This is a genomic window from Serinicoccus shuyuelongi (genome assembly GCF_045032955.1).
Classification (GTDB): Bacteria; Actinomycetota; Actinomycetes; order Actinomycetales; family Dermatophilaceae; genus Ornithinicoccus.
In genome coordinates this window covers 842095-899765 of record NZ_JBJFZU010000002.1, presented here as the reverse complement: position 1 = coordinate 899765, position 57671 = coordinate 842095, and the positions used below count along the sequence as shown (strand labels likewise).

Sequence of the window (57671 nt, the reverse complement as noted above, 5' to 3'; positions counted from 1 at the left end):
ACACCGCCGAGCAGTCCGCCGAGGACGGCGCCACCCTCTCGTTCCGCGGCCTGGACAGCCGCACCTACTACCGCCTGGACGACCACGGGCGGGACATCGACGTCACCGGCTGCGGCAACACCGTCGACGTGCGCGAGCCGCAGGTCATCAGGATGGTCCTGGACTCCCTGCGGCTCTGGGTGGAGGAGTTCCACGTGGACGGCTTCCGGTTCGACCTCGCCCCCGCGCTGGCCCGTGGTCACGACTCCGCCTACCGGGAGGACCACGCCTTCCTGGTCGCGCTGCAGAGCGACCCGGTGCTGTCCCGGGTCAAGCTGGTCGCCGAGCCGTGGGACGTCGGCCACCAGGGCTGGCGCACCGGACAGTTCCCGGCGCCCTTCTCGGAGTGGAACGACCGGTACCGCGACGCGGTCCGCACGTTCTGGCTGGCCGACGTCGGCCGGCAGCTGGAGGGCGGGACCGGCCACGGGGTGCGGGAGCTGGCGACCCGGCTGGCGGGCTCCGCCGACCTCTTCGGTTCCCAGCACCGTGGCCCGATCGCCTCGGTCAACCTGGTCACCGCGCACGACGGCTTCACCCTGGCCGACCTGACCGCCTACGAGCAGAAGCACAACGAGGCGAACGGCGAGGACAACCGGGACGGCCACGGCGACAACCGCTCCTGGAACCACGGTGTCGAGGGCCCGAGCGAGGACCCGGCCGTGCAGGCGCACCGGCACCGTTCCGTCCGCAACCTGCTGGCCACCCTGCTGCTGTCCTCGGGGGTGCCGATGCTGCTCGCCGGAGACGAGTCCGGGCGCACGCAGGGTGGCAACAACAACGCCTACTGCCAGGACGGTGAGACCACCTGGCTCGCCTGGGGCGCCGACCTGGAGCCGTGGCAGCGGGACCTGCTGGCCGACACCAGGGACCTGGTCGCCCTGCGCCGGGAGCTGGCCCTGCTGCGGACGCCGGGCTTCCCCACCCACGAGGCCACCCCCGGGTACACCCGGCTGCGCTGGTTCGACGAGGAGGGCGACACCCTCGAGGAGCACCACTGGCACGACCCGGCCCGCCGCACCCTGGTCGCCGTCCTGGACACCGTGCACCACGACGACCCGGACCGACGCGAGGCCGTGGCGCTGCTGCTGCACGCGGGCCCGGACCGCACGGTGGTGACGCTGCCCACGGTGGCCGGGGTCGGTACCTGGGCACGGCGTTTCACCAGCGAGGACGCCCCGGTCGCGAGCGCGACGCCGGGTCCCGGTGACGGGCTCACGCTGGGGGCGACCAGCTTCACCGTGCTCGTCGGCTCGACCGCGGCACGGCCCGTGGTTTCCGACGCGGAACCCGGGTAGCGTTGGCGCGGTGACCGATCACCCGAGCACGCCGCCACCGTCCTCCAGCACCAGCGTGGCCCCGGCCCCCGGGGCGATCGACCGGTGGGCGCTCTCCGCGCTCGGCCAGGAGCCGCTGGGCCGGATCCCCGTCCTCGACGTCGAGCCCGTCGTCGACGGTGGTCGGCGACCCACCAAGTCCGTCGTCGACGAGCTCTTCACCCTGAGCGCCACCGTCTTCCGGGAGGGCCACGACGCGGTCAACGCCACCGCCGTGCTCGTCGACCCCGACGGGGCGGAGCTGCACGTGCCGATGACCTGCGACAACCCCGGTCTGTCGCACTGGCGGGCGGAGATCTCCGCCCCCCGTGCCGGGCTCTGGCACTTCCGGGTCGAGGGCTGGTCCGACCCCTACGCCACCTGGGTCCACGACGGCACCATCAAGGTCCGCGCCGGGGTCGACGTGGAGCTGATGCTCGAGGAGGGCGCGCGCGTCCTGGAGCGGGCGCTGGACGGACTGGTGGCGAGCGCCGACGACCGGGGCGGCACCGGCACCCTGGAGCAGGCCATCGCCACCCTGCGTGCCAGCGCGCTGCCCGCCGAGGAGCGCCTCGAGGCGGGTCTGTCCGAGCAGGTGCAGCAGGTGCTGGACCGGACGCCGCTGCGGGACATGGTCAGCGCCAGCCCCAGCTACACCTGGTGGGTGGAGCGGCCGCTGGCGCTGACCGGTGCCTGGTACGAGATCTTCCCCCGCTCCGAGGGCGCCGTCCAGGACCCGGACACCGGGCTGTGGACCAGCGGCACCTTCGAGACCGCCCAGGAGCGGCTGCCGGCGATCGCCGAGATGGGCTTCGACGTGGTCTACCTGACCCCGGTGCACCCGATCGGGACCACCAACCGCAAGGGGCGCAACAACAGCCTCGTGGCGCAGGAGCACGACCCCGGCTCGCCGTACGCGATCGGCTCACCGGCCGGCGGGCACGACGCGCTGCACCCGGACCTGGGTGACTTCGACGACTTCGACGCCTTCGTGGCCCGCGCCGAGGGGCTGGGGCTGGAGGTCGCCCTGGACATCGCCCTGCAGGCCTCGCCGGACCACCCCTGGGCCACCGAGCACCCCGAGTTCTTCACCACCCGCGCGGACGGCACCATCGCCTACGCGGAGAACCCGCCGAAGAAGTACCAGGACATCTACCCGCTCAACTTCGACAACGCCCCGGACCAGGCCCACGCGCAGGTCCGGCGCGTGGTGCAGGTGTGGATCGACCACGGGGTGAAGATCTTCCGGGTCGACAACCCGCATACCAAGCCGGTGCAGTTCTGGCAGTGGCTGATCGCCGACGTGGCGGTCGACCACCCCGAGGTGATCTGGCTGTCCGAGGCCTTCACGAAGCCGATGATGATGCGCACCCTGGCCAAGGTCGGGTTCCAGCAGTCCTACACCTACTACGCCTGGCGCAGCACCGCCGCCGAGCTGCGCGAGTACGTGACCGAGCTCGCGACCGAGACGGCGCCCTACATGCGCCCCTCGTTCTGGCCCACGACGCACGACATCCTGACCCCGTACATGAGCAACGGCGGCCTGAGCGCGCACCTGGTCCGCTCCGCGCTGGCGGCCACCCTGGTGCCCACCTACGGCATCTACACCGGCTTCGAGCACGTCGAGGACGTGCCACGGCCGGGCGCAGAGGAGCACGTCGACAACGAGAAGTACGAGTTCAAGGACCGGCGCTGGGGCGAGGAGGTCGAGGGCCGGCACGACCTGACCGGCTGGCTGACCATGCTCAACCGGGTCCGGGCCGAGCACCCGAGCCTGCACTGGCTGCGCAACATCACCTTCCACGCCGCCGAGGACGAGAACCTGCTGGTCTTCTCCAAGCGTGGCGGCGGAGCCGGCGACGGCTCCGCGCAGGACACCGTGCTGGTGGTCGCCAACCTCGACCCCTACACCGTGCGCGGCAGCCGGCTGCACCTGTCGATGCCCGCCCTCGGCCTGGGCTGGGGCGAGCGCTTCCGGGCGCACGACCTGGTCACCGACGCGCGCTGGGGGTGGGACGCTGAGCCCTACGTCGAGCTCGGCCCCGGGTACGGTCACGAGCCGGTCCACATCATCCACGTCACGACCACCTGAGAAGGAGCACGATGCGCGGGCTCAACCTGCACCAGCCGGGGCTGGCGAACGACCCTGACTGGTTCCGCAAGGCGGTCTTCTACGAGGTGCTCGTCCGGGCCTTCGACGACTCCACGGGGTCCGGTTCCGGCGACTTCTCCGGGCTGATGAACCGGCTCGACTACCTGCAGTGGCTGGGGGTCGACTGCCTGTGGATCCCCCCGTTCTACGCCTCCCCGCTGCGCGACGGCGGGTACGACGTCGCGGACTACACCGCGGTGCTGCCCGAGTTCGGGACCCTGCCGGACTTCCGCGAGCTGATCAGCCAGGCGCACGCCCGGGGCATCCGGATCATCACCGACCTGGTCATGAACCACACCAGCGACCAGCACCCGTGGTTCCAGGCCTCCCGCTCCGACCCCGAGGGCCCGTACGGCGACTTCTACGTGTGGTCCGACACCGACGAGCTGTATGCCGACGCGCGGATCATCTTCGTCGACACCGAGACCAGCAACTGGACCTTCGACCCGGTCCGCCGGCAGTTCTTCTGGCACCGCTTCTTCTCCCACCAGCCGGACCTCAACTTCGAGAACCCGGCGGTGACCGAGGCGATGTTCGACGTGGTCCGGTTCTGGATGGACCTGGGCATCGACGGCTTCCGGCTGGACGCCGTGCCCTACCTCTTCGAGGAGGAGGGCACCAACTGCGAGAACCTGCCGCGGACGCACGAGTTCCTCGCCTCGCTGCGGGCGATGGTGGACGAGGAGTACCCAGGTCGGGTGCTGCTGGCCGAGGCGAACCAGATGCCCGAGGAGGTCGTCGACTACTACGGCACCCCCGAGGCGCCGGAGTGCCACATGTGCTTCCACTTCCCGGTGATGCCGCGGCTCTACTACGCGCTGCGCGAGCAGAAGGCGGAGCCCATCGTCCGGGTGATGGAGCAGACCCCGGCCATCCCGCCGGGCACCCAGTGGGGCACCTTCCTGCGCAACCACGACGAGCTGACCCTGGAGATGGTCTCCGGCGAGGAGCGCTCGGCGATGTACGGCTGGTACGCCCCCGATCCCCGGATGCGCGCCAACGTGGGCATCCGGCGCCGGCTGGCGCCGCTGCTGGACAACTCCCGCGAGGAGATCGAGCTGATCAACGCGCTGCTGCTCTCGCTGCCCGGCAGCCCGTGCCTGTACTACGGCGACGAGATCGGGATGGGCGACAACATCTGGCTCACCGACCGCGACGCGGTGCGCACCCCGATGCAGTGGACCCCGGACCGCAACGCCGGCTTCTCCACCGCCGACCCGGGCAAGCTCTACCTGCCGGTGGTGGGCTCGCTGGTCTACCACTACAACGGGGTGAACGTCGAGGCCCAGATGGCCAGCGGGTCCTCGCTGCTGCACTGGATGCGCGGCATGCTCCAGGTCCGCGCCCAGCACGAGGTCTTCGGGCTCGGCGAGTACCTGCCCTGCGGGACGGACAACGAGGCGGTGCTGGCCTACGCCCGGGCGCTGCCGGAGGACGACGACACCGAACGCGACGGCCACCCGGCGGTGCTGTGCGTGAGCAACCTGTCCTCGCGCCCGCAGGCCGCCACCATCCGGCTGCCGGAGCGGCTGCACGGGGCGGACGTCCGCGACCTCTTCGGTGGTCACAACTTCCCCGACGTCGCCGACGACGGCACCGTCACCCTCACCTTCGGCTCCCGGGACTTCTTCTGGCTGGGCCTCACCCCGCGGCAGGCCCCTGCCGAGGCACCCACCGCGCGCACGCCGACGGAGACCCCATGAGCGCCACCCTCACCCCGAGCCTCGCCGAGGTGCTGCCGCGCTGGGTCGCCGGCCAGCGCTGGTACCGGGGCAAGGGCCGGACACCGGTCCTGGAGCGGGTCGGCGGCATCCGCTGGGAGGACCCCTTCGGCGAGGTCGGGATGGAGGTCCACCTGGTCCGGGACACCTCCGGACCGAAGCCGGTCGTCTACCAGGTGCCGCTGACCTACCGTGAGCAGCCGGTGCCCTTCCTGGAGCACGCGCTCGTCACCACCGCCGAGCACAGCGAGCTGGGCACCCGCTACGTCTACGACGGCGCGCACGACCCGGTCCTGGCGCAGACCCTGCTCCAGGCGATGTACGCCGAGCAGCATGTCCCCTCCGCGCGTGGGCACCGCCTCACCCCGGACCCCGAGGCCCCCGCCCTGGCCTCCTCCCGGGTGCTGCGCGGCGAGCAGTCCAACACCTCCGTCATCGTGGAGGTGCACCGCGGCGGCCCCCCGGTGATCATCAAGATCTTCCGGGTGCTGCAGGCCGGGGAGAACCCGGACGTCGTGGTGCAGTCGGCGATCGCGGCGGCCGGCTCCCGCCAGGTGCCCACCCCGCTGGGCCACGTGCTCGGGGACTGGACCGAGACCGGCTCCGACGGGGGCCAGGAGCTCGTCACCGGACACCTCGCCTTCGCCCAGGAGTTCCTCACCGACACCGAGGACGCCTGGCGCCGCGCCCTGACCGCCGCCCAGGACGAGCGGGACTTCACCGGGCCGGCGCGCACCCTGGGAGCCGCCACCGCGCAGGTGCACGACGCCCTGCGGAGCGCCTTCGACCAGCAGCCCGCGGCCGACCACCTGCCCGTCCTGCGGGAGCAGATGCAGCAGCGTGCCGAGCAGGCCTTCCGCGACGTGCCCGGGCTGGCCCGCCACCGGGACGCGGTCCTGGCGGTGATGGCCGGGCTCGAGGAGAACGACCTGCCCGCGCTGCAGCGGGTTCACGGCGACTACCACCTGGGCCAGGTGCTGGACACGCCGGAGCGGGGTTGGGTGCTGCTGGACTTCGAGGGAGAGCCGCTGCGCCCGCTGGCCGAGCGCTCCGAGCCCGACCTCGCGCTGCGCGACCTCGCCGGGATGCTGCGCTCCTTCGACTACGCCGCCGCCTCGGTGCTGCTGTCCGGCGGCGGCGACCGCTCGGCCTGGGCGGCCGACGCCCGGCAGGCCTTCCTCGACGGCTACGCCCAGGAGTCAGGGGAGGACCTGGCCCCGCTGCGGCCCGTGCTGGACGCGCTCGAGCTGGACAAGGCGCTCTACGAGGTCAGCTACGAGGCGGCCAACCGCCCCGACTGGGTGCCGATCCCGGTCGCCGCCGTGGAGCGCCTCGCCGGCATCACGCCCTCCGGGCGCACCCCCTCAGAGGAGACCGAGATGAGCCACCGCGACAGCGACGACGAGCAGCAGGGCCCGAGCGAGGAGCCCACCGCGCACCAGGGCGAGCAGGCCCCACCCCCGTCCGACGCCGCCGTGGTCCCGGGCACCGACGCACCGGCCCGCGGCTCCGCGGACGTCTCCTCCCCCGCCGACTCCACCCTCGACGTCTCCTCCGCCCCTGACGCCGAGGTCACCGACAGCGAGGACTCGACGGACTACGGCTCCTCGCAGATCGAGGTGGAGCGGCACGACGACCCGCTCTCCCACCCGCCGGCGTCCGCGCAGACCCTGCCCCCGGCCAGCGGCGGCGTGCCGCACGCGCCGGTCCCGCCGCCGGTCGAGATGACGATCGGCCTGGTCCCCCTCACCCCCCGTAGCGGCGTCGACGAGGTCGTCGAGCCCGGCTCGCCCGGTCACCGATCCGCGAGCGGCTGGTCCGGGGCGGTCCAGGGCGACCCGGAGGTGATGCGCGCCCGCGCATGGGAGCAGGCCAGCGACTCCCCCGAGCTGCGCAGCCCCGGCTCGGCCGCGGGAGGCCCCGGGACCCGTCGGCCCGTGGAGCAGCCGACCTCACCCCCCGCACCGCACACCCTGCCGCTGGACCTGGACGAGGCCACCGACGTCGTGCACGGCGTGCACCGCAACCCGCACGCGCTGCTCGGTGCGCACGTCCACGAGGGCCACGTGACCGTCCGCACCCTGCAGCCGGAGGCACGGGCCGTCGAGGTCGTCCTCCCGGACGGCCGCAGCGTCCCGATGACGCACGAGACCAGTGGTCTCTGGGTGGCCGTGATCCCGGCCGCGAGCGTCCCGGCATACCGGCTCAAGGTCTCGACCCCGGCCGGCGCGCAGCTGGTCGACGAGGCCTACCGGCACGGCCCGAGCCTGGGTCAGACGGACCTGCACCTCATCGGGGAGGGGCGTCACGAGGAGCTGTGGCGGACCCTCGGCTCGCACGTGATGAGCGTCCGCGACGAGCTGGGCGAGGTGACCGGCACCCGCTTCGCGGTCTGGGCCCCGCACGCCACCGCCGTGCACGTGATCGGCGACTTCAACGGCTGGAACGGCGCCACCCACGCGCTGCGCGCGCACGACTCGGTAGGGGTGTGGGAGCTCTTCGTGCCGGGGGTGCGCGAGGGTGCCCACTACAAGTACGACGTCACCGGTCCGGACGGGGTGCGACGCGCGAAGGCGGACCCGATGGCGCGGGCCTCGGAGGTCCCGCCCTTCAACAACTCCGTGGTGACCGTGAGCACGCACCGGTGGCAGGACCAGGAGTGGATGGCGGCGCGCGCCGCCGGCGACATCCACCACGGCCCGATGAGCATCTACGAGGTGCACCTGGGCAGCTGGCGGCAGGGGCAGGACTACGACCGGCTCGCCGAGGAGCTCGTCGCCTACGTCAGCGAGATGGGCTTCACGCACGTGGAGTTCATGCCGGTGATGCAGCACCCCTACGGCGGGTCCTGGGGCTACCACGTCACCAGCTACTACGCCGCGGACAGCAGGTACGGTCACGAGGACGGGCTGCGCCGGCTGATCGACCGGCTGCACCGGGCCGGGGTCGGGGTCATCCTGGACTGGGTCCCCGGCCACTTCGCCACCGACCCGTGGGCGCTGGCCCGCTTCGACGGCACCCCCATCTACGAGCACCCGGACCCGCGCAAGGGCTGGCACCCGGAGTGGGGCTCCTACATCTTCGACTTCGGCCGGCCGCAGGTCCGCAACTTCCTGGTCGCCAACGCCACCTACTGGCTGGAGGAGTTCCACGCCGACGGGCTGCGGGTCGACGGCGTGGCCTCGATGCTCTACCTCGACTACTCGCGCGAGGCCGGCCAGTGGATCCCCAACCGGCACGGCGGCCGGGAGAACCTGGAGGCGGTCGAGCTGCTCCAGGAGACCAACGCGACGGCATACCGTCGCTCGCCGGGGGTGGTGATGATCGCCGAGGAGTCCACCTCCTGGCCAGGCGTCACCGCGCCCACCAGCGAGGACGGGCTCGGCTTCGGCTTCAAGTGGAACATGGGCTGGATGCACGACACGCTCGACTACCTGGCGCAGACCCCGTTCACCCGGGCGCACCAGCACCACGCCCTCACCTTCTCGCTGGTCTACGCCTACAGCGAGAAGTACATCCTGCCGATCAGCCACGACGAGGTGGTGCACGGCAAGGGGTCGCTGGTCCGCAAGATGGTCGGCGACGCCTGGCAGCGATTCGCCACCACCCGGGCGTTCCTCGGCTTCCAGTGGAGCCACCCCGGCAAGCAGCTGCTCTTCATGGGCAGCGAGTTCGCCCAGATCGGCGAGTGGGCCGACGCCGGCACCCTCAGCTGGGAGCTCACCGAGCAGCCCGAGCACGCCGGGGTGCAGACCCTGGTGCGGGACCTGAACCGGCTCTACACCGACCTGCCGGCGCTCTGGCAGATCGACCACCACGAGGACGGCTTCGCCTGGCTGGACGCCAACGACGCCGACCGCAACCTCTACTCCTTCCTGCGCTGGGGCAACGAGGGCAGCGACGGACTGCGCCCCGCGGTCGCGGTGCTGGTCAACTTCAGCGGGGTGCCGCACCACCAGGTGCACGTGGGCCTGCCCTACGGGGGGCGCTGGCGCGAGGTGCTGAACACCGACGCCGAGGTCTACGGCGGCTCCGGGGTCGGCAACCTGGGCTCGGTGGAGGCGGTCGACAACCCGCACCAGCGACAGCCGTTCTCGGCGCTGGTGACGGTGCCCCCGATGGGGGCCGTCTGGCTGGTCCCCGACCCCGAGACCGACCACGAGTCCGACCTCGGGTCCGAGGCCACGGCCGAGGGGGCGAGCACAGAGCAGCAGGCCTCCCCGGGCCGCCACCCGCGGGCCGGCCAGCCGGCCCGCCCCGAGGACCTGGTGGACGTCGAGGCGCTGCTGGCGGCCTACACGGAGATCGTGCCGGACCCGGCCGACCTCGACCAGCAGGTCGCCTTCGGGACCTCCGGGCACCGGGGCAGCTCGCTGGACGGTGCCTTCAACGAGCACCACATCCTGGCCACCACGCAGGCGATCTGCGACTACCGCGCCACCCAGGGCACGGACGGGCCGCTCTACCTCGGAAGGGACACGCACGCGCTGTCCGGGCCGGCCTGGCGCAGCGCGCTGGAGGTGCTCGTCGCGAACGGCGTCGACGTCCAGGTCGACAGCGACGACGGGTACACCCCCACGCCGGCCGTCTCCAGGGCGATCCTGGCGCACAACCGGGAGACCCCCGGCGCGGTCGGCGACGCCGACGGCATCGTGGTGACCCCGTCGCACAACCCGCCCCGGGACGGCGGCTTCAAGTACAACCCGCCGCACGGCGGGCCGGCCGACGCGGACGCCACCGGATGGATCGCGGACCGCGCCAACGAGCTGCTGCGCGCCGATCTGGCGGGCGTGCGACGGGTGCCCTTCGAGCAGGCCCGTGCGCAGGTCGTGGCCTACGACTTCATGGGCGAGTACGTCCGTGCCCTCCCCCGGGTCGTCGACCTGGACGCCATCCGCGAGGCCGGGGTCAGGATCGGCGCCGACCCGCTCGGCGGCGCGGCGGTGGACTACTGGGGCGCGATCGCCACCGAGCACGGTCTGGACCTGACGGTGGTCAACCCCGACGTGGACCCGGCGTGGTCGTTCATGACCCTGGACCGGGACGGCAAGATCCGGATGGACTGCTCCTCGGCGGACGCGATGGCCTCGCTGATCGGGATCATGCAGGACGAGGGCGGTGACCGGTTCGACGTCGCCACCGGCAACGACGCGGACGCCGACCGGCACGGCATCGTGACCCCGGACGGTGGCCTGCTCAACCCCAACCACTACCTGGCGGTCGCCATCGACTACCTCTACGGCGGCGCCCGACCCGGGTGGCCGCAGGGCACAGCCATCGGTAAGACCCTGGTCAGCTCCTCGATGATCGACCGGGTCGCCGACGCGCTGGGCCGGGAGCTGGTCGAGGTCCCGGTCGGGTTCAAGTGGTTCGTCCCCGGGCTGCTGGACGGCTCCATCGCCTTCGGTGGTGAGGAGTCCGCGGGCGCCTCGTTCCTGTGCCGGGACGGCTCGGTCTGGTCCACCGACAAGGACGGCATCATCCTGGCGCTGCTGGCGGCCGAGATGATCGCCACCACCGGCCGGACCCCCTCGCAGCGGTATGCCCAGCTGGTCGCCGACATCGGCGGCGGGACGACACCCGCCTACGCCCGGGTCGACGCCCCGGCCGGACGGGAGCAGAAGGCGCGCCTCAAGAGCCTGTCGGCGTCCGACGTCACCGCGACCGAGCTGGCCGGCGAGCCGATCCTCGCGGTGCTCACCCGGGCCCCGGGCAACGACGCCGCGATCGGCGGCCTCAAGGTGGTCACCGAGAACGCCTGGTTCGCGGCCCGCCCCTCGGGCACCGAGGACGTCTACAAGATCTACGCCGAGAGCTTCCTCGGCACCGACCACCTGGCGCGGGTGCAGGCCGAGGCCCAGCAGGTGGTGGACGCCGCGCTGAACGCCTAGTAGAGGGCGCTCATCAGGGCCCGCCGGGCCTGGGTGACGCGCGGGTCCTGCAGCCCGACGACCTCGAACAGGCCGAGCAGGTGGGTGCGGGCGGCGTCCCGGTCCTCCGCGCTGGTGCGCCGGACCAGCTCGACGAGGCGGCCGAAGCCGTCCTCGACGTGCCCACCGGCGACGTCCAGGTCGGCCGCGTCGATCTGGGCCTGCACGTCCTGCGGCCGGTCGGCGGCGGCCTGCCGCACCGCGGTGAGGTCCATGCCGCTGGTCCGTTCCAGCAGGCGCACCTGCCCGAGCCCGAGACGGGCCTGCTCGTCGCCGGCGTCCTGCGCCAGGGCCTGCTCGTAGGCGGAGATCGCGGCGGCCCAGTCACCCTGCTCGATGGCGTCGTAGGCGACCTGGTGCAGCGGGGGCAGCTCCTCGTCCTCGGACTCGCCCTGCCCCTCGGCGGGGACCTCGTCCCCGAGGTCCACCCGCCCGGTGACACCGTTGGCGACCGCGGCCTCCAGGAACTTCTCCAGCAGCTGGTCCACCTGCTCCATCGGCTGCACACCGAGGTAGAACGGCATCGGCTGCCCGCTGAGCAGCCCCATCACGACCGGCAGCGACGACACCTGGCCGAAGACCTGCTGCAGCACCGGGCTGATCGCCTGCATGATGCCGGGGTTCTCGGCGATGTCGACGCCGACCACCTGGAAGCGGCCCTGGTGGGTGCGCGCGGCCTCCACCAGCTCGCGCAGGTGCTGCACCGACTCGGGCAGCTGCGGGGTCCACAGCACCAGCACCAGCGGAGCGGTGGCGCTGGCGTTGAGCACCGACTCGAAGGTCGCGTCGCTCGCCTGCACCAGGGCGCCGCTGCGCCCGGCGACCCCACCGGTCCCGCCCTCGGTCGGGGCAGTTCCTCCGGACCTCGCCGGACCGCCTGAGCCGCCGGCGCCGGGTGCGCCCGGCGCCGAGCCGGCGCGGCCGGAGAGTGCGGACAGGTCGACGGCGCCGCGCAGGGCGGCGGAGGAGAACGGCTGCTGAGTCATGCGTCCCAGCCTAGGCGCTCGACGTGGCCGCCCGGACAGGGTGCGGGGCTCACTCGCCCCAGGCGTCGACGAGCTGCTCCTGCACCGCGATCATCTCGGGCTTGAAGCCGACGTCCTCCGAGGGCAGCCGCATCCCGACGAAGACCGAGGTGCGCAGGGTGGCCTGCTCGGTCAGCACCTCGCTGTCCTGGAAGACCCGGAACGCGTCGGGCGGCGTGAGCTCGCTGCCGGAGTTCACGGTGAAGCGGGTGTCCCGCAGCAGCGACCCCATCACGAAGGCGCTGCCGTCCTCGAAGAGCAGGGTGCGGGTGTCGTCGGAGACGAGCCAGTTCTTCTCCTCGAGGGTGGCCTGGCCGTCCACGGCCTCGGCCTGGTCCTCGGCGGCGTAGCGGACCGAGGGGGCGTACCCGTGCGTGCGGTAGTCGGGGACGTCCTCCGGCTGCGGGTATGCCGTGTACGCCGCCAGCGAGCGCAGCAGCGCGCGCGGCTCCATCGTCAGGTCTCCCTGACCGGACCGGAGCACCGGGCTGCCGGTGGAGCGGGAGTCGAAGCTGGGCACCTCGGTGCCGGGCAGCATCCGCGCCTCCCAACCGATCCGGAAGTCGTCGACGTCGCCGCTGTCGCTGCTCAGCAGGTGCAGCCACGGCACGCCGTCCTCGGGGACGGTCTGCACGAGCACCAGCACCGGCTCCTCGCCGTCCTCCCGGCTGACGGCCAGCACGTTGGGCTCGACCGGGTTCTCCTCCAGGTCCACCTCCGCCGGCTCGCCGGAGACGCCCTCGAGGCGGTCCGCGGCCTGGTGGGCGGTGAGCACGGTGCCGACCATGGAGGCCTCCTGCGCCTCCTGGACGTCCTCGCCGTCGCCCTGGTCGGCCTCGACCCGGGCGGTGAGCACCTGCTCGGCGGCCTCCTCCGCGACCTCGAGGGTGACGGCCCCGCTGGTCTCGTCGGTCGTCATCGCCACCGTGCTGTCGTCGTCGTCAGCCCCGGCCTCGGAGGTGGTGGCGGCGTCGTCACCGGCAGCGGTGGTGGCGCCGGTGTCGTCCCCGGCGTCGGCGGTGTCGGACGTGGCGGAACCGGTGTCGGTGGTCCCACCGGTCTGCATCGCGGGGTCGGCGGAGCTCGTCGCGGCCTCGGAACCGGCGGCCGGGTCGGTGGCGCCGTCGCCTCCCTCGTCGCCCGAGCACGCGGCCAGGACGAGGGCCGAGCTCAGGGTCGCAGCGAGGGTCATACGGGAGATCTTCATAACGAAATGGTAAACACCGGTACGGCCCCGGCGAAATCAGTGATTTCCCAGGATGGTCATCGGTGTTCCCGGCGCCGGTCCCGGACCCGCACCCCGTCCGCGTCCGCCGGCCCGCTGACCAGCCGTTCCAGGGTCAGGTAGAGCCCGTAGATCAGCAGCAGCACCGCAGTCACGTGCAGCAGCAGGGCCAGCGACACACCGATGATGACCCCCGCCCTCCAGTAGCGACCCCAGCCCACCGACAGCACGGTGGGGATGGCCACCGCGAAGGCGGCCCCCAGGGCGAGCTCGGTGGGCCAGGGACCTCCCATCCACGGCATCACCGAAGTGACCCCGAGCAGGTCGAGGGTGGCCAGGGTGCCGACCAGCGTGATGATGCCGAGGAAGGCCACCAGCTGGGTGCGCTTGCGCAGGTCCCTGCTCGCCCACAGCGTCCCCACCGTCACCGCCGCCCACATCAGCCAGGCCCGCACCCGACCGGTGCCAAGATGGACCATCGCGACCCGGAAGATCCGGTCCGCCTCGTGCCGCTCCACCCTGGGCCCGTCGTAGTCGCCGGGGTGGATCAGCGCGTCGTGCAGGACGGCGGCGGGCAGGAACTCCCCGCTCTTGGGCACCAGCCAGGTGAACAGGTGCGGGACCGAGGCGAGGTCGGTGGCGAAGGCCTCCTGGTCGCGGGGCACCACGAAGGGTTCGTCGTACTCGGGCGTGAGGTAGCCGACCCTGCGCAGCAGGGTGAAGTCCCGGCCGTCCACGCTGCGCAGCTCGAGCCGCAGCGGCCCACCGTCGTCGACGTCGAAGAACTCCCCCACGCGACCCCTAGCGTGCGAACCGGTCGGTGGTGCGCACCAGCGCGTCCAGGGTGCCGGGCTCGGAGAAGGCGTGCCCGGCGTCCGGGACCACCACCAGCTCGGCGTCCGGCAGCCGGGCCGCCAGGTCGAAGGCGGTCCGTGCCGGGGTGCACATGTCGAGCCGCCCCTGGACGATGACGGTCGGGATCCCGGCCAGCAGGTGCGCCCGGTCCAGCAGCGAGCCCTCCCGGAAGAAACCGCCGTGCACGAAGAAGTGGTTCTCGATCCGGGCGAAGGCGACCGCCTGGGCGGCCTCGGTGGCCTTGGCGTACCCCTGCCCGTCGGGCAGCACGGTGATGACCCTCGACTCCCAGCCGCTCCACGCCTGTCCCGCCGGGACGTGCACCGCGGGATCGGGGTCGAAGAGCAGCTCGTGGTAGGCCAGCTGCATCTCGTGGCGCCGGTGCGGTGCCACCGGCGCCACGAAATCGGCCCAGTGGTCGGGGTAGACGTGCTCCAGGTGCCCGCGCTCGTACATCCAGGACAGCTCGCCGGAGCGCAGGGTGAAGATCCCGCGGAGCACCAGCTCGGTGACCCGTCCCGGGTGCGCCTGCGCGTAGGCCAGGGCCAGGCAGGAGCCCCAGGAGCCACCGAAGACCTGCCAGCGCTCGATGCCCAGGTGCTCCCGGACCCGCTCCAGGTCGGCGACCAGGTGGGCGGTGGTGTTGGTCGCCCACAGCTGCTCGTCCAGGGTGCTGCTGGCGTGCGGGGTGGAGCGTCCCGCCATCCGCTGGTCGAGCAGCACGATCCGGTAGCGCTCGGGGTCGAAGACCCGGCGCTGCTTCGGGCTGGTCCCGCTGCCGGGGCCGCCGTGCACGAAGACGACGGGCTTGCCGTCGGGGTTGCCGGACTGCTCGAGGTAGAGCTCGTGCCCGTCCCCGACGGGCAGCATCTCGGTCCGGTAGGGCTCGATCTCGGGGTAGAAGGTCCGCAGCTCGCTCACCCCTCGACGGTAGCGCGCACCATCCGCAGCTCGGTGAGCCCGTCGTGCCGGTCCTCCGCGGCGGTGCCGTCCAGCACGAAGCCGTGGCGCTCGTAGAAGCGGACGGCCCGGTCGTTGCCGCGGGCCACCCAGAGATAGCCGGGACCGTCACCGAAGGCCTCGGCGAGCAGCCGCTGCGCCAGGCCGGTGCCCTGGTGCTCGGGGGCCACGTTGAGCGCATACACCTGCCGTGGTGCGGGCGGGTCGTCGTCCAGCGCGGGGCCGGTCATCCCGAACCCGACCGGCTCACCGTCGATGAAGGCCACCCGGAAGGCCCGGCCGTCCTGCGGCACGGTGCCCTGCTGGTATGCCTGCGCGACCCTCTCCCAGGTCGGCCGGAAGCCCTCCGGGCTGAGCCGGTCCACGACCTCGTCGGGCATGATCCCGCGGTAGGTCTCGCGCCAGATCCGGGCGTGCAGCTCGGTGCAGGCGTCCACGTCCGCGGGGCGGGGCTCCCGCAGCTCGTACCCGTCGGCGGGGCCCGCTGCGTCCGCGCCGCTCACGACGCCGGCACCCGCACGATCAGGGCGTCACCCTGCCCACCACCGCCGCAGAGCGCCGCGGCACCGGTGCCGCCACCCCGGCGGCGCAGCTCCAGGGCGAGGTGCAGCAGGATCCGGGCCCCCGACATACCGATCGGGTGCCCCAGCGCGATCGCCCCGCCGTTGACGTTGACCCGCTCCGGGTCCAGGCCGAGCTCCCGGGTGGAGGCCAGCCCGACCGCCGCGAAGGCCTCGTTGATCTCCACCAGGTCGAGGTCGGCCGGCTGCAGACCCTCCTTGGCGCAGGCCGCGGCGATGGCCCGGGCGGGCTGGCTCTGCAGGGTGGAGTCCGGCCCGGCGACCATCCCGTGCGCGCCGATCTCGGCCAGCCACTCCAGCCCGAGCTCCTCCGCCTTGGCCCGGCTCATGACCACGACCGCGCAGGCGCCGTCGGAGATCTGCGAGGCCGAGCCGGCGGTGATGGTGCCCTCGGGCGAGAAGGCGGGGCGCAGCCGGCCGAGCGACTCGACAGTGGTGTCGGGGCGGATGCCCTCGTCGGCGGTGACCTCGACCGGGTCGCCCTTGCGCTGCGGGATCCGCACCGGGACGACCTCCTCGTCGAAGACCCCCGAACCGGCCGCTGCGGCGGCCAGCTGGTGGCTGCGGGCGGCGAAGGCGTCCTGCTCGGCCCGGGTGAACTCCTGCGCCTGGTCGCCGGCGTTGGCCGCCTCGGTGAGGTTGCCCATCGCCTGGTCGGTGAAGGCGTCCCAGAGGCCGTCGTGGGCCATGTGGTCGCGCATCGTGACGTCGCCGTACTTGAAGCCCGTGCGCGACCTCTCCAGCAGGTGCGGCGCCTGGCTCATCGACTCCTGGCCCCCGGCCACCACGATGTCCACCTCACCGGCGCGGACCAGCTGGTCGGCGAGCGCGATCGCGTCGATCCCGGACAGGCAGACCTTGTTGATCGTCAGGGCCGGCACGTCCATCGGTATGCCTCCGGCCACCGCCGCCTGGCGGGCCGGGATCTGCCCGGCGCCGGCGGTGAGCACCTGGCCCATGATCACGTAGTCGACCTGGTCGCCGGAGACGCCCGCACGCTCCAACGCACCGGCGATCGCGGCGCCCCCGAGCTGGGCCCCGGACAGGGTGGACAGCGAGCCGAGCAGGCGCCCCATCGGGGTGCGCGCGCCAGCGACGAGGACAGAGGTGGTGGGCTCGGGCATGGGTTCTCCTCCAGCGGCGGTGGTGGGTTCGTCCGGTCCGGTCACTGTATCCGCCCGGCCGAGGCGTCCCTGGCCCCGCTCAGCCGCCGTGGACCAGCGTCCCGGCGAGCACGGTCGCGCTGACCACGGTGTACCGCAGCCGACGCGCCCGCTCGGCGGAGGTGAGGTCCCCGGCCTCCCCCAGCGGGTCGCTGTCCAGCAGCGCAAGGTCGCCCCGGTCGCCGACCCGCACCCGCTGCCCGTCGACCGCGGCGGCCAGCGCGTCCCGGGGACCGATCTCCTGCTCCGGGTGCCAGCTCTCCCCGCCCTCGGGCCCGCGGTGCACCGCGGCCGCCATCGCCAGCCACGGGTCCAGGGGTGCGACCGGGGCGTCGGAGCCGAGCGCCAGCTCGATCCCGGCGTCCAGGAAGCTGCGCAGCATGAAGGTGCGGTCGGTGCGGTCCGGCCAGCACTGCTCGGTGACGGAGCGGTCGTCCAGCAGGTGCGCCGGCTGCACGCTGGCCACCACCCGCTGCGGCAGCGCGGCCCACCGGAGCACGTCGGCGGGGTCGACCAGCTGGGCGTGCTCGACGGATCCGGAGACCCCGGTCGCGGCGAAGGCGTCCAGCACCGCGCTGACGGCGGCGTCGCCGATCGCGTGCAGCGCCGTCTCCAGGCCGGCGCCACGGGCCCGGGTGAGCAGCGACTGCAGCTCGTCGGCGGGCAGGTTCGCCGCCCCCGAGGGCAGCTCCAGCAGGTGGCCGTCGGCGTACGGCTGGCAGCACCACGCGGTGCGGGTGTTGAGCGAGCCGTCGGTGATCACCTTGAGCGGGCCCATGGTGACCAACCCGTCGGTGGCGCCGATCGGGTCGCCCGTGCGCAGCCCCGCGGCGACGACCGTGTCCAGGCCCTCGGGGTAGACCCCGGTCCGCACCCGCAGCGGTGGCATCCCCTCGGCGCTGCGGTGGCGCCACTGCTCCCACGGCCGGCCGAACTCCAGGTCGACGATGCCGACCACGCCCTGGGTGTGCGCGTCCTGGACGGCTCGGGCGACGGCGAACTCCGACTCCTCCCCGGCGCCGGGCAGCCGCTCCAGCCGGTCGTAGAGCGGGAACCACTCCGCCTCGGCCACCACCTTGTCCGTCTCCGGCCCGCCGAGCATCCGCAGGGCGGCGGTGTTGAGCCAGCCGTGGTGGCAGTCGCCGCTGATCAGGGCGACCGGGACCGCTCCGGTCACCGCGTCCAGCTCGGCCACCGTCGGCTGCCGGTCCCAGCGTCCGGTCCGGTGCCCCCACCCCACCAGCACCCCGGTGGGGTTGTCGAACCCCCAGGCGAGCCGGTCCTGCACCCGGGCCAGCACCTCGCCGGCACTCGCCGTGCCGCCGGTGTCGAGCCGGGTCTGGCTCAACCCCCACTGGGCCATGTGCACGTGCTTGTCCCACAGGCCGGGGATGACGTACCTGCCCTCACCCGCCACCTCGGGGACGAGTTCGCCGTCGCCGTCGCCGCCCACCTCGAGGCCGGGGCCGACGGCCGCGATCCGACCGGCCCGGACCAGGACGTCCACCGGCTCGTCGGAGGTCTCGTCGTCGAGCGCGACGACGCGGACGTCGCGCAGCACCAGGTCGCTCATGCCGGGATGCTAGCGCCGACATCCCGGCCCCGCTGCGCCGGGACCTCACCGCGACAGGCCTACGGTGGCCCCATGACGGATCTGGGTGTGACGCAGGACCAGCCCGCGGGCGTGCTGGCGCCCTTGCTGCTGGGCATCGACCACGTGGGCATCGCCGTCGCGGACCTGGACGCCGCGATCGCCTTCCACCGGGACGTGCTCGGCAACCGGCTCGTGCACGAGGAGACCAACGCCGAGCAGGGCGTCCGGGAGGCGATGATCGCCGTCGGTCCGGACCGGGGTCAGGGGCAGCAGCAGGGTGACGGCCCGCCCGCCGCGATGATCCAGCTGCTCTCCCCCACCGACCCGGACTCGGCCATCGGCCGGTTCCTGGAGCGGCACGGCCCGGGCCTGCAGCAGCTCGCCTACCGGGTCGACGACCTGGACGCGGCCAGCGCGCTGCTGCGCGGCCGCGGCCTGCGGCTGCTCTACGACGAGCCGCGCCGGGGCACCGCCGGGTCGCGGATCAACTTCATCCACCCCAAGGACGCCGGCGGGGTGCTGGTCGAGCTGGTGGAGCCGGCCGGCTGAGATCCGCTCAGACCCAGGAGCGGTAGCCCACCAGCTCCGCGTCCCGGACGAAGCCGAACCGCTCGTAGAGGGCGATCGCCGGGGCGTTGCTGTCGACGACGGTCAGGTTGACGTCACCCTGCGGGGACCGGTCCAGCAGGTCGGACCCCACCGCGGTGAGCAACCCACCGGCCACCCCACGCCCGCGGTGCTCCGGTGCCACCGCCAGGTAGTCCAAGTAGCCGGCACCGTCCGGCTGGACCTCGCCGGAGGCATACCCCTGCACGGAGCCCTCGTGCAGGCTCACCATCGTGGTGCGCGCCGCGTCCTCGAGCAGCGCCCTGGCGGTGGCGTAGGTGTCCGGGAAGGAGGCCTCGTGCAGCGCGCGCAGCGCTTCCAGGTCCTGCGGCCCTACCCCCCGCACGTGCGCAGGGGAGGCCGGCCAACCCGCGGTGGAGCGGGCCACGTAGGCGATGCTGACGTCGGTCGCCCGCCACCCGAGCTGCTCGGCGAGCGCCGCCATCGCCCGGTGCCGCGGCGAGGCGCACAGCTCGTGGCGCTGCACCCCCGCCGGGGTCAGCTCCACCGCGGCCCGGACGAGGTCGGCCGCGTGCCGCTCCCAGGCCTGCCGGTCCGTGGTCCACGGACCCTGGATCCAGCTGCGGCCGGTCTCCTCCTCGTCGTGCTCGACCACGACGGCGCCGGTCACCGTGCCAGCGTCGGTGGCCACGCGCAGGGTCTGCGTCCACGGCTGGTCGAGGTCCTCGAGCTCGGCACGGATGCTCTCCGGCTCGGTCCCCAGGTAGGAGCACGCGGTGCTCGGGTCGCCCTGCCGCGCCACGATCAGCGCGAGCGCCTCCGCCACCTGGTCGGGGGTCGCCGCCATGATGTCCATGGCTCCCAGGGTAGGCACGCGGGACATCAGGCACGACCGGTTTCCCGCCGGCCGTCGCGGCCCGCGGCGGCCCGATCAGGCGAAGGAGCCGCCCGGGCGTCGCCGGTCCCGCGCGGACCAGCACACGCTGTGCCAGTGCCGCCGGTTCTCCTCCTGCTGCATCCCCTCGGCCGGCCAGGCGACGGTGTGCGGCACGTCCGCCCGCACCTCCTGCTGGCAGCCCGGGCACCGGTATGCCCGTCCGCTGTCGTTGGGTCGTACCTGGCGCACCGACCAGACCTGACCGGCGTAGGTCACCCGGGACTGCCCACCGGCACGCGGTCCCGCCTGACCGGTCTCGGGTCCGGCACCACGGGACCCCCGCGACCGGGGTCGGCCCCCGCGCCGCGGCCGGTTCGATCGGGGCACCGTCTCAGCCGGTGAAGGTGCGGTCCAGCAGCACGTGCTCGACCAGCAGCGGGGAAGGGGCCACCGCCTCGGCCGGCATCCCCGAGGAGGCGCTGAGCTCCTCGCAGACGGTGAGCACCTCGTCGGCGCCGATCCGGTCGATCATCGCGAACGGCCCCACCGGGTAGCCCAGGCCGAAGCGCAGCGCGCGGTCGATGTCGTCCACCCCGGCATACCCCTCGTCGAGCATCCGGACGGCGTCGTTGAGGTGCGGCATCAGCAGGGCGTCGACCACCAGGCCGGCGCGGTCCCGGCAGACGACCGGCTCGGCGCCGATCCGGGTCACCACCTCGCGCAGCAGCGCGACCGTGCCCTCCTCGGTGGCGCTGGACCGGCCGATCTCGACGACCTGCCCGTTGCCGGTCGGTGCGTGGATGCGCATCACCGCGGCCTGTCCGGGCCGTCCGGACAGCGCGCCCAGCGCGACCGCCGCCTCCTCGTTCACGGTGCTGAGCACCGCGCCCGGGGTCAGCACCTGACCCAGCCGCTCCCACAGGTCGTCGTCGGTGGCGTCGGCGGCGTCCGCGTTGGCGGCCTCGATGACCAGGCCCACCCCGGACAGCTGCTCCAGGTCGGTGCTCTCGGCCGGGTCCGGGACGTGGGTGACGGCATACCCGCCCTCGCGCAGCCGCGCGACCAGCTCGTCGGCGACGGTGCCGGCGCCGAGCACGCCGACCGCCTCGAGCGGGGGCCGCTCCGCGGTCGCTGCGTCGGCGCTGCCGTCGTCGACCACGGTGCCGCTGCCGGGGCGCTGATAGGTGTAGAAGCCGCGGCCGCTCTTGCGACCGAGCAGCCCGGCCGTGACCATCCGATGCAGCATCGAGCTGGGGGCGTGCATCGGGCTACGGCTGTGCGCGTAGATGACGTCACCGATGTGGTGGCACACGTCCAGGCCGACCAGGTCCATCAGCGTGCACGGCCCCATCGGCAGCCCGGCGCCGACCCGCATCGCGGTGTCCAGGTCCTCCCGGGACACGTGCCCCTGCTCCAGCATCCGCAGCGCCGAGACGAAGTAGCCGAACAGCAGGTAGTTGGCGACGAAGCCGGCCCGGTCACCGATGACGACCGGCTCCTTGCCGATCCGCCCGGCCAGCGCCACCAGCTCGTCCACCAGGTCGGGCTCGGTGCGCAGCGTGGTGATGACCTCCACCAGCCGCAGCACCGGGGCCGGGTTGAAGAAGTGCAGGCCGACGACCCGCTCGGGGTGCCGGGTGCCGGCCGCGATCTCGGTGATCGACAGGCTCGAGGTGTTGGAGGCCAGCACCGCCTCCGGGGCCACGATGTCGTCCAGCGCGGTGAAGACCGCGTGCTTGATGCTCATCACCTCCGGCACGGCCTCCACCACCAGGCCGGCGTCGGCCAGCTCCTGCAGGTCGCTGGTGAGCGTGATCCGGGACAGGATCTCCTGCTGTCCGGCCTCGTCCAGCTTCCCCCGGCTCACCGCCCGGTCGGTGGAGGCCCGCAGGATCTCGCGGCCCCGCTCGACGAGTTCCTCGGAGGTCTCCACCCCGACGACGGACAGGCCGCCACGGGCGAACACCTCGACGATGCCGGCACCCATGGTGCCCAGCCCGATGACTCCGACAGTGGTGATCTCGCGCATACCTCGATCCTCTCATCACCGGGCGAGGACGCACGACGGGTGCGGGCCTCGACCGACCACCCGGGCGGCTACGCTGGCCGGCGTGCGTGTCGTGATCGCCCGTTGCTCCGTGGACTACCACGGGGCCCTCGAGGCCCATCTGCCCCTCGCCGTCCGGCTGCTCATGGTCAAGGCCGACGGCTCGGTGCTCGTCCACTCCGACGGCGGCTCCTACAAGCCGCTGAACTGGATGGCGCCACCGTGCTCGATGGCCGAGACGGCGCCCGACGAGGTGGAGGTCGAGCAGGGGGTGAGGACCGTCTGGCGGGTGGCCCACGGCAAGCGGGACGACACCCTGCGGGTGAAGATCCACGAGGTGCTCTCCGACACCAGCCACGACCTGGGGATCGACCCCGGCCTGGTCAAGGACGGCGTCGAGGCGCAGCTGCAGGCGCTGCTCGCCGAGCACATCGCCACCCTCGGCGAGGGCTACACGCTGCTGCGGCGCGAGTACCCCACCGCCATCGGACCGGTGGACATCCTGTGCCGGGACCGGGACGGGGCGACGGTGGCGGTGGAGATCAAGCGGCGCGGTGACATCGACGGGGTGGAGCAGCTGACCCGCTACCTGGAGCTGCTGAACCGGGACCCGCACCTGGCCCCCGTGCAGGGCGTCTTCGCCGCCCAGCTGATCAAGCCGCAGGCCCGGGTGCTGGCCACCGACCGGGGGATCCGCTGCGTGACCCTCGACTACGAGGCGCTGCGCGGCCTGGACGACGCGGGGGCACGGCTCTTCTGAGCCCCGGCCGCCACACCCCTCTGACGTAGCCTGGCCCGTATGCCCGCTCTCTCCCTCGTGGTCCCCTGCTACAACGAGGCGGACAACCTGGTCGAGCTGCACGAGCAGGCCTGCGCCGCGGCCAGCACGCTCGGCGTCGACGTGGAGTTCCTGCTGGTCGACGACGGCAGCTCCGACGACACCCTGGCGGTGGCCCGGGGGCTCGCCGGGACCGACCCCCGGGTCCGGGTGGTGCGCCTCTCGCGCAACTTCGGCAAGGAGGCCGCCATGCTGGCCGGGCTGCGGCACGCCCGCGGGGAGGCGGTCGCCATCCTGGACGGGGACCTGCAGCACCCCCCGGAGCTGCTGGTGCCGATGTACACGATGCTGGTCAGCACCGACGTCGAGCAGGTCGTGGCCCGCCGCGACCGGACCGACGACCCGCTGGTGCGCTCCCTGCTCTCCCGGCTGTACTACCGGCTCGTCAACGGCCTGATCGAGTCGGTCCGGATCCAGGACGGGGTCGGTGACTTCCGGGTGCTCAGCCGGCGCGTCGTCGACGCCGTGCTCGAGCTGCAGGAGCGCAACCGCTTCTCCAAGGGCCTCTTCTCCTGGGTCGGCTTCCCCACCGGCACGGTGAGCTACCGCAACGTGCAGCGCGGCGCCGGACGCTCCGGCTGGACGCTGCGCTCGCTGCTCAACTACGGCATCGACGGGGCGCTGGCGTTCAACAGCCGGCCGCTGCGGCTGCTGATGCACCTGGGCGGCTGGGCCGCGCTGGCCGCGGTCGGCTACCTGGCGGTGCTGCTGGTGGGGTACCTGGTCAACGGGGTGACGGTCCCTGGCTACATCACCACGATCGCGGTGATCACCGGCCTCTCCGGGATCCAGCTGCTGGCGGTCGGGGTGATGGGTGAGTACATCGGCCGGATCTACCAGGAGGTGAAGGCGCGCCCGGCCTACCTGGTGCACGAGGTCATCGAGTCGCCGGGGCACGAGGATGACTAGCCTGCTGCGCTTCGCGCTGGTCGGGGTCGCCAACACGCTGGTCTACTACCTGCTCTACCGGGTGTTCCTGCTGGCCCTGCCCTACGTCGGGGCGCACCTGCTGGCCTGGGCGCTCGCGGTCGTCTTCTCGTTCTTCGCCAACAGCCGCTTCACCTTCGGCGTGCGGCCCACCTGGCGCCGCTTCCTGGCCTACCCGCTGACCACCCTGGTGAACCTGGGCTTCACCACCGTCGGCGCGGTGCTGCTGGTCGAGGCGGTGGACGTCGACGAGCGGTATGCCACCCTCGTGATGGGCATCGCCGCGGTGCCGCTGACCTTCCTGCTGACCCGCTTCGTGCTGACCTCGGGACGTGAGCCGCAGCAGCTCAGCGACCCTCCGGTGCGCGGCTGAGGGTGCGCTGCCAGGTGGTCGTGCAGCCGGTGGTCTCCTCGGTCACGTCCCGCTCCCGGCCGGAGGAGTCGGTGAGCACCACCCCGTCCGGCAGGCCGTAGAAGTGCCGGATGTCGCAGGCATACCGGCGCAGGTAGAAGCCGCGGGCGTAGGCCCAGGAGGGCTCGGCCAGGTCCGGGACCACCACCTGCCCCTGCCCGGTGGCGCGGGCCCGGTCCACCTGCGCGAGGAACGTGCGGTAGCCGGCCGCGTTGGCGGCCGCGGCGTCCGAGGCGCGCATCACGTAGCCGGCGGAGAGCACCAGGGTCGCCAGCAGGGCCAGCACCACCAGCACCGACGCACCGGCCGCCGGGCGGGCGCCCGGTGAGCGCTCCCGGGCCGTGTCGACGAGGAGGCGCAACGCGCAGACCGTGGCCAGCACCAGCGCGGTCATCGGCAGGAAGTAGGCCCGCTCCCCGCACACCGACGCGACGATCGGCACCCCCGCGGCGATGACGGCGGCCCCCGTCATCGACACCACCGGGTATGCCCGGTCCGCCCCCCACGCCTGCACGACCAGCACCAGCACCGCAGCCACCAGCGTCGCCGCCCCGAGCACCGAGGCCAGCGCCACCGGCGCCGTCGGCACGCCGGTGTCCGGGTCCGCGCACAGGGCCGAGATGACCGGCCAGGACCGCTGGACGAGCCACAGCACCACCCAGGCGAGGCTGCCCGCGAGCAGCACCACCGCCCGCGGCCGCCGACCCTGCAGCAGGATCCCGGCCACCGCCAGCGTCCCCAGCGCCAGCCACCACCACAGCGTCATCGACGCGAAGAGCACGGTGGTGCGCGAGAGCGCCTGCAGCAGCGGCAGCGCAAGCTCCGTCTCCTCCGTGCGGCGCCACAGCCCGGGCGCGGTGACCAGCAGCACGAAACCCACCCCGGACGCGCCCACCGCGGCCCACCGGGCCGGGTCCGCCGGGCGGCGCAGGAGCAGCGCCAGCACAGTCACCACCGCGGTCGCCACCGCGCCGACCTCGTGACCGAGGTGGGCGTAGACGACCACCGGGAGCACCCACCAGGTCAGCCGGCGCGGGAGCAGGCCGCTGACGGCGAGAGCCGCGACCAGGAAGGCCAGCGTGGACAGGGCGTAGTTGGCCAGCCCCGAGACCCAGAGGATGCCCTCCCCGGTGAGCCGGGGTGCCCCCTGGACGGCGAGGAAGGGGACGCCGGCCCCGAGCACCACCCACAGGGGCAGGGCATGCGTGCCGGGCGCGGCGCGCCGCACCCAGGCCCACGAGGCCAGTCCGGTGAGCACCATCACCAGCACCGCCACCACTGCGGCGCCGGTGCGCCCGGTGGCCAGCACCAGACGGGCCACCGCGTCCGCGGCCCGCCCGTTGCGGTAGCCGTGGTCGAAGGACCAGGAGGCCAGCCAGCCGGGAAGGGTGCGCACGTCACCCGGCTCCGCACCGGCGGTGGCGTGCAGGAAGTCGTCACCGTGCGGGAAGGCATGCCGGACGACCAGGGACCAGCCGAGCAGCGAGAGGGCGAGGGCCACCGCCAGCGCCACGGGCAGCGCGCGGGCCGACCTGCGTGACGGGGCGTGGTGGCTCATCGAGGGCCACTGTGCCAGACCCGCGCGCCCGGCACCCCCGCGCCACCACGGTGCTGGGGCAGAATCGTGCCCGTGACCCGACGAGCCGCGATCGCCGCACCGAACTCCTACGCGACCGAGGCCGCCGCCCACGCGCTGGCCGAGGGTGGCACCGCGGTGGACGCGGCGATCGCCGCCATGCTCACCGCCACGGTGACCGAGCCCGGGGTCATCTCCACGCTCGGTGGGTGCTTCGTCAACGTGTGGCAGCCCGGGCAGGAGCCGCTGGTGGTCGACGGCAACGTCGAGATGCCCGGGCGGGCGATGAGCGCCGACGTCCGGGGCAAGGGCCTGATCGAGGCGGCCTCGGACTACGGCGGCGGCATGGTCACCTACGTCGGGCCCGGCTCCGTCGCGACGCCCGGGATGCTCGCCGCGATGGGCTGGGCCCATCAGCGTTTCGGTCGGGCCCCCTGGGCCGAGCTGCTGCAGCCGGCGGCCGACGTGGCCCGGTCGGGCTTCCCGCTGAGCCGCACCGCCCAGTCCTACCTGGTGCTGGTCACCGACACGATCCTGGCCTGGGACCCGGCGACCCGGGCCCAGCTCACCGCGGACGGCGGGGCGCCGCAGGTCGGGCACCGGGTGCTCGCCCCCGAGCTGGCGGACACCCTGGAGCACCTCGGCACGCACGGTGCGGCCAGCGCCTACCGCGGTGACGTGGCCCGTGCCATCGACGCGGACATGCGGCGCCGCGGCGGGCTGCTCACGCTCGCCGACCTGGAGGCATACCAGCCGGTGGTGCGCAGCGCCCTGCGCAGCCGGCTGGGCCCGTGGGACCTGGCGTGCAACCCACCGCCCTCCATCGGCGGGCCCGTGCTCACGGCGCTGCTGCGCCTGCTCGCCGCCACCCCGGGCGCGCTGGACCCGGCCGAGGTGGCGCGCATCCTGCAGGAGGTGCTCGACATCCGCCTGGACCGGATCGACACCGCCGCCGACCTGGAGGCGGCCGGCGCCGAGCTGCTGGCCACGCTGCACCGGATCGGAGCGACCGGGCTGCCCACCTCGCCGTCCACCGCGCACGTGTCGGTGGTCGACGAGGACGGCGCCGCCTGCGCGCTGACGGCCTCCGCCGGCTACGGCTCCGGGATGACCATCGAGGGCACCGGGCTGGTCGCCAACAACTCGCTCGGGGAGCTGGAGCTGAACCGGTTGGGACTGCACGCCCTGGAGCCCGGGGTCAGGCTGGCGTCCAACATGGCGCCCACCACGGCGCGCCGCGACGACGGCGCGGTGCTGGCCGTCGGCACCCCCGGGGCGGACCGCATCACCACCGCCCTGGCCCAGGTGCTGACCCACATGGCCCGGCACGGCGCCGACCTGCAGGACGCCATCGACCGGCCGCGGATGCACCCACGGCGGCTGACCGACGGCAGCACCCGGATCGACCACGAGCAGGACGCGCAGATCGCCGCCGCGCTGGACGCCGCCGGGTTGGACCGCTTCGAGCACCCCCCGTCGTCGATGTACTTCGGCGGGGTGGGCGCCTCGCTGCGCGACGCGGGGGGTGCGCTGACCGCGGCCGCCGACGACCGGCGGGTGGCGGCGACGCTGGTGACCTGAGCGGCCGACGCCCGGGTATCCGTGGGAGCATGCGGAGATGGTCAACCTCACCCGGATCTACACCCGCACCGGCGACGACGGCACCACCGCGCTGGGGGACAACGGACGAACCTCCAAGACGGACGCCCGGCTCGCCGCCTACGCCGACACCGACGAGGCCAACTCCGTGATCGGGGTGGCGACCGCCTGCGGCAACCTGCCCGTGGAGGTGCAGGAGACGCTGGCCCGGATCCAGAACGACCTCTTCGACGTGGGCGCCGACCTGTGCATGCCGCTGCGCTCCAGCTACGAGTGGGAGCCGCTGCGGGTCCGCGCCGAGTGGGTCACCGAGCTCGAGGCCGACTGCGACCGCTACAACGCGGACCTGCCCTCACTGCGCTCGTTCATCCTGCCGGGCGGCACCCCCGGTGCGGCTCTGCTGCACCAGGCGCGCACCGTGGCCCGTCGTGCGGAGCGCTCCACCTGGCAGGCGCTGGAGGCCTACGGCGACCAGCCCGCCGGCGACGGCGCCGGCAAGGGCGAGGGCGGGGTGAACCCGCTGACCGCGACCTACCTCAACCGGCTCTCGGACCTGCTCTTCATCCTGGCCCGCGTCGCCGCGAAGGTCGGCGACGGTGACGTGCTGTGGACCCCCGGCGGAGGCCGGGAGCAGCGCGACCCTCAGGCGACCTGAGAGTTCCAACCCGGCGGGACGGCCTCCACCCAGGAGCGCAGCGCCGTGTAGTGCTGCTCGCCGAGGGCCAGCTCGAACCGGGCTGTGCCGTAGCTCACCGGCACCCGGATCAGACCCCCACGGCCCAACGCCGCCGCATCCTCCGCCCTTAGCGGGCCCGCGACGCCCAGGTCCAGGTTGCCCCGGACCCAGGGACCGGCAGCAAGACCGCCCGGCCCCTTGAGGGCCAGGCGGTCTTCGGTGAAGCGCAGCGTGCCGCGGCGCCACGGCACGTCGGCGGCGGTCCCGTCTGCGGTCCCGGCAGCGGCGGACCCGGCAGCGGGGCGGGCGCGGAAGGCCGCGGGCATCGGCGGACAGGTGGCACCACGCTCCCCCGCCACCCGGAAGGCGAACAGGCCGAACCCCATGATGACCAGGCCACCCACGGCGGCCATCAGCACGAGGAGCAGACTCTCGCTCAAGCGCGGACCTAGCGGGCCGCGGCGGCCAGCTGGCCAGCGTCGACGCGGTCGGCCACGACCACCACGCGGTCCTGGTCGACGGACAGGAACCCGCCGTCGATGGTGACGGACTCGGTGCTCCCCCCGGTCTCGATCCGGACCTCGCCCGCGACCAGCACGCTGAGCACCGGGGCGTGCCCGGGCAGGATGCCGATGTCGCCGTCGACGCTGCGGGCGCTGACCATCTGCGCCTCGCCCTCCCAGACCTTGCGGTCAGCGGCCACGAGCTCGACCTTGAGTGCACTCACGAGTTGGGTCCCTTCGAGATTGACGTCTGACACATTCTACCGGCCTGCTCAGGCGTCCCAGGACGCGCGGTCGACCTCCTGGCCGCGCCTGCTCGGGGCGCCCACCTGCAGGTGGTCCTCCCCGGACACGGCGCCGGTCACCCGGTTGACCGCGTGCATACCGTGGTAGACGAGGAGCGCCGCGGCCGTGCCCAGGGCGATGCCCTCGAAGGACAGTCCGCCCGGGCTCCAGGTGTAGTTCGCGATCCCCACCACCAGGGCCACCGCGGCGGTCGCCAGGTTGATCGGGTCGCCGAGGTCGACCCGGTGCTCGACCCAGATCCGGAAGCCGAGGACGCCGATCATCCCGTAGAGGACCGTCGCGGCACCGCCGAGCACCCCGACCGGCACCGTCTGGATGAGCGCCCCGAACTTCGGCAGGAAGGCCAGCGCCACCGCGGTGAGGCCGGCGAACCAGTAGGCCGCCGTGGAGTAGACCTTCGTCGCCGCCATCACCCCGATGTTCTCGGCGTAGGTGGTGGTCCCCGAGCCACCGCCGGCGCCGGCCAGGGTGGTGGCCAGGCCGTCCGCCATCAACGTGCGCCCGAGCATGTGGTCGAGCGCGTCGGAGGAGTCCTCCGTCATCTGGGCGACCGACTTCACGTGGCCGATGTTCTCGGCCACCAGGACCAGCACCACCGGCAGGAAGAGACCGGCCACCGACAGGTGGAACTCCGGCGCCATCAGCTCCGGGGCACCGATCCAGCCGGCCTCCCGGGCCGGGGTGAGGTCCACCTCCCCGCGGAGCAGGGCCGTCGCGTAGCCGACCAGCACCCCCAGCAGGATGGAGAGGCGTCCGAGCAGCCCGCGGAAGAGGACCGCGCTGAGCAGGATCGCCAGCAAGGTCACGAAGGCGGTGACCGGCGCCTGCTCCACGTTGCCCCAGGCGGCCGGGGCAAGGTTCAGCCCGATCAGCGCGACGATCGCACCGGTGACCATCGGCGGCATCAGCCGGCTCACCCACCCGTGCCCGACGACCTGCACGAGGGCTCCGACCAGGGCCAGCACGACACCCGCCATCACCACGCCGCCGAGGGCCCCCGCCGGTCCGTGCTCGGCCTGGGCCGCGGCGATCGGGGCCAGGAAGGCGAAGCTGGAGCCCAGGTATGAGGGCACCCGCCCGGCGGTGATGATGAGGAAGAGGAGGGTGCCGACGCCGCTGAAGAGCAGCGTGGTGCTCGGCGGGAAGCCGGTGATCAGCGGGACCAGGAAGGCGGCGCCGAACATCGCCACCACGTGCTGCATCCCGATGCCGATGGTCGGCACCCAGGCGAGCCGTTCGCGGGGCCCGACGACCTGCCCCGGCCCGATCCGGTACCCGTTGCCGTGCACGCTCCACATACCCATGCAGGTCTCCCCTGTGTCTTCGGAACGGCCCGGGTGCTCCTGATGCCCGGCGGGCCGCTGAGGAGCCTACCCCCGACCGGGCGTCGCCCGTGGCTGCCCCCAGCCCCACCGAGGAATGGCGAGGGAGGGGGTATGCCGACGGGCCGGCACCCGTGGGGGTGCCGGCCCGTCGTGGGTCCCGTCAGGGACGCCTCAGCTGTTCTTCTCCAGCTCGGCGGCCTGGCGCTCGACGTCGTCGAGGCCACCGCACATGAAGAAGGCCTGCTCGGGCAGATGGTCGAACTCGCCGTCCGCGACCCGCGTGAAGGCCTCGATCGTGTCGGACAGCGGCACGGTCGAACCCTCGATGCCGGTGAACTGCTTGGCGACGTAGGTGTTCTGCGACAGGAACCGCTGGATGCGACGGGCACGCCCGACGAGGATCTTGTCCTCCTCGGAGAGCTCGTCGATACCGAGGATCGCGATGATGTCCTGCAGCTCCTTGTACCGCTGCAGGATGGACTTGACCCGCACCGCGGTGTCGTAGTGGTCCTTGGCGATGTACCGCGGGTCGAGGATCCGGCTGGTCGAGGTCAGCGGGTCCACGGCCGGGTAGATACCCATCGACGCGATCGGGCGCGACAGCTCGGTGGTCGCGTCCAGGTGGGCGAAGGTGGTCGCCGGAGCCGGGTCGGTGTAGTCGTCCGCGGGGACGTAGATCGCCTGCATCGAGGTGATCGAGTGACCACGGGTCGAGGTGATCCGCTCCTGCAGGGTGCCCATCTCGTCCGCCAGGGTGGGCTGGTAACCCACCGCCGAAGGCATCCGGCCCAGCAGCGTCGAGACCTCGGAGCCGGCCTGGGTGAACCGGAAGATGTTGTCGATGAAGAGCAGCACGTCCTGCTTCTGCACGTCGCGGAAGTACTCCGCCATCGTCAGCGCGGACAGGGCCACCCGGAGACGGGTGCCCGGCGGCTCGTCCATCTGGCCGAAGACCAGCGCGGTCTGACCGAGGACCCCGGCCTCCTCCATCTCGACGATGAGGTCGTTGCCCTCACGGGTCCGCTCCCCGACGCCGGCGAAGACCGACACACCACCGTGGTCGCGGGCGACACGGGCGATCATCTCCTGGATGAGCACCGTCTTGCCGACCCCCGCCCCACCGAACAGGCCGATCTTGCCACCCTGCACGTAGGGCGTCAGCAGGTCGATGACCTTGATGCCGGTCTCGAACATCTGGGTCCGCGGCTCCAGCTGGTCGAACGCCGGTGCGCCACGGTGGATGCCCCAGCGCTCGGTGACCTCGAGGGTCTCCCCCTCGGGCAGGTTGAGGACGTCACCGGTGGCGTTGAAGACCCGCCCCAGTGTCACATCCCCGACGGGCACGGTGATCGGACCACCGGTGTCCTGCACCTGACCGCCTCGGACGAGGCCGTCGGTCGGCTGCAGGGAGATGGCGCGGATCATGTTGTCGCCGATGTCCTGGGCGACCTCCAGGTTCACTGTCCGGGACTCCCCACCGAGCTCGACCTGCGTCTTGAGCAGGTTGTAGAGCGCCGGCATCTGACCGGGGGGGAACTCGACGTCGACGACCGGGCCGATGATCCGGGCGAGCCGGCCCACAGCGCCCTGGGTCTGCTCCGCGGTGGGAGCGTCAGTGGTAGCAGTCATGGCTTGGGTGCTTCCCTCTCACTTCTTGGCGTCGGCGAGGGCGCTGGCGCCGCCCACGATTTCGCTGATCTCTTGGGTGATCTCGGCCTGGCGAGCCTGGTTCGCCAGCCGGGTGTACGTCTTGATGAGTTCCTCGGCGTTGTCCGTCGCCGACTTCATCGCGCGCTGACGGGCCGCGAGCTCCGATGCGGCGGACTGCAGCAGGGCGTTCCAGATGCGCGACTTGATGTAGCGCGGGAGCAGCTCGTCGAGCACCTCTTCGGCGTTCGGCTCGAACTCGTAGAGCGGGAACAGCTCACCATCGCTCGAACTGGTGTCCTGCTCGACGATCTCCAGCGGCAGCAGCCGGGTGACCTGCACCTCCTGGGTCACCATGTTGACGAACCGGGTGTAGACCAGGTGCAGCTCGTCGACCCCACCTGCGTCCGAGCCCTTGGTGAACTCACCGATGACCCGGTCGGCGATCTCGTCCGCCGCGTCGAACGTCGGCGAGTCGGAGAACCCGCTCCACGACTCCTCGAAGGGACGGTTGCGGAACCGGTAGTACCCCTCGGCCTTCCGGCCGGCGAGGAAGGACACCGCCTCCAGGCCCTCGTCCTCGAGGAGCTCACGCAGCTGCTCGCTGCGCTTGAGCACGTTGGCGGAGTAGGCGCCTGCGAGGCCGCGGTCGGAACTGATGATCAGTACCGCTGCCCGTCGTGGGTTCTCCCGCTTCATGGTCATCGGGTGGTCCACGTCCGAGTGGGACGCCACCGCGGCCGCGGCCTGCGTGATCGCCTGAGCGTAAGGCGTCGTCTCGACGACCCGCTGCCGAGCCTTGACCACGCGGGACGCCGCGATGAGCTCCATGGCTCGCGTGATCTTCTTCGTCGACTGGACGGACCGGCTGCGCTGGCGGTACTCCCGCTGCTGCGCTCCCATATCTCGCCTCTCCCGTCTTCGCTGGTGGTCTGGTGGTGCGCGGCGTCAGCCGCGCTTGACGGTGAGCTGCTCCTGGTCGACGTCCCCGCTGTCCATCGCCTCGACGTCGTCCTCGTCCTCGTCGCTGGCATGGATCTCGTGGCTGTCGTCAGGGGTGAACTCCTTCTTGAAGGCGCTCATCGCCTCACCCAGCGCCGCCGTGGTGTCGTCACCGAGCTTGCCGGTCTCCCGGATCCCGTCGAGCAGACCCTTCTGCTCACGGCCCAGGTAGTCGACCCACTCCGACTCGAAACGACGCACGTCGCTGACGGGGATCTCGTCGATGTGGCCGTTGGTGCCGGCCCAGATGATCGCCACCTGGTTCTCGACCGACACCGGGGACGACTGCGGCTGCTTCAGGATCTCCACCATCCGGACACCGCGGGCCAGCTGCGCCTTCGACGCGTCGTCCAGGTCGGAGGCGAACATGGCGAAGGCCTCCATCTCGCGGAACTGCGCGAGGTCGACCTTCAGGCGGCCGGAGACCGACTTCATCGCCTTCACCTGGGCGGCACCGCCGACACGGGACACCGAGACGCCGACGTCGATCGCGGGACGGACGTTGGAGTTGAACAGGTCCGCCTGGAGGTAGATCTGGCCGTCGGTGATGGAGATGACGTTCGTCGGGATGTAGGCCGACACGTCACCAGCCTTGGTCTCGATGATCGGCAGCCCCGTCATCGACCCGGCCCCCAGCTCGTCGGACAGCTTCGCGCAACGTTCCAGCAGCCGCGAGTGCAGGTAGAAGACGTCACCCGGGTATGCCTCGCGCCCCGGCGGACGCCGCAGCAGCAGGGACACGGCGCGGTAGGCCTCCGCCTGCTTCGACAGGTCGTCGAAGACGATCAGGACATGCTTGCCGTCGTACATCCAGTGCTGGCCGATGGCCGAACCGGTGTAGGGGGCCAGGTACTTGAAGCCGGCGGCGTCGGAGGCCGGAGCGGCGACGATGGTGGTGTAGTCCAGCGCGCCGTTCTCCTCCAGGGTGCTGCGCACCGAGGCGATCGTCGAACCCTTCTGACCGATCGCGACGTAGATGCAGCGCACCTGCTTGTCCGGGTCCCCGGACTCCCAGTTCTCCTTCTGGTTCAGGATGGTGTCGATCGCCACCGCGGTCTTGCCGGTCTGGCGGTCACCGATGATCAGCTGCCGCTGGCCACGACCGACGGGGATCATGGCGTCGATGGCCTTGATGCCGGTCTGCAGCGGCTCGTGCACCGACTTGCGTGCCATCACGCCGGGGGCCTGCAGCTCCAGGGCGCGACGTGCCTCGGTCTCGATCTCGCCCAGGCCGTCGATCGGCTGGCCGAGCGGGTCGACCACGCGGCCGAGGTAGCCGTCGCCCACGGCGACGGAGAGCACCTCACCGGTGCGCCGCACGGCCTGGCCCTCCTCCAGCCCGGAGAAGTCGCCGAGCACGATGACGCCGACCTCGTGGACGTCGAGGTTGAGCGCCAGGCCGAGGGTGCCGTCCTCGAACTCGAGCAGCTCGTTCGTCATCACCGAGGGCAGGCCCTCGACGTGCGCGATGCCGTCGCTGGCATCGGCTACACGCCCGACCTCCTCACGGGAGGCGGCGCCCGGCTCGTAGGACTGGACGAACTGGTCCAGAGCGTCCCGGATCTCCTCGGGACGGATCGAAAGCTCCGTCATGGTGTCTTCTCCTCGTCGTGGCCCTGGACTGGGTGCGGGGCCGGTGCTGTGGGGGTGTGGTGGGTGGGCACTGCTCAGCCGGTCATCCGGCGGTGGGCCTCGGCCAGCCGGTGGCTGATGGTGCCGTCGACGACCTCGTCGCCGATCTCGACCCGGATGCCACCGACGACATCACTGTCGATGACGACGTTGGTGTGGACCTGGCGGCCGTACTGCCGGCTGAGCGCGGACCGGAGCGTCTCGAGCTGGGCCTCGGTCAGGGGTATGGCGCTGGTCACCACCGCGTTCACCTGCTGCTGGCGCTCGGACGCCTGCTCCAGGAAGGCCCGAAGGCTTCGGTCGAAGCGCGCGCCGCGGAGCCCGGCCACCGCCTGGACGGCCAGGCTCACCGTCTCCGGCGCGGCCTTGATCGAGAGCAGCCGCTCGACGAGCGAGCGCTTGGCCGAGTCCTGTGCCCGCCGGTCGCTGAGCGCGGCCTGCAGGTCGGGCGTGCCTTCGACGATCCGGCTGAACCGGAACAGCTCGTCCTCGACCTGGGTCAGCCGACCGTGCCGCTCGGCATGCTCGAGCTGGCTCTCGACCCCGAGCCGCTGCAGCGCGGTGCCTACCGCGCCGGGGTCGGACCACCGCTGCGCGACGACGCCCTTGACGACGTGCACCGTGCCGTGGCTCACCTTCCCGGCGAGGACCTTCTCCGCCAGCGAGGCACGGTCGGAGCCCTCCCGGGACGGGTCGGCCAGGCTGCGGCGCAGGGCCGCGTTGCCGTCGACGAGACGCGCCACCGCCCACACCTCGTCAGCCAGGCGCGCCGGGTCGATGCTGCCGCCGTCGTGCGCCAACGCCTGTCCCAGCGCCTCGTGGGCACTGTGGTAGGCGCGACGGTAGGCGCTGTCCATCAGCGTCCCTGCTCGCCGACGCCGAGCTTCTCCGGCTGGACGGCACCGGAGTCCAGGTCAGCCAGGAAGCGGTCGATGATGCCGCGTTGACGCGCCTCCTGCTCGAGCGACTCTCCGACGATCTTGCTCGCGAGGTCGGTCGAGATCTGTCCGATCTCACCACGCAGCTGGACCATCGCCTGCTGGCGTTCGGCCTCGATCTGCTTGTGCGCGGTCTCGGTGATGCGGGCCGCCTCAGCAGAGGCCTGCTGGCGCATCTCGGCGATGATCTCGGCGCCCTGCTCCTTGGCGTGCTCGCGGATGCGGGCGGCCTCGGACCGGGCGTCGGCCAGCTGATCCTCGTACTGGCGGCGTGCCGCCTCGGCCTCGGCCTGGGCCTTCTCCGCCTTCTCCATACCGCCTTCGATAGCGGCGGTGCGGTCGGCGTACACCTGCTCCAACCGGGGGGAGATGACCCTCCGGATGAACACGTAGAAGATGAGGAAGGCCACCACCGCGAAGACGAGCTCCGGGATGTAGGGCAGGATCGGGCTCATCGCGTACTCGGGGTAGTCCGACGCGGACGCCAGCACCGACACCCCGGCAAGCTCAGCTACAAGCTGCACAGTTATCTCCTCGTTCTCCGGACCGACCGCAGCACGCGACGCCGACCGGTGGGGCAGTCGATCAAGCGATGAAGAAGAGCACGAAGCCCAGGATGGCCAGGGCCTCGGCGGCGGCGAAGCCGACGATGGTGAACGGACGCAGCATGGGTGCCGCCTCGGGCTGGCGGGCGACCCCGTTGAGGTACGCCGCGAAGATCATGCCCACGGCGATGGCCGGGCCCAGGGTCGCGAGGCCGTAACCGAGAAGGGTGATGTCACCGGTCATTGTGTGTCTCTCTCTCTGTGTTGTCCCTGTGCGGGTGGAGCCAGGGTCGATCGGTGGTCGGAAGGGTCAGTGGTCGTCAGCCAGTGCGGCGCCGATGTACGACGCGGTCAACAGGATGAAGACGTAGGCCTGGATCGCCTGGATGAGGGCTTCGAAGACGAAGACCAGCAGCGCACCGATCCAGGTCGGGAAGGCCAGCAGCGTCATCAGTCCGCCGGAGGTGAACAGCTCCCAGGCTCCGAGCGTCACCACCAGCACCAGCATGTGTCCGGCGAACATGTTGCCGAACAGTCGCAGCGACAGGGTCAGCGGGCGGGTGATGAAGAACGTCATCAGCTCGAGGATGAAGACGAAGGGCACGACGAGGACGGGCAGTCCGGCCGGCACCATGAACTTGAAGTAGCCCACGAAACCGTGCCGACGGAAACCGATGGCGTGGTAGAGCACGTAGACGATCAGCACCAGGGCGATCGCCATCCCTACCCGTCCGAAGGTCGGAAGGTTGACCGGCGGGATGATCCCCGCCCAGTTGTTGAAGAGGATCACCACGAACAGGCTGAACAAGAAGGGCACGTACGGCAGGTAGTGCTGGCTACCGATCATGTCCCGTGCCACACCGTTGCGGACGAACCCGTGCACCTGCTCGGTGAGCCACTGGCCCTTGCCCGGCACAGTGGCCACCCGCCTCGTGGTCAGGTGCAGCCAGAGCCCGATGAGCACCATGCTCAGGGTCAGCACCACCATCGGCCGGGTGATGGCCAGAGTGACGTCCAGGCCGAACAGCTGGACCTCGCCGAAGACGACCCAGGGTTGCCAGAAGGTCCCGGGGGTGGGCGGGAAGTCTGCGGCCAGCACGGCCGCGGACGTCGGGCCCGCTGGGGCGATCAGGCTCACTGCTGCTCCTCACGCAGGGAAGGGGAGTCGAGGTGGTGCGGGGTGACGCCGGTGACCGGTGGACACAGCCAGGCGACGGGGATCGGCGTCATGCCCTACCGTACCGGAGCCAGATGACGTAGAACGCCAGACCCATACCGGACAGCATGCCGACCACGCCCAAGAAGGACGTCCCCCACCAGTTGTCCAGGCCCCAACCGATGAGGCCGAAGGCCAGCGGACCTGCGAGCAGGTAGGCCAGCACGGAGTGGGCCGGGCCGACACCCTGGGAGAACTGACCCATGACACTCGTCTCGTGGTCGTCCCGAGGCGCAGAGGAGGTGGGACGCTCGCTCATTCCTCACTCACCTCAGCATCCTCGTCGACGTCCCGCCGGACGCTACCATCCTCGACTCCCGCGGTAGTCAGGGTGATCCGTGCCCGCAGCGCACCGACGGCGAGCCCGCCCTGGAACACGATGCCGACCAGGACGAAGGACACGCCCACGACGACCGTCTCCAGAGGACTGGCCCGGTCCACGAGCAGGAAAGCACCGAGGGTCAGACCGAGCTGGGCGAAGAGCACGGCGAACGCCCCGGCCATCGCGCCGGCCCCGGGCCCGGAGAGCAACCCTCGCACCGCCACCACACCGAGGGCGAAGACGAGGACCGAGAGGACCGCACCCACCAGGACCGAGGCACCGGTCACCAGGTCGGTCATGGCCCAGGTCACCAGGGCTATCACGGGGGCGACCGTCAGGGTGGGTAGCACGGACCACCGCAGCATCAGCAGGGTCGGGCGCTGCCGGATGTCCGGTCGGGCCGACGCTGCGGTCGCGGTGGTCGTCATCGGGTGCTCACTCATCGCGGGATGGGAAACGGGCGCTTGTGAAAGTTATCACAAGCAGGTCGAGGGCTGCGAACCTGCAGGTCCGCGGCTTAGCGCGGCGGGTGCGGGACCGTCACAGGTGCCGCGCGGCGGGTGAGCGCGATGGCGACCACCAGCAGCACCGCGATGCCGACCGCGGACACCCAGGATGGCAGAAAGGCGAAGGACACCGTGCCGGCCGCGATCAGCAGCGACCAGAGGTAGAGCAGGACGACCGCCCGACGGTGGCTGTGCCCGATGTCCAGCAGGCGGTGGTGCAGGTGCCCCCGGTCCGGTTTCCAGGGCAGCTGCCCGGCCCGGGTGCGGCGCAGCACGGCGAGCAGGATGTCCAGGAAGGGCAGCGCCAGGATGGCCAGCGGGATGAGCAGCGGGAGCAGGATCGCGGTGGCCGCCGAGGCGCTGGCCAGCGAGGAGTTGGGGTCGACCGAGCCGGTCATCGAGATGGTGGCCGCGGCCAGCAGCAGCCCGAGCAGCAGCGCCCCGGCGTCACCCATGAAGAGCCGGGCCGGGTGGAAGTTGTGCGGCAGGAACCCCAGGCATACCCCGATCAGGGCGGCGCTGATGAAGGTGGCGACCGAGAACACGTTGGGTGGGTCGAAGTTCCGGCTCACCAGGTAGGACCAGCCGAAGAACGCCGACGCCGCGATCAGGACCACCCCGGCGGCCAGGCCGTCCAGCCCGTCGATGAAGTTCACCGCGTTGGTCGAGATGACCACCACCAGGACGGTGAGGGCCACCATCACCGGCTCGGGCAGCACGGTGACGCCCAGGATGGGCAGCGACAGCAGCCGCACCCCGTAGAACGCCATGATCCCGCCGGCCAGCACCTGCCCGGCCAGCTTGGTGAGCCAGTCCAGGTCGCGCACGTCGTCCACCGCACCCAGCAGGGTGATGATGGTGGCACCCGCCAGCACCCCGTAGAGCGCGGGGGTGTCGTCGAAGAGCTGCCCGTGGTACGGCAGCTGGGAGCCCAGGACCACCGCGGCGGCGAAGCCGATGAGCATCGCCAGACCCCCGAGGCGCGGGATCGGCACCGAGTGCACGTCCCGGTCCCGGACCGCGGTGATCGCACCGATGCGCAGCGCCAGCCGCCGCACCAGCGGGGTGGCCAGGTAGGTCACGATGGCCGCGGTCAGCAGGACCATGAGGAACTCGCGCACAGGTGTCTCACTCCTCCCGTCGGTCCGGCGCCGTGCGGCGTCGCCCGCGGCTCAGCCGGCCGACGGCTCCGGGTATGCCGGGTGCGCGGTCATCAGTTCGGTGACCTGGGCGCGCACCTCGCGCGCGACCGCGTGCTCCGGGTCGCCGTCTCCCTGGGTGACGGCCCGGTGGATGAGGTCCGCGACGACCTCCATCTGCGGCACCCCCATCCCCTGGGTGGTGACCGAGGGGCTGCCGACCCGGATGCCGGAGGCGATGTTGGGCTTGGCCGGGTCGAAGGGGATCGCGTTCTTGTTGAGCACGATGCCTGCCGCGTCGCAGCGGGCCTCGGCGTCCCGGCCGCTGACGCCCACCCCGCGCAGGTCGTGCAGCGACAGGTGGGTGTCGGTGCCGCCGGTGATCGGCCGGATCCCCCGCGCGTCCAGCCCCGCGGCCAGCGCCGCCGCGTTGTCCAGCACCTGCTGGGCGTAGGACCGGTAGGCCGGGGTCATGCACTCGGCGAAGTTGACGGCCTTCGCGGCCACCGCATGCATCAACGGTCCGCCCTGCATCATCGGGAAGACGGCCCGGTCGATCTTCTTGGCGTGCTCCTCGCGGCACACGATGGCCCCGCCGCGTGGACCGCGCAGCACCTTGTGGGTGGTGAAGGACACCACGTCCGCGTGCGGGACCGGGGAGGGGATGACGCCCCCGGCCACCAGCCCGATGAAGTGCGCGGCGTCGACCCAGAAGATGGCCCCCACCTCGTCGGCGATCGCCCGGAAGCGCGCGAAGTCGATCAGCCGCGGGATGGCGGAGCCGCCGGCCAGGATGATCTTGGGCCGGTGCTCCCTGGCCAGCGCCTCGACCTGGTCGTAGTCGATGTTCTCGGTGTCCGCGTCGACCCCGTAGTGCACGGCGTTGAACCACTTGCCGGAGAAGCTGACCTTGAAACCGTGGGTGAGGTGGCCGCCGTGGTCCAGCGACATCGCCAGGATGGTGTCGCCGGGCGAGGCGAACGCGCCGTAGACCGCCTGGTTGGCACTGGCGCCCGAGTGCGGCTGGACGTTGGCGTGGTCGGCGCCGAAGAGCTCCGTGGCGCGGGCGAGCGCCAGCTTCTCGACCTTGTCGACCTCGACGCAGCCTCCGTAGTAGCGCGCGTCCGGGTATCCCTCGGCGTACTTGTTGGACAGCGTCGACCCGAGTGCGGCGAGCACCGCCGGGCTGGTCTGGTTCTCGCTGGCGATGAGCTGGAGCCCGGCCCGCTGCCGGTCCAGCTCGGTGACGAGCAGCTCGGCGATCTGGGGGTCCTGCTCGAGCAGGGCGCCGAAGGACGGGCCGTAGTAGGTCTCCGGGTGCACGGGCGTCGACATGGGCACCACCCTAGGGGGTGGGCACCTGCTGCGGACCGCTGGGCGACCGGACGAGCCGGACCGCCTCGGCGGGCACGGTGAGCCCGCTCGCCGTGACCGAGCCGAGCAGCAGCGCCGAGCCCGGCTCGTCGCCCGCCTCCTCGTCCGTGGGGGCGTCGCCCGCCTCCTCGCTCGCGGGGTCGTCGGTCACGGCGCCCGCGGCGGCAGCGGCCTCCGCCGCGGCGGGGCTGTCGTGCAGGGGGGTGGCTCCGAGCACCTCGCGCAACCGCTCGCCCGACAGGGCCCCCAGGCGCAGCACGACGGGCTCGGCGCCGGTGCAGTCCAGGATCGTCGAGGGCTCACCCCCGGTGCGCGCTCCCCCGTCCAGGTATGCGCTGACCGCGCCGCCGAGCTGCTCCATCGCGTCCTGCGCGGTGGTGGCGGCCGGCTGGCCGGTGACGTTGGCGCTGGTCACGGCCATCGGCCCCACCTCCGCGAGCAGCGCCAGCGCGACGTCGTCCTCCGGCATCCGCAGCGCCACCGTGCCGTTGGTCTCCCCCAGGTCCCACTGCAGCGAGGGCTGGGCCTGCAGCACCAGCGTGAGCGGCCCCGGCCAGAACTGGCGCATCAGGATGCGGGCGTACATCGGCACCCCGGTCGCCAGCCCGTCCACGGTGCGCGGGTTCGGCACCAGGACCGGCGGCGGCATCTCGCGGCCGCGGTGCTTGGCCGCCAGCACCATGGCGACCGCCACCACGTCGAAGGCGTCGGCGCCGACCCCGTACACGGTGTCGGTGGGCAGCACCACCACCCGGCCCTCGCGGACCACGTCGGCGGCACGCTGCACGGAGGCCTGGGTGGTCTCCTCGTCGGTGCAGTCGAGCAGCCGTTCCTGCAGCGGCGACGGGCCTGGCATAGGAGTTCCTCCCGGTTCGTGGTGACGCCGCTCATCATCCCACGGGGTGGGGCGGGGCGATTCGAGTTGCGTTCGGCACCCCGAACGAGTTCAGTGGGTGGCCGATGCGGACACTCCCTGGTGTCCGCGCACACACGAAGGAGCGATTCACATGCGCGGAAGCGGCCTCATCTGGACCATCGTCGGCATCCTGCTGATCATCGCGCTGCTGATCTTCATCTTCTGATCACAGGCATCACCCGACCACGACCCCCGGCGTCCGCGCCGGGGGTCGTGGCGTGTCCGGGCTCAGGTCGTGGCGTGTCCGGACTCATCCGGCGGCAGCCGCCCGCTGCGCCCGGGCCACCCGCGGCCGGCCGTTCAGGTCCGGGTGGTCGCGCACCTGCTCCCAACCCTGACCCCGCAGCAGCCCGGTGAGCTCCTCACCCTGCACGTCGGCGTGCTCCATCAGCAGCACACCGCCCGGGCGCAGCAGGTGGGCGGCCCGCGCCGCCACCTCGCGGGGCACCAGCAGACCGTCCGCACCGCCGCCGTAGAGCGCCAGCTCGGGGTCGTGGTCACGCACCTCCACGTCCACCGGGACCGCGTCCGGGGGGATGTACGGCGGGTTGCTCACCACCATGTCCACCTGGCCGGCCCAGTCGCCGAAGGCCTCCTGCGCCCGGCCCAGCCGCAGGTCCACCGTCAGCCCGCTGGCCGCGACGTTGGCGGCGGCATACCGGTGCGCCTCCACGGACAGCTCGACGGCGCCCACCCGCGCCCCGGGCAAGGCGTGCGCGAGCGCGAGCGCGATCGCCCCGCTGCCCGTGCACAGGTCCACGACCGTGGGGGCTGACGTCTCGCCCAGCGCCTGCAGCGCCAGGGCGACCAGCGCCTCGGTCTCCGGACGCGGCACGAACACCCCCGGCCCCACCAGCAGGTCGACACCGGCGAAGTGGGCGCTGCCGGTGAGGTGCTGCAGCGGCACCCGGGCGGCACGCCGCCCGAGGAGGTCCTGGTATGCCCTCCGGTCACCGTCGGAGACCGGGGCACCGAGGACCCGGGCGCGCCGCAGCTCGCCGGGCTCCATCCGCAGCACTTGCGCCAGCAGCAGCTCGGCGTCCACCTGCGCGCTGCGGATCCCGGCGCCCTGCAGCAGCGCGGTCCCCGCACGAACCTCGGCGTCCAGGCTCACGGCTCGCCCGCGGCGGAGAGCTGGGCCGCCTCGTCGGCGTCCACCGCCGACTGGACGACCGGGTCGAGGTCCCCGTCCAGCACCTGGTCCAGGTTGTAGGCCTTGAACCCGGTCCGGTGGTCCGCGATCCGGTTCTCGCCGAAGTTGTAGGTCCGGATCCGCTCGCTGCGGTCCACCGTCCGGACCTGGCTGCGGCGCGCCTCGCTGGCGGCGGCCTCGGCCTCGTCCAGGGCGATCTGGTGCAGCCGGGCGCGGAGCACCCGCAGGGCGGACTCCCTGTTCTGCAGCTGGCTCTTCTCGTTCTGGCAGGACACCACCAGGCCCGAGGGCAGGTGGGTGATCCGGACCGCCGAGTCGGTGGTGTTGACCGACTGCCCGCCAGGACCCGAGCTGCGGAAGACGTCAATCTTCAGGTCGTGCGGGTCGAGCACCACCTCGGTGTCCTCGCCGTCGTCCAGGTCCGGCATGACGAGCACCCCGGCGGCCGAGGTGTGCACCCGGCCCTGGCTCTCCGTGACCGGCACCCGCTGCACCCGGTGCACCCCGCCCTCGTACTTGAGCCGGGCCCAGGGTGCCTCCCCGGGGCCGGGGGCGCCGGTGGCGGCGACGGACACCCGGGCGTCCTTGTACCCGCCCAGGTCGGACGCGGTGGCGTCCAGCAGCCGGGTGCGCCATCCGCGCCGCTCGGCGTAGCGCAGGTACATCCGCACCAGGTCGCCGGCGAACAGCGCGGACTCCTCGCCCCCCTCCCCCGCCTTGACCTCGAGGATCACGTCCCGGTCGTCGTCCGGGTCCCGGGGCACCAGCTGGCGGCGCAACCGCTGCGCGGCCTCCTCGGTGCGGCGCTCCAGCGCGGGCAGCTCCTCGGCGAACGTCGGGTCCTCGGCGGACAGCTCCCGGGCCGCCTCCAGGTCACCGGTCGCCACCTCCCACGCCCGGTATGCCGCCACCGTGGTCCCGAGCGCCGCATACCGCTTGTTCAGGCGGCGCAGCGCCGTCGGGTCACCGTGCACGGCCGGGTCCGCGAGCTGGCGCTCGATGTCGGCGTGCTCGGCGAGCTGGGGCCGGGCGGACTCGAACATGGTGCTCAGCCTTCGTCGGAGGTGGGGGCGGGAACGGCGAACGCCGGCCCCGCGAAGTCGTTCGCGGGGCCGGCGTCATGCAGGTCCTACTGGTCGGCCTTCTTGCCGTAGCGCTGCTGGAAGCGGGCGACGCGGCCACCGGTGTCCATGATCTTCTGCTTGCCCGTGTAGAAGGGGTGGCAGTTCGAGCAGACGTCGGCGCTCATCTTGCCGGAGGTCTCGGTGCTGCGGGTGGTGAACGTCGCGCCGCAGGTGCAGCTGACCTGGGTCTCGACGTACTCCGGGTGGATGTTCTTCTGCATGGTGTCTCCTAGAGGTGGCGATGTCCCCGGGTCGCCGACGCGTCCTGCGTCGACGTGAACCGGTGGGCCGAGGCGAAAATTCTACAGCGCCGAGCCGGATGCTCGGGTCAGTCGTCGTCGTCCAGGCCGGCAGAGCTGGTCTGCTGGACCTGGGTGAGGAACTCGTAGTTGTGCTTCGTCTTCTTCAACCGGTTGAGCAGCAGCTCGATTCCCTGCTGCTGGTCGAGGGCCGAGAGGACGCGACGGAGCTTCCACATGATCTTGAGCTCCTCGGCGGACATGAGGATCTCCTCACGTCGGGTGCCCGAGGCGTTGACGTCGACGGCCGGGAAGGTCCGGCGGTCGGCCAGGTGGCGGGAGAGCTTGAGCTCCATGTTGCCGGTGCCCTTGAACTCCTCGAAGATGACCTCGTCCATCTTGGAGCCGGTCTCCACCAGGGCGGTCGCCAGGATGGTGAGCGAGCCACCCTCCTCGATGTTGCGGGCCGCACCGAAGAACTTCTTGGGCGGGTAGAGGGCGGCCGAGTCGACACCACCGGACAGGATCCGGCCCGACGCGGGGGCGGCCAGGTTGTAGGCCCGGCCCAGGCGGGTGATGCCGTCCAGCAGCACGACCACGTCCTGGCCCAGCTCAACCAGACGCTTGGCCCGCTCGATCGCCAGCTCGGCGACCATGGTGTGGTCGCTCGCCGGGCGGTCGAAGGTGGAGGAGATGACCTCGCCCTTGACGCTGCGCTGGAAGTCGGTGACCTCCTCCGGGCGCTCGTCCACCAGGACGATCATCAGGTGCACCTCGGGGTTGTTGGTGCTGATCGCGTTGGCGATCGCCTGCATGACCATCGTCTTGCCCGCCTTGGGAGGGGAGACGATGAGGCCGCGCTGCCCCTTGCCGATGGGCGACACCAGGTCGATGACGCGGGTGGTGACGTTCTTCTGCTCCGTCTCCAGACGCAGCCGCTCCTGCGGGTAGAGCGGGGTCAGACTGGAGAAGTCGGGACGGCGGCGGCCCTGCTCCGCCGGCTGGCCGTTGACCGTGTCCAGGCGCACCAACGCGCTGAACTTGCTGCGGTCCCGCTTGTTGCCGGTGGAGGAGACGGTGTGCTGACCGATCTCGCTGCCGTCCTGCGGGGCCTTGATCGCACCGACGACGGCGTCGCCCTTGCGCAGCCCGTGCTTCTTGACCATGCCCAGCGGCACGTACACGTCGCTGGGGCCGGGCAGATAGCCGGTGGTGCGGATGAAGGCGTAGCTGTCGAGCAGGTCGAGCACACCACCGACGGGGACGAGCACGTCCTCCTCGGAGTAGCCCTCCTCGTCCTGCTGGCTGGACTGACCCGGCTGACCCGGCTGGCCGCCCGGCTGGCCACGACCGCGCTTGCGGTCCCGGTTCCGGTTCCGGTTGCGGCGGCGCCCGCGGCGGTCGTCCTCACCGTCGTCGTCGCGACCACCCTGACCCTGGTTCTGGTCACCACCGCGGTCGTCGCTGTCGTTCTCCCGGCGACGGTCCTCACGGGGCTGGCGGTCCTCGCGCGGCTGACGGTCCTCGCGCGGCTGACGGTCCTCGCGCGGCTGACGGTCGTCCTGGCGACCGCGCTCCCCGTCCTGCTGCCGGTCGTCCTGGCCCTGCTGGTCGTCCTGGCCCTGCCGGTCGTCCTGCTGCGGGGCCTGCTCGCGCCCGGCGGCGGGCTGCTGCTCCTCACTCCCACCCGAGCGCGGGGCGCCGGCACCGGAGCCGGCACGCCGGCTGCGACGGGTCCGGGTGCGGCCCTGGGAGGACTCGTCGCGCTCGGCCTGGGCGCGGTCCAGAGCGGCCTCCAGGCCACCCTGCGCGTCGTCGGGGGCCGACCCGGTCGTGGTGGTGTCGGGCGCGGTCGTGCCGCTCGCAGTGGTGTCGGGCGCGGTGGTGTCGGGCACGGTGGTGTCGCTCGCACCGGCACCGTTCTGGTCGGTGCTCGGGGCCCCGCCACGGCGCTCGCGGATGGCGGACACCAGGTCGGCCTTGCGCATCTTGGGGTTCACGGTGATACCCAGGCCGGACGCGAGCTCCTGCAGCTCGGCCAGGCGGAGGGTGCTGAGCGACCCGGTACGGGTCGCGGCAGCGTCGGTGATCTCAGTCACGTGGGATTCCTTCCCCCTCGGTCGAAACCGGATGTGGGGTCTCAGGTGTGTGCGGTGCACAGATGCACCACGGTCGGACTCAACACGGGGACAGCCGGACGAGCGGCCTGCAAGGTACGTCGCGGAGGCCGAAGGCCCGTGCGTGGAGTGCCTCGGAGCAGATCAGCGAAGACGGCTGCTCGTCACGAAGCATCTTCAACATAACATGGGCGCGCTCGCGTCCCGGCCCCCCGGCCACGGCCTCAGCAGCGGCGGGCGGCCCGCAGGACGTCACCCAGCACCGCCGAGGCGGTCTCCTCACCACCGGCACCGGCCCCGACGAGGCGTAGCGGCCCGGCCGAGACGGCGTCGACCTCCAGGATGTTGGTGCCGCCGCGCACCTGCGCCAGCGGGTCCTGCAGGGGCAGGGAGCGGGGGGCCACCTCGACCCGGACCCCTCGCTGGTCGTCGCGGGTGGCGGTGGCCACCAGCTTCAGCACCTCGTCCCGTCCGGCCGCGCCCGCGAAGTCCGCGTCCGTGAGCCCCGAGATCCCGGTCACCGCGACGTCCTCCAGGGCGACCGGCAGCCCCCATGCGGCCCGCGCCAGGATCACGATCTTCGCAGCGGCGTCCAGGCCCTCCAGGTCCTCGGTGGGGTCGGCCTCCAGGTAGCCGAGCTCGCCGGCCTGCCGGACCGCGTCGGCGAAGGGGACCCCCTCCCGGGCGACCAGGTCGAGCACGTAGTTGGTGGAGCCGTTGACGACACCCCGGATGCCGAGCACCTCGTCCCCGGCGAGCGCCTCCCGGACCACCGCCAGCACGGGCACGGCCGCCATCACCGCCGCCTCGTAGTGCAGCCCGCCCCCGGCCTGCGCCGCGAGGGCCTCCAGCTCGGGACCACGGCGGGCGATCAGCTGCTTGTTCGCGGTGACGACCTGGGCCCCTCGCCGCAGCGCGGACCCGATCAGCTCACCGGCCGGCTCGAGGCCGCCCATCACCTCGACCACCACGTCCGCCCGCGCGGCCAGGGCGGCGGCGTCGGAGGTCAGCAGAGCCGGGTCGATCCCCGGCCGGTCCCGGCCGGTGTCCCGGACGGCGACCCCGGCCAGCTCCAGCGGGCGTCCCAGGGCGTCGGCATACCGCTGACGGCGCTCGTGCAACCGGTGGGCGACGGCGGATCCGACGGTGCCGGCACCGAGCAGGGCCAGCCGCAGGGGCGGGAGGGAGGGGACCACGGGGACGCTCCAGGGGTTCGGGCAGCAGCTGCCGGGCGTGCGGACGGTGCGGGGCTACATGCGGTGCGGCGCGCCGACCCCGAGCAGGCCGAGGCCGTTGGCGAGGACCTGACGGGTGGCCAGGTTCAGCCACAGCCGGGACCGGTGCAGGTCGGTGATCTGCTCGTCGGCGCTGGTCGGCCGGACCCGGCACTCGTCGTACCACTTGTGGAAGTGTCCGGCCAGGTCCTCCAGGTAGCGCGCGACGCGGTGCGGCTCGCGCAGCTGGGCCGACTGGGCCACCACCCGCGGGAAGTCCCCGAGCGCGGCGAGCAGCACCGACTCGGTGGGGTGCTCGAGCAACGAGGGGTCGAAGCCCTGGGTGTGGTCGACCCCGTCCTCGGCGGCCAGCCGGGCCACGTTGCAGGTGCGGGCGTGCGCGTACTGCACGTAGAAGACGGGGTTGTCGTTGGTGCGCTTGCGCAGCTCCTCCCCGTCCAGGTCCAGCGGGCTGTCCGCCGGGTAGCGTCCCAGGCTGTAGCGGACCGGGTCGGCGCCGATCCACTCCAGCAGGTCGACCAGGAAGATGGCGTTCCCCCGGCGCTTGCCCATCCGCTCGCCCCGGATGTTGATGAGCTGGCCGATCAGCACCTCGATGTTGACCTCGGGGTCGTCCCCCGCGCAGGCCGCGATCGCCTTGAGCCGACCCACGTAGCCGTGGTGGTCCGCGCCGAGCATGTACACCTTCTCGGTGAAGCCGCGGTCCTTCTTGGACAGGTAGTAGGCGCAGTCGGCGGCGAAGTAGGTGGGCTGCCCGTTGGCCCGGACCAGCACCCGGTCCTTGTCGTCGCCGAAGGTCGTCGTGCGCAGCCAGATCGCCCCGTCCGCGTCGTAGACGTGGCCCTGCTCGCGCAGCCGCTCGACAGCCTGGCCGACGGCCCCGCTCTCGTGCAGGGTCCGCTCGCTGAACCACACGTCGAAGTGCACGTGGAAGTCGGCCAGGGTCCCCTCGATCTGGGCCATCTGCAGGGCGTAGCCCCGCTCCAGGCATACCTGCAGGGCCGCGTCCTCGTCCAGCTCCAGCAGGTCGGGCCGCTCGGCCATCAGCTGCGCCGCGAGCTCGTCGACGTACTCGCCGGGGTAGCCACCCTCGGGCACCTCGGTGCCCCGGGCGCGGGCCAGGATCGAGGCGGCGAACTTGCCCATCTGGGCACCCGCGTCGTTGGTGTAGTGCTCCGCCGTGACCGCGGCCCCGCAGGCCACGAAGAGCCGGTGCAGCGCGTCCCCCAGGGCGGCCCAGCGGGTATGCCCGATGTGCAGCGGTCCGGTGGGGTTCGCCGAGACGAACTCCAGGTTGATCGTGCGACCAGCCATCGAGGTGTTCCGGCCGAAGGTCTCCCCCGCCTCGACGATGGTGCGGGCGAGCCCGCCCGCACTCGCGGCGTCCAGGCTGATGTTCAGGAAGCCCGGCCCGGCGACCTCCACGGCGGAGATCCCCGAGGTCCGTTCCAGCCCCTGCGCCACCAGCTCCGCGAGCTGTCGCGGCGGCATACCGGCCGTCTTGGCCAGCTGCAGGGCGACGTTGCTGGACCAGTCGCCGTGCTCCCGGCTCCGGGGGCGCTCCACCCGCAGCCGCTCGACCGGCGGGACGTCCTGGCGCGCCAGCGGGAGGTCGCCGTCGTCGGCCGCCGCGGCGAGAACGGCATGGATCGCTTCAGCGAGCTGTTCGGGGGTCACTCGGTCCAGTCTAGGGGCGGGCCGTCGGGGGTCCGCACACGGATTGTGGCCTGCGAGCGCCCGACTGCTAGAGTTTCTCGCTGTTGCCCCCGTAGCTCAGGGGATAGAGCACCGCCCTCCGGAGGCGGGAGCGCAGGTTCGAATCCTGCCGGGGGCGCCCATCCTCGTTCCGAGGCCGGCGCCGGTGACACCGAGGCCCCGCCCGTGGCGACCCGGACCATCGCACGGCATACGGTGATCCCCATGACGTCGCCCACCTTGGCGCTCGTCGGCGGCGAGAGCCTCCCGGCCCAGCGCACCTACGACAACCTCGACCCTGCCGACGGCAGCCTCATCGGCACCGTCGCCCGCAACGGCCCCGCCGAGGTGGACCAGGCCGTGCAGGCCGCGACCGCCGCCCAGCCTGGGTGGGCCGCGGTGCCCACCGAGCAGCGCGCGGACGCGCTGGCCCGGCTGGCCGACCTGGTCGACCGGGACCGCGAGCAGCTGGCCCGCACGGAGTCCCAGGACACCGGGAAGCCGCTGAGCCAGGCCCGGGCCGACGCGACCGTCGCGGCCCGCTACTTCCGCTTCTACGGCCGCGTCATCGAGGCCCACTACGGCCAGACCATCCCGCTGGGCCCGGACACGCACGTCTACACCCGGCACGAGCCCTACGGGGTCGTCGGCAACATCGTGGCCTGGAACTACCCGCTCCAGCTCGCCTCCCGGTCGGTGGCGGCCGCCGTCGCCACCGGGAACGCGATCGTCCTCAAGCCCGCCGACGAGACGCCCCGGACCGCGGTCGCGCTCGGCGCGCTGGCCATCGAGGCGGGGCTGCCCGCCGGGCTGGTCAACGTCGTCCCCGGCCTGGGCGCAGAGGCGGGGGCCGCGCTGTGCGCGCACCCCGGGGTCTCCCACCTGGGCTTCGTGGGGTCCACCGAGACCGGCTCGTTGATCGCCCACGCCGCCGCCGACCGGGTGGTGCCGACCGTGCTCGAGCTGGGCGGCAAGTCCGCGCACGTCGTCTTCGCCGACGCCGACCTGCAGGTGGCGGCGGACGCGATCACCCGGAGCATCCTGCAGAACGCCGGCCAGACCTGCTCGGCCGGGTCCCGGCTGGTGGTGCACTCCAGCGTCCGCGCGGAGCTGGTCGCCGCCCTCGCCGAGCGTTTCGCCGCCACCTCGCTGGGGGCAGGGCTCACCGACCCCGACCTGGGCCCGCTGGTCTCGGCCCGCCAGCAGGACCGGGTCCGGGGCTACGTGGACGGGGTCCGACGGGGCGAGGTCGTCGTCGGGGGCGGGGCACCCGAGGACGAGCGCCTCGCCTCCGGGTCGTTCTGGCTGCCGACCCTCATCGACGGCGTGGACCCGCAGGAGCCGATCGCGCAGGAGGAGGTCTTCGGCCCGGTGCTGGTCACCCTCCCCTTCGAGGACGAGGAGGAGGCCCTCGCCCTGGCCAACGGCACCCGCTACGGCCTGCTGGCGGCGCTCTGGACCCGTGACCTGTCGCGTGCCCACCGGTTGGCCGGGCGGCTGGAGGCCGGTCAGGTCTTCGTCAACACCTTCGGCGCAGGAGGCGGCGTCGAGCTCCCCTTCGGTGGCGTCAAGGACTCGGGCTACGGCCGCGAGAAGGGCATCGAGGCGCTTGCCGCCCTGACCCGGACCAAGACCGTGGTGGTGCGGCTGAGCTGAGGTCCCTCCTCCCCGTGACGGAGCCGGCCCACCCCAGGATCAGCCCTGGGGACGATGCACCAGGGCCTGCCGCGATGTTTGACTCTTGCCATGACGACGACAGCCATGCCCCCGAGGCAGGGGACCGGCATCAGCGTGCAGGGCCTCTCCAAGACCTTCGGCTCCTTCCGGGCGGTCGACGACCTCACCTTCGAGGTCGCGCCGGGCCGGGTCACCGGCTTCCTGGGCCCCAACGGAGCCGGCAAGACCACGAGCCTGCGGATGCTCCTGGGACTCATCCGCCCGACCTCCGGCCAGGCCCTGATCGGCGGGTCCCGGTATGCCGACCTGGAGCAGCCGATGCGCACGGTCGGCGCCGCGCTGGAGGCCACCGGCTTCCACCCCGGTCGCAGCGGCCGCAACCACCTGCGGGTGCTGGCGGCCGGCCACGACATCCCCGACTCCCGTGTCGACGAGCTGCTGGAGCTGGTGGGGATCCCTGGCGCCGCCCGCAAGAAGGCCGGCAACTACTCGATGGGGATGCGCCAGCGCCTCGGTCTCGCCGCCGCCCTGCTGGGTGACCCCGACGTCCTGCTGCTGGACGAGCCGGCCAACGGGCTGGACCCCGAGGGCATCCGGTGGATGCGCGGCTTCATGCGCCACCTGGCGCAGGAGCAGGGCAAGACCGTCCTGGTCAGCTCGCACCTGCTGGCTGAGGTCGAGCAGACCGTCGAGGACGTCATCATCATCGCCAACGGGCACCTGGTCCGTCGCGGCACCATGGACGAGCTGCACGGGGACCCGGCCGCGCTGGTGCGGACCGCCGACCCGGCGGGCCTGGCCCGCGCACTGCAGGAGGCCGGGATGAGCGTCGAGCCCGAGGACGGTGGCCTGCGGGTCGCCGGGGACGACCTCAGCCGGATCGGCGACGTCGCGCACGCCGCGGGTCACCCCCTGCACGAGCTGCGCCCCCTGCGCACCGACCTGGAGCAGCTCTTCCTCGATCTCACCGAGTCGCCCGAGCACCGCAACCGCAACCTCTCGAACGGCACGGAGGCCGCCTGATGATCTCGTTGGTCCGCGCCGAGCTGCGCAAGAACTTCACCACCCGGCTCTCCTGGTCGATGCCGCTGGCGATGCTGATCCTGGGTGCCGCCTTCGCGGCCCTCCAGGGGCTCTTCCTCGCGGTCATCGGACAGTTCCCCGGTCCCGACGGCGAGCTGGTGCGTCCGGCCGAGCTGTTCGGTGACGAGGCCGTCGCCCGGCTGGTCTACACCGGTGCCGTGCAGATGGGCTATCTGCTGGCCCTGGTGCTGGGCATCCTGTCGATGAGCGGGGAGTACCGGCACAAGACCATCACCTCCTCGTTGCTGTCCGCTCCCCGCCGCGGTCGGCTGATCGCCGCCAAGGTGAGCGCGCTGGTCGTCATCGTGCTGATCAGCTCGGTCGCCTTCCTGGTCGGCAGCCTGCTGGGCGGTGGCGCGACACTGGCAGCCGCGGACCTCCCGCTGCTGCCCGACCCCGCCGGTCTGGCGGCCACCTTCGCCCGGATGATGCTCGTGCTGGTCCTCTGGGGGCTGATGGGCTTCGGGCTGGGGGTGCTGATCACCAACCAGGTGGTGGCGCTCTTCGTGGGGGTGGGGGTGACCCTGCTCGTCGAGCCGCTGCTCGGGGTGGGCCTCACCTTCGTCGACGCCCTGGCCGACCTGGCCCGGTTCTTCCCGAGCCAGGCCAGCACCAGCGCCCTCGACCTGTTCGCCGGGATCGACCCCGGTGCCGCCCAGAGCCTGGGCGGCGGCGACGACCCGCTCACCTGGTGGGTGGGTGCGCTGACGCTGCTCGGGTACGCCCTGGTGATGACCTTCCTGGGCTGGCTGCTCACCAGCCGGCGCGACGTGACCTGAGGTCGGCCCGCCTCGCGCGTGTCGAGGCCCGGGACGATAGGCTGGTGGCGCACGTGCACCGAGTGCCGTGCGCGGCAGCCCCCAGACGTTGAGAGAAGGCGCAAACTCCGTGGCCAACCCGCAGAGCAGCGACACCACGACCGACTTCGGAGCCAACGAATGGCTCGTCGAGGAGAAGCGTGAGCAGTTCGACCAGGATCCGGGGTCGGTCGACCCTGCCTGGCGTCGGTACTTCGAGCAAGGGACGCCGAGCAGCAACGGCTCCGGGGGCAGCGGTGGCGGCACGTCCGGCGGGTCGGGTGCGGACCCGGCCGTGAGCAGCGGACCGAGCGACGACCCGGGCGCCGCACCCGGTCCCGCCCCCCGCACCGCCAAGGTGGCGCCGGCGCCGCCCCGGAAGACGTCCGGCGCCGCCGCGACGACGACGGCGAAGGCCGACCCGGCACCGGCGAAGAAGACCGAGCCGAAGGCCGAGCCCGCAGCGCAGGAGCAGGACACGACCCGGGCGGACACCGAGAAGGGCACGCAGGAGAAGAAGGACGGCGAGAAGGACAGCAAGGCGACACCCATGGCACGCGAGGCCCCCGCCCCCAAGTCCGCAGGACCGCAGTCCGAGGTCACCCTGAAGCCGCTCAAGGGTGCGGTGGCCCGGGTGGTGACCAACATGGAGTCCTCGCTGGAGGTCCCGACCGCGACCAGCGCCCGCAACCTGCCGGCCAAGTTGCTGATCGACAACCGCACGGTGATCAACAACCACCTCTCCCGCAGCCGTGGCGGCAAGGTGAGCTTCACCCACGTCATCGGCTACGCGATGATCCGGGCGCTGCGGACGATGCCCGCGATGAACAACGGGTTCGCCACCGAGGGCGGCAAGCCCATGCTGGTGGAGCCGGCGCACATCAACCTCGGTCTGGCCATCGACGTCCCCAAGCCGGACGGGACCCGGCAGCTCCTGGTGCCGAGCATCAAGAGCGCCGAGGAGATGACGTTCTACGAGTTCTGGACCGCCTACGAGAAGATCGTGCGCAAGGCCCGGGACAACAAGCTGACGATCGAGGACTTCCAGGGCACCACCATCAGCCTGACGAACCCCGGTGGCATCGGGACCCTCCACTCGGTCCCGCGGCTGATGAAGGGCCAGGGCACCATCGTCGGGGTGGGTGCGCTGGACTACCCGGCCGAGTGGCAGGGCGCCGCCACCGAGCGGTTGCTCGACAACGGCGTCAGCAAGATCCTCACGCTCACCTCGACCTACGACCACCGGATCATCCAGGGCGCGCAGTCCGGTGAGTTCCTCAAGATCATGCACGGCCTGCTGCTGGGTGACGACGGCTTCTACGACGACATCTTCACCTCGCTGCGGATCCCCTACGAGCCCATCCGCTGGGCCCCGGACATCTCGGCGACCCACGACGACGACATCTCCAAGCCGAGCCGGATCCAGGAGCTGATCCACGCCTACCGGGTCCGCGGCCACCTGATGGCGGACACCGACCCGTTGGAGTACCGGCAGCGCCGGCATCCCGACCTCGCCATCGAGAACCACGGGCTGACCCTCTGGGACCTGGACCGGGAGGTCCCCACCGGGGGCTTCGGCGGCAAGCCCCGGCTCAGCCTGCGCCGCATCCTCGGCATCCTGCGCGACTCCTACTGCCGCACCGTCGGGGTGGAGTACATGCACATCCAGGACCCCGAGCAGCGGGAGTGGTTCCAGAAGAAGCTCGAGGTCCCCTTCGAGAAGCCGGCCCCGGCCGAGCAGCTGCGCATCCTGCGGCGGCTGAACGCGGCGGAGGCCTTCGAGACCTTCCTGCAGACCAAGTTCGTCGGCCAGAAGCGGTTCAGCCTGGAGGGCGGCGAGTCGGTCATCGCGCTGCTGGACAAGGTGCTCAACCGGGCCGCGGACGACGGGCTCACCGAGGTCACCATCGGTATGCCGCACCGCGGCCGACTGAACGTGCTGGCCAACCTGGCCGGCAAGTCCTACGGCCAGATCTTCCGCGAGTTCGAGGGCAAGCACGCCCCGGGGTCGGTGCAGGGCTCCGGCGACGTGAAGTACCACCTGGGCACCGAGGGTGAGTTCACCACCGAGGACGGCAAGACCACCCGCGTCTACCTGGCCGCGAACCCCTCCCACCTGGAGGCCGTCAACCCGGTCCTGGAGGGCATCACCCGCGCCAAGCAGGACCGGCTCAGCCGGGAGACCGGCCAGGACCCGTACTCGGTGCTCCCGGTGCTGCTGCACGGGGATGCGGCCTTCGCCGGCCAGGGGGTGGTGCTGGAGACGATCCAGATGTCCCAGCTCCCGGCATACCGGACCGGCGGGACGCTGCACGTCGTCATCAACAACCAGGTCGGGTTCACCACCGCGCCGCAGCACTCGCGCTCCTCGGTCTACTGCACCGACCTGGCGCGGACCGTGCAGGCGCCGGTGTTCCACGTCAACGGCGACGACCCCGAGGCCGTGGCCCGGGTCGCCGAGGTGTCCTACGAGTTCCGGCAGAAGTTCGGCAAGGACGTCGTCATCGACATGGTCTGCTACCGCCGCCGGGGCCACAACGAGGGCGACGACCCCTCGATGACGCAGCCGCTGATGTACGACCTGATCGAGGCCAAGCGCTCGGTCCGCAAGCTCTACACCGAGTCCCTCATCGGTCGTGGCGACATCTCCGTCGACGAGGCCGAGGCGGCGCTGCGCGACTACCAGCGCCAGCTGGAGAACGTCTTCACCGAGACCAAGAAGGCGCTGCGCGAGGGAGACGGCACCCAGGGCCTGGAGCGCCCGCACGCCCAGGACGAGGGCGACCAGGCCACCCGGCCCCGGCCGACGGCGATCAGCGAAGGCGTGCTGCACGCCATCGGCGACGCCTTCGACACCCCGCCCGAGGGCTTCGTCGTGCACCCCAAGCTGGCCAAGCTGATGGCCTCGCGCAAGGCGATGACCCGCGACGGCGGCATCGACTGGGCGATGGGAGAGCTGATCGCCTTCGGCTCGCTGGTGATGGAGGGCACACCGGTGCGCCTCAACGGCCAGGACAGCCGACGCGGCACCTTCGTCCAGCGGCACGCCGTCCTCACCGACAACAAGGCGGCGCACAACTGGACCCCGCTGCACCACCTGTCGGAGGACCAGGCCCCGTTCGAGATCTACGACTCGCTGCTCTCGGAGTTCGCCGCCGTCGGCTTCGAGTACGGCTACTCGGTGGAGAAGACGGACGCGCTGGTGCTCTGGGAGGCGCAGTTCGGCGACTTCGCCAACGGCGCGCAGATCATCGTCGACGAGTTCATCAGCTCCTCGGAGCAGAAGTGGGACCAGCGCAGCTCGGTCGTGCTGCTGCTGCCGCACGGCTACGAGGGCCAGGGACCGGACCACTCCTCCGCCCGCATCGAGCGCTACCTGCAGCTGTGCGCCGAGGACAACATGATGGTCGCCTACCCCTCGACCCCGGCCTCCTACTTCCACCTGCTGCGCCAGCACGCCACCGCCCGGCCCCGCCGTCCGCTGGTGGTCTTCACCCCGAAGGCCATGCTCCGGCTCAAGGCCGCGGCCAGCGCACCGCAGGACTTCACCGAGGGCACCTTCGAGCCGGTCCTGGCGGACCGGGCCGAGCTGGACCGCGACAAGGTGGAGCGCGTCCTGATCGCCTCCAGCAAGCTGGTGCACGACCTCGAGGACGAGCGGTCCACCCGGGAGGACGAGCGCACCGCGATCGTCCGGGTCGAGCAGCTCTACCCGATCCCCGGCAAGCAGCTGGCCGACATCACCACCAGCTACCCGAACGCCGAGCTGGTGTGGGTCCAGAACGAGCCGAAGAACCAGGGTGCCTGGCCGTTCATGGCGCTGAACCTGCCCGACGAGCTGCGCCGGCACGGGGAGGAACGTCCGTTGCGGGTCGCCAGCAGACCGGCCTCGGCGGCCCCGGCCACCGGGTCGGCCAAGGTGCACGCGGTCGAGCAGGCCGCGCTGCACGACGAGGCCTTCTCCGCGCGCGCATGACCGGCGCGACGACACCCCAGCCGTCCCTGCCCGCGGGCTTCACCGCCTCGGTGCCGGGGGACGAGGACATCGACGACCTGGTGCGTCTGCTGCGGCGGCACGAGCTCGAGGCGCGCGGCTGGCCCGGCGCCCAGTCCGACTCGGTGGCCGCCGAGGTCAGCGGGCGCGGGGCGAGCACCCACCGCCACGAGATGGCGCGGGACGCGCAGGGCCAGGTCCGGGTCTGGATCAGCCTGCACGACCGGGCGGCCGGCCGGATCCTGGTGGGCGTCACGGTCGATCCCGACCTGGAGGACGACGTGGCCGACCCGTTGGCCGCCTGGGCGTACGCCCGGGTGCGGACCCTGGGAAGGGAGATCCTCGCGGACCGGGGGATGACGCAGACCCAGCTGGACTCCGGGGCGTTCGCCGACGACCCGCGCCAGCAGCGGTGGTTGCGGGCCGACGGGTACGAGCACGTGCGCGACTGGTGGCAGATGAACCGCCCCACCGACCCGGAGGCGGACGCCACCCCCCCGACCCTGAAGGAGGGCGTGGAGATCTTCCGTGTCCGCCAGGACGGCGGCGCCGGTATGCCGCACGAGGACGACCTGCGCTCGGTGCACCTGGTGCTCGAGGAGTCGTTCGCCGACCACTTCAACTCCTACCGGGAGACCTTCGACGAGTTCCTGTCCCGGCTCCGTGAGGACCCGGGGCACCGCTGGGACCACTGGTGGCTGGCGACCGTCGACGGCGAGCCCGCCGGGGCGGTCATCGCCTCGATCAGCAGGGGCAGCGTCGGCGATGACGGCCTGGCCGCCCCCGACAGCTCCTACATCGACTACATCGGCGTGCACCGTCGGGCCCGGGGCCGCGGGGTGGCCAAGGCCCTGCTCCGCACGGTGATCACCGACGCCGCGGTCCGGGGACGCTCCGGGGTCGCGCTCGAGGTGGACGCCGTCTCCCCCACCGGGGCGGACGGCCTCTACCGCTCGCTCGGCTGGGAGACCCGGTACGAGACCCAGTCGTGGCACCGTGACCTGCACGACGAGGACAAGGACGAGCAGCAGTGAGCAGCGACGTACGGGAGGACCGGGTCGAGCTGGAGTACACGCCCAGCGCGGACTTCCAGGCAGGCGACGGAC

The 57671-nt window shown here is 72.2% G+C and carries 49 protein-coding genes and 1 tRNA gene (2 of these 50 only partly in view); 18 read left to right on the top strand and 32 right to left on the bottom strand.

Going from position 1 to position 57671, the window contains the following annotated elements; translation table 11 throughout:
• The 4 genes in view from glgX to glgB are tightly spaced (at most 11 nt apart) and all read left to right on the top strand, a layout consistent with a single transcriptional unit that may run on beyond the window.
• Window positions 1-1337, top strand: partial view of a glycogen debranching protein GlgX gene (glgX, locus tag ACI3EY_RS04490; RefSeq protein WP_405039535.1) — the 3' portion only. Its footprint begins 862 nt before the window's first position; 1337 of the gene's 2199 nt are visible here — the last part of the coding sequence; the start codon falls outside the window, past its left edge; its stop codon occupies window positions 1335-1337.
• A gap of 10 nt (window positions 1338-1347) precedes the next feature.
• Window positions 1348-3447 (top strand): maltotransferase domain-containing protein, encoded by a 2100-nt coding sequence (locus tag ACI3EY_RS04485; protein WP_405039534.1) that lies wholly within the window; start codon window positions 1348-1350, stop codon window positions 3445-3447.
• 11 nt (window positions 3448-3458) lie between these two features.
• On the top strand, window positions 3459-5210 hold the full coding sequence (gene treS / locus ACI3EY_RS04480; protein ID WP_405035936.1) for a maltose alpha-D-glucosyltransferase: 1752 nt from the start codon (window positions 3459-3461) through the stop codon (window positions 5208-5210).
• Window positions 5207-11119: a 1,4-alpha-glucan branching protein GlgB gene (glgB, locus tag ACI3EY_RS04475; RefSeq protein WP_405039533.1), complete on the top strand. Its 5913-nt coding sequence runs from the start codon at window positions 5207-5209 to the stop codon at window positions 11117-11119. The genes treS and glgB overlap by 4 nt, the downstream gene beginning before the upstream one ends.
• On the opposite strand, the gene ACI3EY_RS04470 is transcribed toward glgB, so the two are convergent.
• From ACI3EY_RS04470 to ACI3EY_RS04440, 7 genes are all read right to left on the bottom strand, one after another.
• On the bottom strand, window positions 11116-12144 hold the full coding sequence (locus ACI3EY_RS04470) for a co-chaperone YbbN (RefSeq protein WP_405039532.1): 1029 nt from the start codon (window positions 12142-12144) through the stop codon (window positions 11116-11118). The two genes, glgB and ACI3EY_RS04470, sit on opposite strands and share 4 nt — an antisense overlap.
• Window positions 12145-12193: 49 nt before the next feature.
• Window positions 12194-13390: a hypothetical protein gene (locus ACI3EY_RS04465; protein ID WP_405039531.1), complete on the bottom strand. Its 1197-nt coding sequence runs from the start codon at window positions 13388-13390 to the stop codon at window positions 12194-12196.
• A 56-nt stretch (window positions 13391-13446) separates the two neighbouring features.
• A complete protein-coding gene (locus tag ACI3EY_RS04460; protein WP_405035932.1) occupies window positions 13447-14202 on the bottom strand; it encodes a DUF1353 domain-containing protein in 756 nt (251 codons plus the stop codon).
• A gap of 7 nt (window positions 14203-14209) precedes the next feature.
• The gene (pip, locus tag ACI3EY_RS04455) at window positions 14210-15175 is read right to left on the bottom strand and encodes a prolyl aminopeptidase (RefSeq protein ID WP_405035944.1); all 966 of its coding nucleotides are present in this window, start codon (window positions 15173-15175) and stop codon (window positions 14210-14212) included.
• Between the two features lie 5 nt (window positions 15176-15180).
• Window positions 15181-15726 (bottom strand): GNAT family N-acetyltransferase, encoded by a 546-nt coding sequence (locus tag ACI3EY_RS04450; protein WP_405039530.1) that lies wholly within the window; start codon window positions 15724-15726, stop codon window positions 15181-15183.
• Window positions 15723-16928: an acetyl-CoA C-acetyltransferase gene (locus ACI3EY_RS04445; protein WP_405039529.1), complete on the bottom strand. Its 1206-nt coding sequence runs from the start codon at window positions 16926-16928 to the stop codon at window positions 15723-15725. The genes ACI3EY_RS04450 and ACI3EY_RS04445 overlap by 4 nt, the downstream gene beginning before the upstream one ends.
• 79 nt (window positions 16929-17007) lie before the next feature.
• Complete coding sequence (locus ACI3EY_RS04440; RefSeq protein WP_405039528.1) at window positions 17008-18540, bottom strand: amidohydrolase; 1533 nt, start codon at window positions 18538-18540, stop codon at window positions 17008-17010.
• Between the two features lie 72 nt (window positions 18541-18612).
• Here ACI3EY_RS04440 and mce point away from each other — a divergent pair, with 72 nt between their 5' ends.
• Window positions 18613-19110: a methylmalonyl-CoA epimerase gene (gene mce, locus ACI3EY_RS04435; protein ID WP_405039527.1), complete on the top strand. Its 498-nt coding sequence runs from the start codon at window positions 18613-18615 to the stop codon at window positions 19108-19110.
• A gap of 7 nt (window positions 19111-19117) precedes the next feature.
• Here mce and ACI3EY_RS04430 read toward each other — a convergent pair whose 3' ends face one another.
• From ACI3EY_RS04430 to ACI3EY_RS04420, 3 genes are all read right to left on the bottom strand, one after another.
• Window positions 19118-19984: a GNAT family N-acetyltransferase gene (locus ACI3EY_RS04430; protein WP_405035927.1), complete on the bottom strand. Its 867-nt coding sequence runs from the start codon at window positions 19982-19984 to the stop codon at window positions 19118-19120.
• 75 nt (window positions 19985-20059) lie between these two features.
• Entirely contained in the window at window positions 20060-20281 is a 222-nt protein-coding gene (locus ACI3EY_RS04425; RefSeq protein WP_405035926.1) for a hypothetical protein, read from the bottom strand.
• A gap of 115 nt (window positions 20282-20396) precedes the next feature.
• Window positions 20397-22034: a 3-hydroxybutyryl-CoA dehydrogenase gene (locus ACI3EY_RS04420; RefSeq protein ID WP_405035925.1), complete on the bottom strand. Its 1638-nt coding sequence runs from the start codon at window positions 22032-22034 to the stop codon at window positions 20397-20399.
• 82 nt (window positions 22035-22116) lie between these two features.
• On the opposite strand from ACI3EY_RS04420, the gene nucS reads away from it, so the two are divergent.
• Genes nucS through ACI3EY_RS04405 form a run of 3 tightly spaced genes read left to right on the top strand, consistent with a single transcriptional unit; the run spans window position 22117 to window position 24190 of the window.
• The gene (gene nucS / locus ACI3EY_RS04415; RefSeq protein WP_405035924.1) at window positions 22117-22812 is read left to right on the top strand and encodes an endonuclease NucS; all 696 of its coding nucleotides are present in this window, start codon (window positions 22117-22119) and stop codon (window positions 22810-22812) included.
• Window positions 22813-22851: 39 nt separating this feature from the next.
• Window positions 22852-23799 carry a glycosyltransferase family 2 protein gene (locus ACI3EY_RS04410; protein ID WP_405039526.1) on the top strand — a complete coding sequence of 316 codons (948 nt, stop codon included), beginning with the start codon at window positions 22852-22854 and terminating at the stop codon, window positions 23797-23799.
• Entirely contained in the window at window positions 23792-24190 is a 399-nt protein-coding gene (locus ACI3EY_RS04405; protein ID WP_405035922.1) for a GtrA family protein, read from the top strand. Before ACI3EY_RS04410 ends, ACI3EY_RS04405 begins: the two co-directional genes overlap by 8 nt.
• Here the strand turns inward: ACI3EY_RS04405 and ACI3EY_RS04400 are convergent.
• Window positions 24165-25787, bottom strand: a complete 1623-nt coding sequence (locus tag ACI3EY_RS04400; RefSeq protein WP_405039525.1) for a DUF6056 family protein — start codon at window positions 25785-25787, stop codon at window positions 24165-24167. The genes ACI3EY_RS04405 and ACI3EY_RS04400 overlap by 26 nt on opposite strands.
• Window positions 25788-25859: 72 nt before the next feature.
• Here ACI3EY_RS04400 and ACI3EY_RS04395 point away from each other — a divergent pair, with 72 nt between their 5' ends.
• Together ACI3EY_RS04395 and ACI3EY_RS04390 are read left to right on the top strand one after the other, a co-directional pair.
• Window positions 25860-27386: a gamma-glutamyltransferase gene (locus ACI3EY_RS04395; RefSeq protein ID WP_405039524.1), complete on the top strand. Its 1527-nt coding sequence runs from the start codon at window positions 25860-25862 to the stop codon at window positions 27384-27386.
• Between the two features lie 37 nt (window positions 27387-27423).
• Window positions 27424-28059 carry a cob(I)yrinic acid a,c-diamide adenosyltransferase gene (locus ACI3EY_RS04390; protein ID WP_405039523.1) on the top strand — a complete coding sequence of 212 codons (636 nt, stop codon included), beginning with the start codon at window positions 27424-27426 and terminating at the stop codon, window positions 28057-28059.
• Here ACI3EY_RS04390 and ACI3EY_RS04385 read toward each other — a convergent pair.
• From ACI3EY_RS04385 to ACI3EY_RS04315, 15 genes are all read right to left on the bottom strand, one after another.
• Window positions 28047-28520 carry a DUF2550 family protein gene (locus tag ACI3EY_RS04385; protein ID WP_405035918.1) on the bottom strand — a complete coding sequence of 158 codons (474 nt, stop codon included), beginning with the start codon at window positions 28518-28520 and terminating at the stop codon, window positions 28047-28049. The genes ACI3EY_RS04390 and ACI3EY_RS04385 overlap by 13 nt on opposite strands.
• 8 nt (window positions 28521-28528) lie before the next feature.
• A complete protein-coding gene (locus ACI3EY_RS04380) occupies window positions 28529-28807 on the bottom strand; it encodes a F0F1 ATP synthase subunit epsilon (RefSeq protein ID WP_405035917.1) in 279 nt (92 codons plus the stop codon).
• Window positions 28808-28855: 48 nt separating this feature from the next.
• Window positions 28856-30187 carry a uracil-xanthine permease family protein gene (locus tag ACI3EY_RS04375; RefSeq protein WP_405039549.1) on the bottom strand — a complete coding sequence of 444 codons (1332 nt, stop codon included), beginning with the start codon at window positions 30185-30187 and terminating at the stop codon, window positions 28856-28858.
• Window positions 30188-30385: 198 nt separating this feature from the next.
• A complete protein-coding gene (gene atpD / locus ACI3EY_RS04370) occupies window positions 30386-31843 on the bottom strand; it encodes a F0F1 ATP synthase subunit beta (RefSeq protein WP_405035916.1) in 1458 nt (485 codons plus the stop codon).
• A gap of 18 nt (window positions 31844-31861) precedes the next feature.
• Window positions 31862-32764 carry a F0F1 ATP synthase subunit gamma gene (locus ACI3EY_RS04365; RefSeq protein WP_405035915.1) on the bottom strand — a complete coding sequence of 301 codons (903 nt, stop codon included), beginning with the start codon at window positions 32762-32764 and terminating at the stop codon, window positions 31862-31864.
• A 45-nt stretch (window positions 32765-32809) separates the two neighbouring features.
• Complete coding sequence (gene atpA / locus ACI3EY_RS04360; protein ID WP_405035914.1) at window positions 32810-34456, bottom strand: F0F1 ATP synthase subunit alpha; 1647 nt, start codon at window positions 34454-34456, stop codon at window positions 32810-32812.
• Window positions 34457-34530: 74 nt separating this feature from the next.
• Window positions 34531-35352, bottom strand: a complete 822-nt coding sequence (locus ACI3EY_RS04355) for a F0F1 ATP synthase subunit delta (protein WP_405035913.1) — start codon at window positions 35350-35352, stop codon at window positions 34531-34533.
• Entirely contained in the window at window positions 35352-35888 is a 537-nt protein-coding gene (locus ACI3EY_RS04350; RefSeq protein WP_405035942.1) for a F0F1 ATP synthase subunit B, read from the bottom strand. The genes ACI3EY_RS04355 and ACI3EY_RS04350 overlap by 1 nt, the downstream gene beginning before the upstream one ends.
• A gap of 130 nt (window positions 35889-36018) precedes the next feature.
• Complete coding sequence (locus ACI3EY_RS04345) at window positions 36019-36222, bottom strand: ATP synthase F0 subunit C (protein WP_405035912.1); 204 nt, start codon at window positions 36220-36222, stop codon at window positions 36019-36021.
• Window positions 36223-36288: 66 nt separating this feature from the next.
• On the bottom strand, window positions 36289-37116 hold the full coding sequence (gene atpB, locus ACI3EY_RS04340) for a F0F1 ATP synthase subunit A (protein ID WP_405035911.1): 828 nt from the start codon (window positions 37114-37116) through the stop codon (window positions 36289-36291).
• An 88-nt stretch (window positions 37117-37204) separates the two neighbouring features.
• On the bottom strand, window positions 37205-37399 hold the full coding sequence (locus ACI3EY_RS04335) for an AtpZ/AtpI family protein (RefSeq protein ID WP_405039522.1): 195 nt from the start codon (window positions 37397-37399) through the stop codon (window positions 37205-37207).
• Window positions 37400-37449: 50 nt separating this feature from the next.
• Complete coding sequence (locus ACI3EY_RS04330; RefSeq protein WP_405039521.1) at window positions 37450-37959, bottom strand: hypothetical protein; 510 nt, start codon at window positions 37957-37959, stop codon at window positions 37450-37452.
• Window positions 37960-38033: 74 nt separating this feature from the next.
• Complete coding sequence (locus ACI3EY_RS04325) at window positions 38034-39143, bottom strand: glycosyltransferase family 4 protein (RefSeq protein ID WP_405035908.1); 1110 nt, start codon at window positions 39141-39143, stop codon at window positions 38034-38036.
• Between the two features lie 51 nt (window positions 39144-39194).
• Window positions 39195-40496, bottom strand: coding sequence for a serine hydroxymethyltransferase (locus tag ACI3EY_RS04320; RefSeq protein ID WP_405035907.1), 1302 nt, complete (start codon window positions 40494-40496; stop codon window positions 39195-39197).
• Between the two features lie 10 nt (window positions 40497-40506).
• On the bottom strand, window positions 40507-41391 hold the full coding sequence (locus ACI3EY_RS04315; protein ID WP_405039520.1) for an L-threonylcarbamoyladenylate synthase: 885 nt from the start codon (window positions 41389-41391) through the stop codon (window positions 40507-40509).
• Between the two features lie 97 nt (window positions 41392-41488).
• On the opposite strand from ACI3EY_RS04315, the gene ACI3EY_RS04310 reads away from it, so the two are divergent.
• Entirely contained in the window at window positions 41489-41617 is a 129-nt protein-coding gene (locus ACI3EY_RS04310; RefSeq protein ID WP_405035905.1) for a hypothetical protein, read from the top strand.
• A gap of 84 nt (window positions 41618-41701) precedes the next feature.
• Here ACI3EY_RS04310 and prmC read toward each other — a convergent pair whose 3' ends face one another.
• From prmC to argS, 6 genes are all read right to left on the bottom strand, one after another.
• The gene (gene prmC, locus ACI3EY_RS04305) at window positions 41702-42565 is read right to left on the bottom strand and encodes a peptide chain release factor N(5)-glutamine methyltransferase (protein ID WP_405039519.1); all 864 of its coding nucleotides are present in this window, start codon (window positions 42563-42565) and stop codon (window positions 41702-41704) included.
• On the bottom strand, window positions 42562-43647 hold the full coding sequence (prfA, locus tag ACI3EY_RS04300) for a peptide chain release factor 1 (RefSeq protein ID WP_405035903.1): 1086 nt from the start codon (window positions 43645-43647) through the stop codon (window positions 42562-42564). The genes prmC and prfA overlap by 4 nt, the downstream gene beginning before the upstream one ends.
• Before the next feature lie 86 nt (window positions 43648-43733).
• Window positions 43734-43949: a 50S ribosomal protein L31 gene (gene rpmE / locus ACI3EY_RS04295; protein ID WP_405035902.1), complete on the bottom strand. Its 216-nt coding sequence runs from the start codon at window positions 43947-43949 to the stop codon at window positions 43734-43736.
• A 107-nt stretch (window positions 43950-44056) separates the two neighbouring features.
• Window positions 44057-46066, bottom strand: a complete 2010-nt coding sequence (rho, locus tag ACI3EY_RS04290; protein ID WP_405039518.1) for a transcription termination factor Rho — start codon at window positions 46064-46066, stop codon at window positions 44057-44059.
• 242 nt (window positions 46067-46308) lie between these two features.
• Window positions 46309-47280, bottom strand: coding sequence for a homoserine dehydrogenase (locus ACI3EY_RS04285; RefSeq protein ID WP_405039517.1), 972 nt, complete (start codon window positions 47278-47280; stop codon window positions 46309-46311).
• A 54-nt stretch (window positions 47281-47334) separates the two neighbouring features.
• Entirely contained in the window at window positions 47335-48996 is a 1662-nt protein-coding gene (gene argS, locus ACI3EY_RS04280; protein WP_405035899.1) for an arginine--tRNA ligase, read from the bottom strand.
• Window positions 48997-49081: 85 nt separating this feature from the next.
• Between argS and ACI3EY_RS04275 the strand changes: the two genes are divergently transcribed.
• The 7 genes from ACI3EY_RS04275 to ACI3EY_RS04245 all read left to right on the top strand — a co-directional run.
• Window positions 49082-49153 (top strand) — tRNA-Arg (locus ACI3EY_RS04275).
• A gap of 86 nt (window positions 49154-49239) precedes the next feature.
• The gene (locus tag ACI3EY_RS04270; RefSeq protein ID WP_405035898.1) at window positions 49240-50670 is read left to right on the top strand and encodes an aldehyde dehydrogenase family protein; all 1431 of its coding nucleotides are present in this window, start codon (window positions 49240-49242) and stop codon (window positions 50668-50670) included.
• 90 nt (window positions 50671-50760) lie between these two features.
• Complete coding sequence (locus tag ACI3EY_RS04265; RefSeq protein WP_405035897.1) at window positions 50761-51714, top strand: ABC transporter ATP-binding protein; 954 nt, start codon at window positions 50761-50763, stop codon at window positions 51712-51714.
• Window positions 51714-52553 carry an ABC transporter permease gene (locus tag ACI3EY_RS04260; RefSeq protein WP_405035896.1) on the top strand — a complete coding sequence of 280 codons (840 nt, stop codon included), beginning with the start codon at window positions 51714-51716 and terminating at the stop codon, window positions 52551-52553. The genes ACI3EY_RS04265 and ACI3EY_RS04260 overlap by 1 nt, the downstream gene beginning before the upstream one ends.
• Before the next feature lie 109 nt (window positions 52554-52662).
• Window positions 52663-56547 carry a multifunctional oxoglutarate decarboxylase/oxoglutarate dehydrogenase thiamine pyrophosphate-binding subunit/dihydrolipoyllysine-residue succinyltransferase subunit gene (locus tag ACI3EY_RS04255; RefSeq protein ID WP_405039516.1) on the top strand — a complete coding sequence of 1295 codons (3885 nt, stop codon included), beginning with the start codon at window positions 52663-52665 and terminating at the stop codon, window positions 56545-56547.
• Window positions 56544-57599, top strand: coding sequence for a GNAT family N-acetyltransferase (locus ACI3EY_RS04250; protein ID WP_405035894.1), 1056 nt, complete (start codon window positions 56544-56546; stop codon window positions 57597-57599). The genes ACI3EY_RS04255 and ACI3EY_RS04250 overlap by 4 nt, the downstream gene beginning before the upstream one ends.
• Window positions 57596-57671, top strand: partial view of a GDSL-type esterase/lipase family protein gene (locus ACI3EY_RS04245; RefSeq protein ID WP_405035893.1) — the beginning only. 590 nt of this gene lie beyond the right edge of the window; the window shows 76 of its 666 coding nt (coding positions 1-76); it begins with the start codon at window positions 57596-57598; the stop codon falls past the right edge of the window. The genes ACI3EY_RS04250 and ACI3EY_RS04245 overlap by 4 nt, the downstream gene beginning before the upstream one ends.

Coding starts and splice junctions, on each gene's coding strand:
- ACI3EY_RS04330 (WP_405039521.1), bottom strand. CDS start 37,959: ATGAGTGAGCACCCGATGACGACCACCGCGACCGCAGCGTCGGCCCGA.
- ACI3EY_RS04420 (WP_405035925.1), bottom strand. CDS start 22,034: ATGCGCGAGATCACCACTGTCGGAGTCATCGGGCTGGGCACCATGGGT.
- ACI3EY_RS04270 (WP_405035898.1), top strand. CDS start 49,240: ATGACGTCGCCCACCTTGGCGCTCGTCGGCGGCGAGAGCCTCCCGGCC.
- ACI3EY_RS04375 (WP_405039549.1), bottom strand. CDS start 30,187: ATGTGGAGCGTGCACGGCAACGGGTACCGGATCGGGCCGGGGCAGGTC.
- ACI3EY_RS04410 (WP_405039526.1), top strand. CDS start 22,852: ATGCCCGCTCTCTCCCTCGTGGTCCCCTGCTACAACGAGGCGGACAAC.
- glgB (WP_405039533.1), top strand. CDS start 5,207: ATGAGCGCCACCCTCACCCCGAGCCTCGCCGAGGTGCTGCCGCGCTGG.
- ACI3EY_RS04400 (WP_405039525.1), bottom strand. CDS start 25,787: ATGAGCCACCACGCCCCGTCACGCAGGTCGGCCCGCGCGCTGCCCGTG.
- ACI3EY_RS04320 (WP_405035907.1), bottom strand. CDS start 40,496: ATGTCGACGCCCGTGCACCCGGAGACCTACTACGGCCCGTCCTTCGGC.
- ACI3EY_RS04405 (WP_405035922.1), top strand. CDS start 23,792: ATGACTAGCCTGCTGCGCTTCGCGCTGGTCGGGGTCGCCAACACGCTG.
- ACI3EY_RS04365 (WP_405035915.1), bottom strand. CDS start 32,764: ATGGGAGCGCAGCAGCGGGAGTACCGCCAGCGCAGCCGGTCCGTCCAG.
- ACI3EY_RS04250 (WP_405035894.1), top strand. CDS start 56,544: ATGACCGGCGCGACGACACCCCAGCCGTCCCTGCCCGCGGGCTTCACC.
- prfA (WP_405035903.1), bottom strand. CDS start 43,647: ATGTTCGAGTCCGCCCGGCCCCAGCTCGCCGAGCACGCCGACATCGAG.
- mce (WP_405039527.1), top strand. CDS start 18,613: ATGACGGATCTGGGTGTGACGCAGGACCAGCCCGCGGGCGTGCTGGCG.
- ACI3EY_RS04390 (WP_405039523.1), top strand. CDS start 27,424: ATGGTCAACCTCACCCGGATCTACACCCGCACCGGCGACGACGGCACC.
- ACI3EY_RS04345 (WP_405035912.1), bottom strand. CDS start 36,222: ATGACCGGTGACATCACCCTTCTCGGTTACGGCCTCGCGACCCTGGGC.
- ACI3EY_RS04315 (WP_405039520.1), bottom strand. CDS start 41,391: ATGCCAGGCCCGTCGCCGCTGCAGGAACGGCTGCTCGACTGCACCGAC.
- atpA (WP_405035914.1), bottom strand. CDS start 34,456: ATGACGGAGCTTTCGATCCGTCCCGAGGAGATCCGGGACGCTCTGGAC.
- ACI3EY_RS04470 (WP_405039532.1), bottom strand. CDS start 12,144: ATGACTCAGCAGCCGTTCTCCTCCGCCGCCCTGCGCGGCGCCGTCGAC.
- ACI3EY_RS04440 (WP_405039528.1), bottom strand. CDS start 18,540: ATGAGCGACCTGGTGCTGCGCGACGTCCGCGTCGTCGCGCTCGACGAC.
- ACI3EY_RS04355 (WP_405035913.1), bottom strand. CDS start 35,352: ATGGACAGCGCCTACCGTCGCGCCTACCACAGTGCCCACGAGGCGCTG.
- ACI3EY_RS04445 (WP_405039529.1), bottom strand. CDS start 16,928: ATGCCCGAGCCCACCACCTCTGTCCTCGTCGCTGGCGCGCGCACCCCG.
- atpD (WP_405035916.1), bottom strand. CDS start 31,843: ATGACTGCTACCACTGACGCTCCCACCGCGGAGCAGACCCAGGGCGCT.
- ACI3EY_RS04350 (WP_405035942.1), bottom strand. CDS start 35,888: ATGAGCCCGATCCTGCCCTACATCCCGGAGCTCGTCTTCGCGGTGGTG.
- ACI3EY_RS04260 (WP_405035896.1), top strand. CDS start 51,714: ATGATCTCGTTGGTCCGCGCCGAGCTGCGCAAGAACTTCACCACCCGG.
- rpmE (WP_405035902.1), bottom strand. CDS start 43,949: ATGCAGAAGAACATCCACCCGGAGTACGTCGAGACCCAGGTCAGCTGC.
- ACI3EY_RS04335 (WP_405039522.1), bottom strand. CDS start 37,399: ATGGGTCAGTTCTCCCAGGGTGTCGGCCCGGCCCACTCCGTGCTGGCC.
- ACI3EY_RS04430 (WP_405035927.1), bottom strand. CDS start 19,984: ATGGACATCATGGCGGCGACCCCCGACCAGGTGGCGGAGGCGCTCGCG.
- ACI3EY_RS04465 (WP_405039531.1), bottom strand. CDS start 13,390: ATGAAGATCTCCCGTATGACCCTCGCTGCGACCCTGAGCTCGGCCCTC.
- ACI3EY_RS04265 (WP_405035897.1), top strand. CDS start 50,761: ATGACGACGACAGCCATGCCCCCGAGGCAGGGGACCGGCATCAGCGTG.
- treS (WP_405035936.1), top strand. CDS start 3,459: ATGCGCGGGCTCAACCTGCACCAGCCGGGGCTGGCGAACGACCCTGAC.